We start from the raw sequence: 56,774 nt of genomic DNA, 5'->3' as shown, positions 1-56,774 counted from the left end.
CTCGCCGTGATGAACATGCTCGGGCTGGCGGCGCTGAAAGCCGGGGTGATCGGCGTGCGGCACCTCGAGCAAGTGTGGCGGGTGCGCAACGCCTACGCGGCACAGCTGACAGAGCCCGACGAGGCGGGGCAGGCGATCATGGACATAGAACAGTTCAACCGCTACCTGGAGAAGCACGCGGTGGACTGCATCAGTGCACGCGAGGAGGGGCCGACGGCGAAGGAACTGGGCGAATACCTGTGCGAAGTGATCGCGCGGGACTTCCCCACCCCATTTGCCGAAGGCGAAAAGGCGGCGGCGGAGGAACGCTCCGCGACTAAAGGATCCGTGACGACGCTGGGCGGAACCGCCGAGCTTTCCCGGTGGACGCTGAACATGCCGAAAGACCAATCGCAGCGCATGTGGGAAGCAGTAACGAAGAAGGCGAAAGTGCTGGCCGGGGAGCTAGACTGCGACCTCGCGCAAGCACGGATGGACGTGATCGCGGGGCTGATCAGCGGCGAAGAAACCAACACGGTAGTGCACGTCCACGTCTTCCGGTGGGAAGGCGGCCCAGGGTTCATCCCGGGAGTCGGGGCAATCAGCACCGAGCAGGCCGACGTGTACGAAAGCTTCGCCAAACGCGTGGACAGCGTGACGGTGCCGCCGGCCGTGGAGCAGTACACGCCAAGCAGGGAAATGAAGGAATTCCTCATCGGCAGGGACGGCACCTGCCGGTTCCCCGGATGCGAACACCCCGCGCCGATGTGCGACAAAGACCACATCGTGCCGTACAACCACACGGACCCCTCGGCGGGAGGCGCGACGGATGTGCGAAATATGCAGTGCTTATGCCGCGCCCACCACAGTTTGAAAACCAACGGGCAGTGGAGAGCCAGCACTAGCGATGGCGGCTGGACGATCAAGTGGGTGAACCACCACGGGGAGCAGTTCACCACCCACGCGAGAGGAGTTATACCGAAGCCACAGTGACGTGCCAAGGCACGCGGGGTGTGCCAGGGTCGTCCTGGACCTGGCGCAGAAGCGGCTCGGCAGGTTCCTTCTCGCGGACCGTGAGGAGCTCGGCGAAGTGCATCGCTAGGCCGGAGACGGAGCCGATTTCATAGCGGACAACGTCGACGGTTAGCTCGGCGCCGGTGGCGGGGTCATTGCCCTCGTCGGGGCTCTCGCCGAAAAGCTCCACCCAGGTAGTGACCAGTTCGGGGTCTGCAGCTTGCCCGGACTGGAGATTTAGCGTGCCCTCGAACGCTTCGCCGAGGGCGGAGATCATGGAGCGGAAATCCTGCTCGATAGCGGCCAGCTGCTCCTGGTTAGCCAGCAGCCTGAAAATAATCTTTGGCATTCCCCTAGTGTGGCAGCACGCAGCAGCGAACAGCAAGCACGGCGGTGGGTCGGCGCAGTGCACGGCGGTGTGATCTTCAGGACATGAAACCTACTAGAATGTTTGCCGTGATTGGTTCCCATGCTTCGCACCCCGCGCCCGTACCGCCCCTGACCACCCTGCCGGACGGAACGATCAAACAGGTCAACCCGTTTTCCGGCACCGAAGTGTGGACCGTACCCGGCCGCGGCAACCGCCCCATCGCCGAGCACCGCCCAGAGGTGCGCACCGTCGGCGACCGCGACTCCGCCACCGCATTCGGCCTGAACCGCAAGCTGGACACCCCGCCGGAGAAGTCCCGCCTCGTGCTCGACGAGGACGGGCAGGCACACATCCTGCGCGGACTGCCGGTTAGCAAGCTGGAGGAAACCGAACCGCTGTTCCGTCGCGTGGCGAACCTTTTCGAGATCCTTACCTACGACTACTGGCTCCTGAACTACGGCTACCGGATGAACCCCGCCGCCGCCAAGCACATGACCGACTACCTGTCCGAGGAAGCCGGCCAGGACCACGTCGAGCAGATCCTGCGCGCCAAGTGGTCCGCCGGCGGCACCACACAAGAAGAACTCGACGAGCTCTTCTCCCCCGAAAGTCGCATGCAAACCCTCTACGAGAAAAGCGCCGGGCTCTTCGCCGGCGGCCACGACGTGATCATCGCCCGCGACCACTACGTCCCCGGCGCAGACACTACCGACCAGTTGGCCTCCAGTGGCACTCTCAGCTGGGAGAACCACCGCCACTTCATCGCCTTCACCGTCGACGGCATGGATCGCCTCTACCGCGCCAACCGTTACGTCCGCTACGTCGCCGCGTTCCAGAACTGGCTTGCCCCGGCGGGCGCCAGCTTCGAGCACCTCCACAAGCAGCTCGTCGCCATCGACGAGCACGGCCTGCAGAACGAGCTCGAGATCGCCCAGGTCCGCGCGAACCCGAACATGTACAACGAGTGGGCCGTCGACTACGCTGCCCGCCACAACCTCGTCATCGCCGAAAACGACCACGCCATCGCGTTTGCTGGTTTTGGGCACCGTTGGCCGACCCTCGAGGTTTTCTCCAAGTCCGCCACGACCGAGCCTTGGCTGATGTCTGACGCCGAACGCGATGCCGTCTCGGACTTGGTTCACGCCTGCCACGTCGCCGCCGGGCCGCACATCTCCTGCAATGAGGAGTGGCTGCACCGTCCCCTCGACGTTGACGTCCCGATGCCCTGGCGCATTGTCATTAAGTGGCGTGTGTCCACCATGGCCGGTTTCGAAGGCGGCACGAAGATTTTCATCAACACCATTTCCCCGGCGGACCTCCGGGAGCGCGTGCTCAATGCCCTGGTTAAGGCTCAGGAGGAAGGTCAGCTGGCCCCGGGTATCCGCCTTGGCGACGACTGCGCCACCCGCCCCAACATGCTGAAGTACAACCCGGCCATCCGCTAATCCGCTAATCCGCTAGAAAGGACAAGTTTCGCTTTGCGCAACGCAGATATTGCAGAGTTCATCGCAAACCACGGCGTGGATCTGAGCTGGCAGGATAGCTTCTACCAGTGGATGCACGAGAACCCCGAGTTGTCGCTGCAGGAGGAGCAAACCGCCAAGCACATTACCGCGCGGTTAGCGCAGATGGATTGTGAGGTGACCACGGGTATCGGGGGTTATGGCGTCACCGCCGTGTTCCGTAACCCGAGCAGCGAGGCAACCAGCGCAGACGAGCCGACCGTGCTTATGCGCGCCGATTTCGATGCCCTACCTGTGCAGGAAACGACGGGGCTGCCCTATGCCTCCAAGAACGACGGGGTGATGCATGCGTGCGGCCACGATATGCACGCCGCGGCACTCATGGGTCTGTGTGCGGTTCTCGACGAGCGCCGCGATGCCTGGCACGGCACCTTCATTGCGCTGTTCCAACCCGCGGAGGAGGTCACCGCCGGCGCCAGCAACATGATCAACGACGGCCTGGCGGAGAAGATCCCCACCCCCGATGTGTGCCTGGGCCAGCACGTCCTACCCGGCCGCCTCGGCACCGTCATGTCCGCGCCCGGTCCGGTGCTGGCAGCCTGCGACACGATCACCATCAAGCTCTACGGTAAGTCCTCCCACGGCTCGCGCCCGCAGGAATCAATCGACCCGACGTTCCTGGCAGCGATGATCGTTGTCCGCCTGCAGGGCATCGTCGGCCGCGAGGTTGCCCCGTCGGACTTCGCCGTCATCACCGTCGGCACTCTGTCCTCCGGGCACACGAACAACACCATCCCGGAAGATGCCACGCTGGTGCTTAACTGCCGCTTCTACGACACGGACGTACGCGACAAGACCTACGCCGCCATCGAGCGGGTCGTCCGCGCCGAGTGCGATGCTTCCGGCTGCGAGCTTCCGCCCGAGTTCGAGTACTCCGCCCACGGCGAGCTCACCGACAATACCCCCAGCACGTTCGAGCACGTACGCCCGGTGTTCGATGCGGTCTTCGGGGAGGATTCTATTGACGCCGAACCCTGGACAGCCTCCGAGGACTTCTCGGAGATCCCCCGTCACTTCGACGTGCCCTACCTTTTCTGGACTATCGGCACCACGGATCCGGAGCTGTGGGCTTCCGGGGATCCGGTGCCGGGCAACCACCACGGTGCTTTCGCCCCGCGCATTGAGGCGCTGGGCACCTCCACCGACGCGGCGTTGGCCGCGACGCTGAGTTACCTCTTCCGCTCCTGACCCAGCAGGTGCACCTGGATCATGTTGGTGTTGCCGGAAATCCCGGGTGGGGAGCCGGCGACGACGACCATCATGTCGTCGTACTTGTACTCCGGCATGGCCAGCAGGTGGTGGTCGACGGTGTCCATCATCTCGTCGGTGGACTTCACGTCTTCGATGAGGAACGTCTCTACGCCCCACGTCAGCGCCAGCTGCGAGCGCACGGCCTGCGACGGCGTGAACACCAGCAGCGGCAGGTGGGAGCGTAGGCGCGCCACGCGCTTGGCGGTATCGCCGGAGGAGGTGAAGGCCACCAGTGCCTTCGCGTTCAGGCGCTCGCCGATGTCCTTGGCTGCGTAGGAAATCACGCCGCGGCGGGTGCGCGGGCGGTGGGTCAGTGGCGGTACTTCCCCGTCGATCTCCGCGGCGCGGACGATGCGGGCCATCGTCTCCACGGTGGTGATCGGGTGCTTGCCGATGGAGGTCTCGCCGGAGAGCATCACGGCATCCGCACCGTCGAGCACGGCGTTGGCCACGTCGGAGGCTTCGGCGCGCGTCGGGCGGGAGTTCTCGATCATGGAGTCCAGCATCTGCGTTGCCACGATCACCGGCTTGGCGTTCTCGCGGGCGATCTGGATGGCGCGCTTCTGCACCAGCGGCACGTCCTCCAGCGGCACCTCCACGCCCAGGTCACCGCGGGCGACCATGATTGCGTCGAAGGCCAGAATAACCGGCTCCAGCGCGTCGACTGCCTCCGGCTTCTCCAGCTTGGCGATCACCGGCACGCGGCGGCCAACCTCGTCCATGATGTCGCGCACCAGCTCCACGTCGGAGGGGCTGCGCACGAAGGACAGGGCGATGAAGTCCACGCCCAGCTGCAGGGCGAAGCGCAGGTCTTCGGTGTCCTTCTCACTCAGCGCCGGCACGGAGATGTTCATGCCCGGCAGGGAGACACCCTTGTTGTTGGAAACCGGGCCTCCCTCGATGACCTCGCACACGACGTCGTTGCCGTCGACTTCCTTGCACACCAGCGCGATCTTGCCGTCGTCGACCAACAGGCGGTCGCCGGGGCGGGCGTCGCGGGCCAGGCCCTTGTAGGTGGTGGATACACGGTCGTGGGTGCCCTGAACGTCGTCGACGGTGATGCGTACGGTCTCGCCGGTCGCCCAGACGGTTGCGCCCTCTGCGAAGCGTCCGAGGCGGATCTTCGGGCCTTGCAGGTCGGCGAGGATACCGACGGCTTTGCCGGATTCATCGGTGGCCTGTCGAACCCAGTTGTAATTCTGCTCGTGGTCTGCGTGCTCGCCGTGGGAAAAGTTGAGGCGCGCAACGTTCATTCCTGCGTCTACGAGCCCGCGAATCTGCTCCTTCGAAGCGACCGCGGGGCCCAGGGTGCAAACAATCTTGGTTCTTCTATTCACGGACTCGAGGATAGTCCCGCACCGTTGTCCCCGCTACTTCGTTTCTTCTTTTGTGACGCCCTCAGCCTTGCGTTGCTGCACTGTCCACCAGACGAACAGTGCTGTCGCGGCGAGGAACACCACTGCGGAAACGACAACGTTGATGCGCACGTCGCCGAATACGGTGGTGGCGGCGTCTGTTCGCATGTTTTCGATGAAGAAGCGGCCGAAGGTGTAGCCCATGACGTAGAGGGTGAACAGCCTGCCCCCGCCAACGCGCCAGTAGCGTTCCGCGACGAGCAGCAGTACGACCACGAGCAGGTTCCAGATCAACTCGTAGAGGAACGTCGGCTGGACGGTGGCCAGCACTTCCCCGGTGGAGCGGCCGGTGATCGGCGCGGTGTAGCCGCTTTCATCCACACGGCGATAGATCTCCAGCGCCCAGGGTGCGTCGCTGGGCCCGCCGTAGAGCTCCTGATTGAACCAGTTGCCCAGCCGGCCGATGGCCTGCGCAAGCGGCACTGTCGGCGCCACGGCGGCGGCGAGAGTGCCCAGCGGCAGCCCCTTGGCCTTGAATAGCAGCCACACGGCCAGGGACCCTAGAACCACTCCGCCCCAGATCCCCAAACCGCCGTTGGTGATGTTGAACACCTGGGTGGGGTCTTTGCCCTCGCCGAAGTATTTGTCGTGATCGGTGATCACGTGGTAAATCCGGGCGCCGATGATGCCCGCGGGCACGGCGACGAGCAGCGCGTCGACGGTGACCTCCGGGTCCCCGCCCAGCTTCGCGTAGCGGCGGCGAGTCCAGAAGTAGGCCACGATCACACCTGTGAGGATGCACAGCGCGTAGGCGCGGATGGGAATGGGCCCTAGCTCCCAGACACCCTGCGGTGGCGAAGGAATGGCCGCCGCGATCATGCGCGAACGCCTCGCGCCAGCTCTGCGGCCAGCTCGCCCAGGTTGCCTTCGGCTGCGGCTTGGATCAGCGCGGAGCCGACGATCACGCCGTCGGCGTAGGAAGCGATGTTCGCCGCGTGCTCGCCGGTCTTCACGCCCAGCCCCACTGCCACCGGCAGGTCCGTGGCCTCGCGAACGCGGGCGACCAGCTCCTCGGCGGAACTGGAGACCTCGTCCTGCGCGCCCGTCACACCCATGTGGGATGCGGCGTAGATGAAGCCGTCGCCGGCGTCAACAGTAAGGGCCATGCGCTCCGGCGTGGTGGAGGGCGCGACGAGATAGACCGGCGATAGGTCGTTGGCCTTGCAGGCCTCCGCCCAACGGCCGGCTTCCTCCGGCAGCAGGTCCGGGATGATGGAGCCCAGTCCCCCGGCGGCGGCCAGGTCGGCGGCGAACTTCTCCGGGCCGTACTGCAGCACGGGGTTCCAGTAGGACATGATGACGGCCTGGCCGCCGGCCTCGGTAACGGCGCGGACGACGTCGAGAGTGTCCTTCACCCGAAAACCATTGGCCAGCGCTTCGTTGGCGGCGGCCTGGATGGTCGGGCCGTCCATCATCGGGTCAGTGAACGGAATACCCACCTCGATCAGGTCGGCGTGCTGGGCCAGTTCGGCGACAAGCTCCTTGGACTTAGCCACCGTGGGATAGCCGGCCGGGAAGTAGGCCACGAGTGCGGCTCGCCCCTCGGCGCGCGCGTCGGTGAAAACCTTAGAAAGCCGGGAGGTCATGGGTTAGCTGTCCTTCTCGCTCTTCTGATCCAGCATGTCGAACCACTTCGCGGCAGTGTTGACGTCCTTGTCGCCGCGGCCGGAAATGTTCACAATCAGCGTGGCGCCCGGCTTCTCCGCGGCCACCTTGATGGCGGCGGCCACGGCGTGAGAGGACTCGATGGCGGGGATGATGCCCTCCAGGCGGGTCAGCTGCTTGAAGGCGTCCATGGCCTCGGAGTCGGTGATCGGCAGGTAGCGGGCGCGCCCCTCCGCGTGCAGCTTAGAGTGCTCCGGCCCCACTCCCGGATAGTCCAACCCGGCGGAGATGGAGTGCGATTCGATGATCTGCCCGTCCTCGTCCTGCATCAGGTCGGCGAAGGAACCCTGGAACACGCCCTGCAGCCCCAGGTTGATCGGCGCGGCGTGGCGCCCAGTCTCCACACCGTCGCCCGCGGCCTCAGCGCCGACGATGTCCACGCCTTCGTCCTCGATGAACGGGTGGAACAGGCCGATCGCGTTGGAGCCGCCGCCCACACAGGCCACCACGGCGTCGGGCAGCTTGCCGGTTTCGGCCAGCAGCTGCTGGCGCGCCTCCACACCGATCACGCGCTGCAGGTCGCGCACCATCTGCGGGAACGGGTGCGGGCCGGCGGCGGTGCCGAAGCAGTAGTAGGTGTCGTCGGCGTTGGAAACCCAGAAGCGCATGGCCTCGTTGATGGCGTCCTTCAGGGTGCGGGAGCCGATCTCCACTACCTCCACGTGGGCGCCGAGCAGGCGCATGCGGGCAATGTTGAGGGCCTGACGTTCGGCGTCCACAGCCCCCATGTAGATCCGGCATTCCAGGCCGAGCAGCGCACAGGCCGTCGCCGTGGCCACACCGTGCTGGCCCGCGCCGGTCTCCGCGATCACGCGGGTCTTGCCCATGCGCTTGGCCAGCAGCACCTGCCCCAGCACGTTGTTGATCTTGTGGGAGCCGGTGTGGTTGAGGTCTTCGCGCTTCAGCCACACTTCGGCACCCACGGCCTCGGAGAAGCGGGCCGCGTAGTACAGCGGCGACGGGCGGCCGGTGTAGGTGCGGTGCAGCTCGTCGAGCTGGTCCAGGTAGCCCTGGTCCGAGCGGGCCTTCGCCCAGGCATCGGTGATCTCCTCGATCACTGCCATGAGGGCCTCGGGGACGTAGCGGCCGCCGAAGTCACCCCAGTGTCCGCGCTCGTCGGGCTCGTGGTGGGTGGCGGTCGCCAGGATCTCGCCTACCGTCGGCAGACGCTTGCCCTGCGCGTCGGCGTTCTTGAAGGTCTTCTCGGTAGTCACAGTTTTATATGCTATCGCTTAGGAATTTTTTTGGGGGCAGGCGGGGTGCTTCCCCGCTGCGGCAAGGTCCCGGCACGCCTGTGCTGGGTTACCTGCGGTGACCAGGCCTTCGCCGACGAGCACTGCGTCCGCGCCCGCTGCGGCATAGGCGTTGAGGTCGTTTTTATTCTTGACGCCCGATTCTGCGATCTTCACTACGTCGTCCGGAAGTGTTGGGGCGATTTTGCTGAACACCTGCGGGTCGACGTCCAGCGTCTTGAGGTTTCGGGCGTTGACGCCGATGACCTTGGCGCCGGCAGCGACAGCGCGCTCGGCCTCCTCGGCGGTGTGGACCTCCACCAGGGCGGTCATGCCCAGGGACTCGGTGCGGTCCAGCAGGGATTCCAGGCGCTGCTGCTCGAGGGCGGCGACGATGAGCAGCACAATGTCCGCGCCGTGCGCCCGGGCCTCGTGGATCTGGTACGGGTTCACCGTGAAGTCCTTGCGCAGCAGCGGGATGTTCACCGCGCGGCGCACCGCGTCGAAGTCCTCGAGGGAGCCCTTGAAGCGGCGCTGCTCGGTGAGGCAACTGATGGCGGTGGCCCCGTTGTCCTCGTAGGCCTTAGCCAGCACTTCCGGCTCGGCGATCTCGGCGAGATCTCCCTTAGAGGGGCTGGCGCGCTTCACCTCGGCGATGAGGCTGACCCCGGGGGCGGCCAGCGCGGCGTGGGCGTCGAGCGCCGGAGGTGCGTCCAGGGACATGGCCTTGATCTCTTTGTATGGGATCTTGGCTTCCCGCTCGGCCTGGTCTTCAAGCACCCCGGCGATGATCTGGTCGAGAACAGTCATGTGTGTCACACCCCTGAGCTTATCGCCCCTGCTTGGTGCGGGAGAAATCGGATTCTTCGGTCGGATCCACCCCCGCATCCAGGGCATCCCACAGAACGCGGGTTGAATCTGGATTCTCCGCGAGGTCCTCCTCCGCGTCCGCGCGGCGCACCTCCGGGGTCTCGTAGCGGCTATGTCCCTTGGATTCCTGGCCGGGTCGCAGAATCAGGATCGCACCACCGATCACACCGATTGCCGCCGCGACAAGCACCAGCACGATGCCCAGCGAGTGCACATCACCGCTGATCACTCGCGCCCATTCGGAGATCTGCACCGGGTCGGATTCCTTTTGCGTGGCCGCGCCGCTTCGCAGCAGGCTCTGCGCGCGAGCCAGGTCCACGTCGCTGCTTAGAAGCTGCACTGCGCGGAAGCTGGCGGTGGCCGCCAGCGCGACGATCACCACACCCAGCACCCGCCGGACCATGGGCTGCACCGCCATCGAGAGGATCAGCGCGGCCACCATCGCCAGCGCCAGCGGCACCAGCGCGGGGTCCCACACGGATCCCACGAGCTCCTTGGTGGAGGCCCCGGCCTTGTCGTCGTCGACGGCCACGGTCACGAATTTCAGGCGGCTCGCGCCCCACAGGCCCGCCGCGCTCAGCACCACGCACAGCAGCGCGATCTGCCGGATGCGCTTGGCCTTCTGCGTTACGTCCCCTTTTATGTCCTCTGCCGTGCTCTTGCTCACTGCTTCTCCCCTGCGTTCTTCATGGTCTCCGCCGCAGCAACCGCCCGCAGCACCGCCGCGGCCTTGTTGCGGGTCTCCAGGTCCTCCGCCTCCGGGTCGGAGTCCGCGACGATTCCTCCGCCGGCCTGGACGTACACGGTGCCGTCCTTGTACAGCCCGGTGCGGATGGCTATGGATTGGTCGGTGTTGCCGGAAAAGTCGAAGTAGCCGACTGTGCCGCCGTACACTCCGCGGCGCGTGTCCTCCAGCGTGTCGATGATCTTCAGCGCCGAGGGCTTCGGCGCGCCCGACAGGGTCCCGGCCGGGAACGTCGCATTGAATGCATCCACCGCCGTCTTCCCCGCGGCCAGCTTGCCGCTGACACCGGATACCAGGTGCATCACCGCCGAGTAGCGCTCCACGTGGCGGAAGTCGTGCACTTCCACCGTGCCGGGCTCGCTGACCCTTCCGAGGTCGTTGCGACCCAGGTCCACCAGCATCAGGTGTTCGGAGTTTTCCTTCTCGTCGTTGACCAGCTCGCGCTCGAAGGCGAAGTCCTGCTCCACCGTCTCGCCGCGCGGCCTGGATCCGGCGATGGGGAACGTCGTGACATTGCCGTCACGGACCTGCACCAGCGATTCCGGGGAGGAGCCGATGATGTGGAACGCGGTGGCGTCAAAACCCTCGGTAGGCACGTTAACCAGGAACATGTAGGGCGAAGGGTTCGATACCCGCAGCATGCGATAGATGTCGATCGGGTCGACGTCGGTCTCCATTTCGAAGCGCTGCGAGAGCACCACCTGGAAAGCATCGCCGGCCTTGATGTGCTCCTTGACTTTGCCGATGCGCTCGCGGTGGTCGTCGTAGGTGCGCTGCCTGCGGTACTTAGGTGTGGGGGTTTCGAAGGTAGTGACGCCCCCTGCCACGCCTGTGGCCAGCCGTTCCACCATGGTGTCTAGACGTGTGACTGCCTCGGCGTATGCCTCGTCCACGCGCTCGTCGGAGTTATCCCAGTTGATCACGCTGGCGATCAGCCAGATGGTGCCCTCGTAGTGGTCGACGACGGCCATGTCCTCCACCAGCAGCTGCACCATGTCGGGAATGTTCAGGTCGTCGGTGCAGGTGTCCGGCACATTTTCGATGTAGCGGATCATGTCGTAGCCCATGTAGCCCACCAGGCCGCTGGTCAGCGGTGGCAGTCCGGGCATCGGGGCGGTCTGCAGGTGTGCCAGCGTGTTGCGGATCGCATCTAGCGGGTCGGTGCCCTCTGGGATGTCCACCGGAGGCTGGCCGATCCAACGTGCCGCGCCACCATCCACGCCACCCTTGGCGGTCAGCGCGCAGCGGGCTCCGGTGCCGATGAAGGAGTAGCGATCCCACGACTGGCCGTGCGCTGCCGATTCCAGCAGGAACGTGCCGGGTCGGCCGTCGGCGAGCTTCCGGTAGGCGGACAGGGCGGTCTCCCCATCGGCGAGGACCTTGCGAACCACGGGCACCACGCGGTGGTTGGCCGCGAGCTCGCGGAAGGTCTCAAGGCTTGTCAGGTCGCCGATGGACTTGCTGGAAGTGTTGTCACCCATGTCTGACATGTTAGGCCAAGCGGTCGGCGTCAAAACAAGTGCGGTCGCCGGTGTGGCAGGCCGCGCCGGTCTGCTCGATCTTCAGCAGCACCGTATCGCCGTCGCAGTCCAGGCGCACCTCTTCGACGCGCTGGGTGTGGCCGCTGGTCTCGCCCTTGATCCAGTAGGACTGGCGCGACCGGGACCAGTAGGTGCCCTTCTTGGTGGCCAGGGTGTGAGCTAGGGCGTGGTCGTTCATCCACGCCATCATCAGCACGTCACCATTCGTGATGTCCTGGACGATGGCGGGCACCAGGCCGTCTGCGTTAAAGCGGACGCGCTCGGCGATGGCGCGGTCTAGCTCGTAGCTTGCCGGGTCTGTGTTGGAGTCTGCACTGCTCACAGCCGTACCTCGTAGCCCGCATCGGCCAGGGCCTGCTTGACCTCGCGGATCTCGACCTCGCCGAAGTGGAAGATGGAGGCCGCCAGCACGGCATCCGCGCCGGCCTCCACGGCGGGCGGGAAGTGCTCCGGGGCGCCCGCGCCGCCGGAGGCGATGACGGGGATAGAGACGGCCTTGCGCACGGCCTGCAGCATCTCGATGTCGAAGCCGGCCTTGGTGCCGTCGCCGTCCATGGAGTTCAGCAGGATCTCCCCCACGCCCAGCTCCTCGCCCTTGCGGGCCCACTCGATGGCATCCAGCCCGGCGGATTTGGTGCCGCCGTGGGTGGTGACCTCAAAGCCGGAGGGGTACTTGTCCGCCTCCGCGGGGTCTTTCACGCGGCGGGCGTCCACGGACAGGACGATGCACTGCGCGCCGAAGCGTTGGGAAAGTTCGCGCAGCAGCTCGGGGCGGGCGACAGCCGAGGAATTGACGCTGACTTTGTCCGCGCCGGCGCGCAGCAAGGCGTCTACGTCCTCCTCGCTGCGCACTCCCCCGCCGACGGTCAGCGGGATGAACACCTGGTCGGCGGTGTGGCGTACGACGTCCAGCATGGTGCCGCGCCCGTCCTTGGAGGCGGATACGTCCAGGAAAGTCAGCTCGTCGGCGCCCAGCGCGTCGTAGCGCTTGGCCAGCTCGACGGGGTCTCCAGCATCGCGCAGGCCCTCGAAGTTCACGCCCTTGACGACGCGGCCGTTGTCCACGTCCAGGCACGGGATAACGCGCACGGTAACACTCATCGGATGCCCCCTCGGTCGCGGATCTCCTGGGCGTTGCGGGCGGCCGTGCCGATCGGCACGGCCTGAATGTGCTGGAGGATGGTGGCGTGCACCTCCGGCTCGCCTGCGACCAGGCCGGAAACGCCCGGGCGCCACGGGTTGCCCGCGAAGTCGGTGGCAACGCCACCGTTTTCCTCCACTGCGAGGATGCCCGCCGCGTTGTCCCACAGGTTCGGGCTGAAGGTGACCGTACCGCCGAACACGCCGGCGGCGGTGAAGGCCAGGTCGATGCCCACCGAGCCGGTGACGCGCATGCGCGGGTAGGACTTTCCGATCTCGTTCAGCATGTCCTGACGATAGGAAATCGGCAGGTTGCCGCGGCGCTGCGACAGGATGGAGCCGAAGCTGATCTGCGTCACTCCCGGATCCGACGGCGGCATGGCGCGGGCCGGGTGGCCGTCCACCAGCAGCCCCTCACCGCGACGGGCGGTGATGCGCTTGCCCAGTAGCGGCATCTCGGTGACGGAGACCATGGTCTGCCCCTGGTGCACCAAAGAAACGAGAATGCAGGCAAAAGGATTGCCCACCGCGTAGTTGGCTGTGCCGTCGATGGGGTCCACGACCCAGAAGGTCTCCGGCAGTTCCTGGTCCCCGGCTTCGAGCGACTTGCGGCGCGGGCCGTCCAGGCCGTCCGCCATCGCGTCATTAGGGTTCGGCTCGGTGATGTTCTCCCCCGGGATCTCGCCGGGGCGCACCGTGCCGAACTCCTCGCCGTGCACGGGCAGGCCGGTGTATTGCGTCAGCAGCGTGCGCAGCTGGCGTTCGACACTCAGGTCCGCCTCGGTGGCGAAGTCGCCGGGGGACTTGATTACCTCCGGCTCCGCGCCGACGGCGGCGGTAAACGTCGTCTCGGCCTCGTCCACCGCCGCCTCGGCGATGGCCAGCAGCGAGCGGGTATCCAGTTCCTCCGGGGACAGTCCGTGGAAGGCTGTCATTAGTTGTCGCTCCCCCTTGCCGTTTCCCGGGCCGCTTCCAGGGCCTCCTCCAGGGTGAACTTGCCCGCGTACAGTGCCTTGCCCACGATCGCGGAGTCCACGCCCTCGTGCACCACAGCCGCCAGCGCGCGGATGTCGTCCAGGCTGGAGATGCCACCGGAGGCCACTACCGGCGCGTCGGTGGCAGCAGCCACCTCACGCAGCAGGTCGATGTTCGGGCCGTTTAGCATGCCGTCGCGGCTGACGTCGGTGACCACCAGGCGGGAAACCCCTTGGGAATCCAGGCGCTCCAGTACCTCCCACAGCTCGCCGCCGTCGGAGGTCCAGCCGCGGCCGCGCAGGCGCCACTCGCCGTCGACCTCGCGGGTGTCCAGGCCGATGGCCACCTTGTCGCCGTAGCGGGAGATGACGGACTCGCACCAGTCCGGATCCTCCAGCGCAGCGGTGCCGATGTTCACGCGGCGGCAGCCGGTGGACAGAGCGCGCTCCAGCGACTCGTCGTCGCGGATGCCGCCGGACAGCTCCACGTTCACGTCCAGCTGGCCGGTGACCTCCTTCAGCAGCTCGAAGTTGCTGCCCCGGCCGAAGGCTGCGTCGAGGTCCACCAGGTGGATCCACTCCGCGCCCGCGTTCTGCCAGGCCAGGGCGGCCTCGATCGGTGCTCCGTAGCTGGTTTCCGTGCCCGCCGCGCCCTGTACTAGGCGGACGGCCTGGCCGTCGGCTACGTCGACGGCGGGAAGCAGGGTCAGAGCACGGGAATTATCAGTAGAAGCCATAGGGAGAATCCTAACGTGTATCGAGGTCGGCGACGATTAAATCAATGAAAACTAGTGCTATTTCTAGAGCTAGAGCGTGTCCACCCAGTTCTGCAGTAGCTTTAGCCCCGCATCGCCGGACTTCTCGGGGTGGAACTGCGTGGCCCACAGCGGGCCATTTTCCACGGCTGCGACGAAGCGGCTGCGGCCGTGGGTCGCCCAGTGCACCAGTGGCGGCTCGGTACGCCCGTCGGTCAACAGCTCCCACTCCTGCACACCATAGGAGTGGACGAAGTAGAAACGCTCGGACTCCTTGATCCCGGCGAACATCTTCGTCGGTTCGGCAGCTGGCTTGCCCAGCGCGCTGGCCGACGAACCATCGCCGACCCCCACGGTGTTCCATCCCATGTGCGGCAGCACATCGGCATCCAGCTTCTCCACGGTGCCGGGCCACTCGCCCATGCCCTCCGTAAAGGCTGCCTCCCCCGCGCCAGCTTCTCCCGTGCCTTCCGCGAACTCCACTCCCCGGTCGAAGAGGATCTGCATTCCCACGCAGATGCCCAGCACCGGGCGCCCGCCCGCCAGTCGCTGACCGATCAGACGGTCCCCATACACGCTGTGCAGCTGCTTCATGCACGCACTGTAGGCTCCCACACCCGGCACTAGCAGCCCGTCGGCCCGCTGTACCGCCTCCGGGTCGCGGGTCACCTCGACCTCGGCGCCTGCCCTTTCAACCGCTCGCTGGGCGGAGCGTACGTTTCCGCTGCCGTAGTCCAGGAGGGCGACATGTGGGCGTCGAGAAGAAAGAGAAGAATTCATAACTGGTTATCCTAGCCGGACTTACCGGAGCGCAGTTCACGCCGTCGGACTCGACGCAATGTTTCGCGCACATTGCCGTACTCGGCGACGCGGTGACGCCCCACAATCCGGTCGAGGATAGCCACAACGAAACCAAACGCGGCGACCACCCCGGCGGTGATGAAGGCCCCCTGGTAGGTCAGCGCACCGGCCACAAAGCCCAGCAGGATCGCGCCCACACCGGTGCCCCCGTCGAAGGTCATATTCCACAGCGCCGATGCCTTGGCGGACTCGGCCCTGGGCAGGCGGTCAAAGAGCATCAGCAGCGCCTCGGTCTGGTTGATGCCGAAGCCCGCGCCGAAGAACGCAGCCGACAGCAGCGACCAGAGCAGCAACACCCCGCCCGTGGGGTGCACGGCCAGCATGATCGCCGCGGAGGCCAGTCCCACCACGCACAGCACCAGGCCCAGCGCGTTCAGGCGACCCGGCTCGCCCACGCGGTCGGCGTACCAACCGCTGAACAGGCGGGAGCCGATCTGCATCAAGCCCACCACGCTCAGCGCCAAGCCGGAGATGGTGGCGGCCACTGCCACGTCGATCTCGCCGGCGGCGGGCGCCAGGAACGTGCTGAACCCGGCGAAGCCCACGGCGGCCGCACCGATGGAAAGCCCCGGCACGGTGGCCAGCTTCCACGTGGCCACGCGCGGCGCCTCCGGCGTGTAGTCCGTCTGCGAGGTTGCATTGTCGGGAATATCGGCGGCCACACCGGGCGAGTTCTCGCGCTCGACCTTCGGCAGCTGCAGCGCAGCCAGGGCACCCACGGCCGAGTACAGCGCCGCGGCCGAGCACACTCCGACCAGGCCGAAGCTGCCGTAGAGCCACATACCCAGCGGGAAGCTAATCAGCTGTGTCACACCCACCGTCGCGCCGAACACGCCAGAGGAGCGCCCCACCAGGCGCGGCGGCACCAGCTCCGCAATCAGCGCGGCCTCCGTCACCGTCACCGCACCGAAGCCCACGCCGCGCACGGCGGCGATGGCCAGCACCGTCACCGCGGACATGTCGGCCACATACGCCAATGCCGGGAAGCCCAGCAGCAGCGCGGCACCCAGCATCACGGGCGCATAGCCCACGGCGCGCAGGAGGCGCGGGGTGAAGGCCTGCGTCAGCACGGTGGCGGCCATGAACACGCCCGTGGACAGGCCCGCCACGCTATCGGTTCCGCCCCCATCGATCACGGCCAGGGGGATGACCGGCAGGAGTAGCGCCCAGCCACCGAACGCACAGAAGACCGACACCAGTGTGGCGATAAGGCCGGGGGCCTTCCACACGGAATCGATCTTTTCTAGTTCTTCAATGGTCAGCGCCTTCGGGCGCGCCATTACAGTGTTCCCTTGGTCGACGGAACCCCGCCCACGCGCGGGTCGTCCTCCACGGCGGCGCGCAGCGCGCGGGCCACGGCCTTAAACTCCGCCTCGGTGATGTGGTGCGGGTCGCGGCCGTACAGGCAGCGCACGTGCAGGGCAATGCGCGAGTTCAGCGCCAGGGTCTCAAAGAAGTGCTGGTTGATGACGGTGGCGTAGTGCCCACCGATCACCGCGCTGAGCATCTGCTCAGGCTCCCCCACGCCCACGTAGTACGGGCGGCCAGACACGTCCACAGCAGCGTGCGCCAGCGTCTCGTCCATCGGGATGAAAGCATCGCCGAAGCGGCGGATCCCCGCCTTGTCGCCCAACGCCTGCGCCAGGGCCTGCCCCATGACGATGGCGGTGTCCTCGACGGTGTGGTGCGCGTCGATCTCCACGTCGCCGCGGGCGTGCACCTTCAGGTCGAAGGAACCGTGCGCGCCGAGGGCGGTCAGCATGTGGTCGAAGAACGGCACTCCCGTATCGATGTCGGTCTTGCCGGTTCCGTCCAGGTTCCACTCGACCTGGATGTCTGATTCTTTGGTGGCGCGCTGGGCCTTCCCGATGCGCGGGGTGGGGTTCGTGGCCACGGTGGCTTTGCACCTACCTCTCTGGTCTCGTTCTCTAAAAGCTCTTGAAACGTCTGTCTAATGTGTCTAATCGTCCATCATCTTGGCGGCGGCGGCAAGAAACGCATCGTTTTCCTCCGGCAGTCCAATCGTCGCGCGCAGCCAGCCTGCCACACCGACGTCGCGGATCAGCACCTCTTGGTCCAGGAATCGCTGCCACACCGCGGCCGAATCGCCGACGTGGGCAAAGCCGCCAAAGAACACGAAGTTCGAGTGCGAGTCGATCACGTCGTAGCCCAGCTCGCGCAGGCGGGCAACCACTCGGTCGCGCTCCTGGCGCAGTTTCGCCACCGTCTGCAGCGTGGCCGCGGAGTGTTCCAGCGCCACTTCCGCCGCTGCCTGCGACAGGGTCGCCAGGTGGTACGGCAGGCGCACCAGCATCACGGCCTCGATAAACGCCGGGTGGGCCACGAAGTAGCCCAGCCGCCCGCCGGCGAAGTCGAAGGCCTTGGACATGGTGCGGGAAACCACCAGCTTCGTCGGGTACTGCTCCAGCAGCCCCACCGCGCTCGGCTCGTCGGAGAACTCCGCGTAGGCCTCGTCCACAATCACAATGCCGGGGGCTGCCTGCAGGATCCGCTCGATGTCGGCCAACGGTGTGCTGTTGCCCGTGGGGTTGTTGGGCGTCGTAATAAAGATGACGTTCGGCTGGCGCTCGTCGATGGCGGCGAGTGCCTCGTCCACGTCGATGTCGAAGCGGTTCTCGGCGCGGCGCTCGACCGTAACAAACTCCGTCTGCGTGCCCGCCGCCAGGATCGGGTGCATGGAGTAGCTCGGCACGAAGCCCATCGCGCTGCGCCCGGGCCCACCGAAAGCCTGCAGGAGCTGCTGCAATACCTCGTTGGAACCGTTGGCTGCCCATACCTGTTCTTTAGTGACGCCCACACCCGTCTGCTGGCTAACGTACGCCGCCAGGGCCTCGCGCAGCCCCACTGCGTCGCGGTCGGGATAACGGTTCAGCTGCTTGCCCAGCTCCGCCACGCGGCGGGCGATGCCCTCGACAATCTCCGGCGACGGCGGGTAGGGGTTCTCGTTGGTGTTCAGCTGGTTGGCTACGGAAAGCTGCGGGGCTCCGTAGGCGGACTTGCCGCGCAGCTCCTCGCGCAGTGGCAGGTCGGCCAGGGAGATCTGGTTGTTCTGCTCGGCCATGGTCTAGACCTCCGTTCCGTTGGTGTTTGCGGTGCTGGTGCGTGCACTGATGGCTTCACCGTGGGCGGGCAGCCCCTCGGACTTCGACAGGGTGATTACCGTGTCGGCCACGCCCCGCAGGCCTTCCTCGTTGTAGTCGATGACGTGCACGGACTTCAGGAAAGTCAGCGTGGACAGCCCCGAGGAGTGCCGCGCCGTCCCGGAGGTCGGCAACACGTGGTTGGAGCCAGCGGCATAGTCTCCCAGCGGTACCGGGCTGAAGCGGCCGATGAAGATCGCGCCGGCGTTGGTGATCTGCGCTGCTACCCCGTGGGCGTCCTCGGTGTGGATCTCCAGGTGCTCGGCGCCATAGGCGTTCGCCGCGCGGATGCCCGCGGCGATGTCGTCCACGAGCACCACTCCGGACTGCTGTCCGCTCAAGGCCTCGGCGACGCGCTCGGAGTTTTCGGTGATGTGGTAGCGCTCGTTCATCTCCGCCACAACCTCGTCGGCCAGCTTCTCGCTGTCCGTAATCAGCACGGAGGCCGCCATCGTGTCGTGCTCCGCCTGACTAATCAGGTCGTAGGCGATCTCCACCGCGTTGGCGCTCTCGTCGGCCAGCACGGCGATCTCTGTCGGGCCCGCCTCGGAGTCGATGCCCACCACAGAGCGGCACAGCCGCTTGGCAGCGGTGACGAAGATGTTGCCCGGGCCGGTCACCATATCCACCGGCTCCAGCTCCTCGCCGCCTTCTGCCGCGGAGCCGTGCGCGAGCAGCGCCACGGCCTGCGCACCACCGACGGCCCAGACCTCGTCCACGCCCAGCAGCTTGCAGGCCGCCAGCACGGTCGGGTGCGGCCAGCCGCCCTCCTGCGGCGGGGAGGCCACCACGAGGGACTCCACCCCGGCCTCCTGGGCCGGCACGACGTTCATGATCACGCTCGACGGGTACACCGCGTTGCCGCCCGGCGCGTACAGGCCTACGCGCTGTACGGGGATGAAGCGCTCGGTCACAATGCCGCCCGGCGCGACCTCCACCTGCGTATCTTCGGGCCGGATGGCGGAGTGGAATGCACGCACCCGCTTGATGGCCTCTTCGAGTGCAGCGATGACATCTGCGGCCAAAGTCCCCACGGCGGCGTCAATAACCTCGGCAGGAACCCGCACCGAATCCGGGGTCACGCCATCGAAGCGCTGCCCGATCTCCAGCGCCGCGCGTGCCCCGCCCTCGCGCACCTGGTCGACGATCGGTGCGACGGTGGGGATCACCGAGTCCACGTCCGTGCCACCGCGCGGCAGCCGATGGCGCAGCTCGGCGGTAGTCGGGGCCTGACCCCGCAGATCGATCCGGCTAAAGTCCAGCTGGGCGCTAGTCATCGTGTACGCAGCTTCCTTACTGAATGATTATGTGCGGTTATGTACTCGGCTAAAGTTTACGCCATGGCCCAGACACTCCTTTCACTGCTCCGGGACAGCCGCACCGCCGCGCAATCGGGGGCTTCCGCGGCGACGAGTTGGCGCCTGGCCAGCGACTTCGCCCGGCAGTACTGGCTGGCCACTCCCGACGAGGTGCCGGACGAGCTGATGGGCGAGTTCTACAGCATGCGGGCCAGCGCCGCGGATCACCTGGGTTTTGCCGACGAGGCCATCGCCGCCTTGCGAGATCTGCGGGTTTGGGCGCGCAGTAACGACGATCACGCGCTAGCGCTGGAGGCTTTGGCGCTGCTGACTCACCAGTCGCTGACTCTTCAGGAGCGCCCCGGCACCTTGGCCGAGCTGCATTCACCGCGCGAAATGTTGGCACAGCTGGCCCAGGGCTTCGCCGACTTTCGCCCGGACCCGGATTCCCCCACCCTCGCCGAGGCCCCGCACATCACCCACCGCGACCTGCCCAGGTCGATCGCCGCGCGGTTGACCTCGGCCGCTACGACGGGCTTTGCTGTGGCCACGAATCTTTCTGGTTCTTCTGATGACGCTGATAATGACGCCACAGCCTTCGACTTCGCCGACACCTTTGCCCAACTCGTGCGGAGGTTCGGCTCGAAACCCCCGAGCACGGCCGACCGCCAGCTGTGGTTCGCGCAGGAGGCCTGGTTCCGCGGGCGGCGCGAGGAGGCCTACGACCGGGTGACGGCGCTGATCGACCGGTTGGAGGAGGATTCTCTGCTGGGCGGCAACACAGACGCGCAGATAGTTTCCCTCTACGAGGCGCACGACATGCTGGCGCACTTCGAGATGTTCCGCGCCACCGAAAGCGTCGGCGATGATTCCTCCCTGGCCGCCGTGGCGGATCACTGGAAGGAGTGCGTGCGCTTGGCCGGGAAGCTGGACGCGGAGGTCATCGCCCTGCAGTGCGCAGGCCTGGCGGCGATGGCCCTGCTTGGCGAGGGGCGCGAGGGCGAGGCCTGGGAGCTCGCCAGCGCGGAGCTGGCCGCCACGGAGGGCTGCCCCCTATCTCCCGCCATCCTGAACCTGCGCTACACCCTGGCAGAGGCGGCCCTGAACTGCGGACTTTTTGAGGAAGCCCTGGCGAACGCGCGCCTGGTGGCGGAGTGGTCGGAGTTCAGCGCCGACGACGAGCGCACCATCGGCGGCTATTCCATGGCGCTGGTCGCCGCCGCGGAGCTGGGCTACGCGGAAATAGCCGCAGAACTCGACGAGCGCCGACGGGCGGCGCTGGAACGCTGGGAAGCCTAAAAAGCCAGGACCCTAGTCCAGGCCGATGTCCAGCGCCCGCACGCTGTGGGTCAACCCGCCCACGGCCACGGACTCCACGCCCGCGGCGGCGTAGTCCCCGGCGACGTCCAGAGTGAGCCCGCCGGAGGATTCCAACAGCACCTGCGGAGCCAGCTGGTCGCGCAGCTCCACGGCCTTGCGCGTGTCCTCCACCGTGAAGTTATCCAGCAGCACCTGCGGCGGGCGAGCCTTGCCCTCCGCCAGCAGGTCGGAGAGCTGATCCAGGGTATCCACCTCGACCTCTACCCACGTGGTGGCGTCCTCCCCCAAGAACTCCCGCACCCGGGCATACGCCTCGGCTGCATTCGAGAGCTCCACGTGGTTGTCCTTGACCATCACCTGGTCGCCCAGGTTGTAGCGGTGCGGGTAGCCACCACCGTGGACGATCGCGCGTTTTTCCAGCATGCGCATGCCGGGCAGGGTCTTGCGGGAATCGCGGACCTTGCAGCCGCGCGGGCTGGTGGCCGTGGCCTCGACCGCATCGACCCACGCGCGGGTCTGCGTGGCGATGCCGGAGGCGTGGCTCAGGATGTTCAGCAGAGTGCGCTCGAGCATGAGGATGTGCTGGATCTTGCCCTCCACCCGGGCAACCTCGTCCCCGGCCTCCACGCGGTCACCGTCAGCGACCAGCGGGACGAGCTCCACGTGCCGCTCGTCCGCGACCTCCGCGACGATGGCCAGCGCATCCAGCCCGCTGATCACACCGGCCTGGCGGGCGCGCATGACCTTCGTGCCGGTAGCGTCGGCGGGTACGGTCGCCAGGGTGCTGACGTCCGCGCCGTCGCCGAAGTCCTCCTCCAACGCGACCTTCGCCATGCGCAGATACGCTGCGCGGATGCGGGTGGGATCGGTCAGCTGTGCCGGGTAGGGAAGTTCCACTGCTTGCTCTTCCACGCCTACTCCCCGCTTCCCGGGTTGCCGATGGCGATCATGCGCTCCACGGAACGACGAGCCGCTGCGGCGGTCTCCTCGTCCACCGTCACCTCGTCCTCGCCCAGCGCCAGGCAGCGCAGCAGGGCCGCCGGGGTGATCATCTTCATGTACGTGCAGGCCGCCCGGTCGTTCACGGCGCGGAAGTCCACCTCCGGGTTGGCCTGGCGCAGCTGGTGCAGCATGCCGACCTCGGTGGCCACCAGCACGGTGGACTGGTTAGTGGACTTGGCCTGGGAGATCATGTCGCCGGTGGAAAGCATCTTCACCCGCTCCGGCTCCACAATGCCCTCGCCCGCCAGGTAGATGGCGGAGTTGGCACAGCCGCACTCCGGGTGGATAAACAGGTCCGCCGTCGGGTTGTTGTGCGCCTGCTGGCTCAGCTCCTGGCCGGAGATGCCGGCGTGCACGTGGCACTCGCCCGCCCAGACGTGGATGTTGTCCCGCCCGGTCTCGCGGCGCACGTGAGCGCCGAGGAACTGGTCGGGGCCAAACAGCACCTCCTGGTCCTCCGGCAGGCTTGCCACCACGTCCACCGCGTTGGAACTGGTGCAGCAGATGTCCGTCAGTGCCTTCACGTCGGCGGTGGTGTTCACGTAGCTGACCACCACGGCCCCCGGGTGCTCGGCCTTCCACTCGCGCAGCTCGTCGGCGCTAAGGGAATCGGCCAGGGAGCACCCCGCGTTGGCGTCAGGAATAAGAACAGTCTTTTCCGGCGACAGGATCTTCGCCGTCTCGGCCATAAAGTGCACGCCGCAGAAGACGATCACGTCAGCGTCCGTCTCCGCCGCGATGCGCGACAGGGCGAGGGAATCGCCGGTGTGGTCGGCAATGTCCTGGATCTCCGGCAGCTGGTAATTGTGCGCCAGAATCAGCGCATTCTTCTCTTCCTTCAGCCGGCGGACTTCCGCGGCCCACTCGTCGGTGGAGATGCTATCCGGCATGGTCCAAAGGCCATCCACGCGAGTAATACTCTCTATGGTTTTGTTAAGCATTCCCCCACTTTAGTCCCTAGCAGCGCGTTTCTACCTAATCCTCAAAGTCCTCCGGGTCGGCGAAAGTCGCCGCCATCCAGTAGACAATCAGCGCCAGCGCCGGGGCCACGACCATCCCCACAGAGGGGCCCGCGGCGTCCAAAATGTGGAAGACATCGCCCACCTGCGGGTGCTCGGGGAGCGGGTCGGCGTGCAGCCTCTCGGCCACGCTGACGCCCACCGTCCAGGCCGCCACAGCGCCCCACAGCACAGCCAGGGTGGTCCACAGCATCATCAGCAGCCCCCGCATGCGCGTGCGAAACGCCCACAGCGCCACTGCGATGCCACCCAGCGCCGTCAGCGCCACGTAGTAGGTAAACCCGCGGAACGAGGCATCCTCGGTTCCCGGCGCGATCTCCGCACCGCCGTCGGCGGTCACCACTAGCTCGGAGGTCGGGTGGATCACACCCCACAGCACTCCCAGCAGCAGGAAGCTCACCAGGGTAATAAAGAGGACCTGCGCCGCCTCCCCGATCGGGCGGGGGATCTTGAAACTTCTGCTCAATGCGCTATACCTACTCGCCGTCCTGGGTTTCCGCGGTTTCTGGCATGCCCACGGCGTGACAGAACTTCCACTTCTCGTCCTCGCGCTTGAAGTACATGCGGTTGGAGTCCTCGCGCTCGGCCTCGGAGATGGTGACCGTGGCGTGTGCGTTGTCGCCCTCGGCCATCACTTCCTCGATGTCGGTGATGTTCGGGGTGCGGCCCGGCTGTTCGTCGAAGTTGCCCTGCCCAGCGGAGGCATCGGCCTGTTCGCGCGCAGCTTCCTCGCCGCCCTGCTGCTCGATGTCGGCTCGGCAGGTGTTGTCGATGGTCCAGTGCAGGTACTCGTCCATGGGGCGGGCACCGTTGCTCAGCTCGTGCAGCAGGTTGACGATCTGCTGCTTGTCTTCGTCGCTGGCCGGGGTTGCGTAGACCGGCCCTTCGGGCATCGCTTCTTCGGCCTGGCTAGCTTCGTTCGCTGGACTCGACTCGCCGCTGTTATCCCCGTCGCCCGACCCACACGCCGTGAGTGCGAGGGGCAGGGTGCACAGGGCAGCTAGGCATGTCTTCCGAATCTTCATGTCGCTCACCCTACGGCAATGTAGTCCACTACCCTTGGACACCGTGCAGTTAAACCGCAAGAAAATCGTGAGCACCGCAGTCGACATCCTGCAGCAGTACGGCCTGGCCGACCTCACGATGCGGCGGCTCGCCCGCGCTCTCGACGTCGCCCCTGGCGCCCTGTACTGGCATTTCCCCAACAAGCAGGCGCTTTTGGGAGGTATCGCCGAGTCGATCCTCACCGCCGTGCCCGCCCACCCCGGCAGTGCAGCGGATTATTGTTCTTTTCTTTTTGACGCCCTCACCTCCCTGCGCGACGGTGCCGACATCACGCTGGCGGCGGTGGCCAGCGGGACGCTTGACCGGGACTTGGCCGAGGAAGTAAGTGCAGAGCTCAGCGCGGAGCTGGGCGCAGAGCACAGTGAGGAACACAGCGCGTTGGACGGCGCGAAGCTCCTCCTGCGCTTTGTTTTCGGTTCTGTGCTGGAACTCCAGGCACGCCAAAGCGTCGCCGTGAATTTGGGGGCGTCAGTGGGCGAACAGAAACAGGATAAAGACCAGGAACAAGGTGTACCTTCCGAAGCTCGCGCACGCCAGGAAGTAGTGCTGGGAGTAGAAACAATACTGCGCGGTCTTAGCCGTTAGAATGGTGGCCATGACTTTCGGACTGTCAGATAAAAGTGGATTGCGTGCGCCCGGCGAGCCTTTGGTCGGGTGGCCCGGAAAGCCCTACCCTCTCGGCGCCACTTTCGACGGCAATGGCACCAACTTTGCCCTATTCACAGAGGTTGCGGAATCCGTCGAGCTCTGCCTTTTCGACAGCCAGGGCGCGGAGACCCGGGTGAAGATGGAGGAGGTAGACGCAGACATCTGGCATTGCTACCTCCCCGGAATCGTCCCCGGCCAGCGTTATGGCTACCGCGTCGACGGTCCGTGGGACCCGGCGCGTGGCCTGCGCTGCGATCCCTCCAAGCTCCTGATGGATCCGTACGGCAAGTCCTTCGACGGCGCCTTCGACGGCGATGCCTCCCTGTTTAGCTACGACATCAACGATCCGGATAACCCGGAGAAGCGCAACCAGGAGGATTCCGCCCCGCACGCGATGCGCTCGGTGGTGATCAACCCCTACTTCGACTGGCACCACGACCGCCGTCCGAACCTTGAGATGCACAAGACCGTCATCTACGAGACCCACGTCAAGGGTCTGACGATGACCCACCCGGACGTCCCGGAGCACCTGCGCGGCACCTACGCCGGACTGGGCCACCACTCCATCGTGGAGTACTTCAAGGACCTGGGCGTCACGGCCGTGGAGCTGATGCCGGTGCACCAGTTCGTCCACGACGACCGCCTGCGCGAGCTGGGTCTGCGCAACTACTGGGGATACAACACCCTGGGCTTCTTCGCCCCGCACCGGGACTACGCCGCATCCCCCAGCGCCGAGGGCGCGATCGCGGAGTTCAAGCAGATGGTCCGCAGCTACCACGAGGCGGGCATCGAGGTGATCCTGGACGTGGTCTACAACCACACCAGCGAGGGCAACCACATGGGCCCCACCCAGAACTTCCGCGGCATCGACAACGCCGCCTACTACCGCCTGGTCGACGGCGACGAAGCGCACTACATGGACTACACGGGCACGGGTAACTCCCTGAACGTCCGCCACCCGCACACCCTGCAGCTGATCATGGATTCCCTGCGCTACTGGGTGACGGAAATGCACATCGACGGCTTCCGCTTCGACCTGGCCTCCACCCTGGCCCGCGAGTTCCACGACGTGGATCGCCTCTCCGCATTCTTCGACCTGGTGCAGCAGGATCCGGTGGTCAGCCAGGTCAAGCTTATCGCCGAGCCGTGGGACGTCGGCGAGGGCGGCTACCAGGTGGGTAACTTCCCGGCCCTGTGGAACGAGTGGAACGGTAAGTACCGCGACACTGTGCGCGACTTCTGGCGCGGCGAGCCCTCCACTCTGGGCGAGTTCGCCTCCCGCCTCACCGGCTCCTCGGACCTGTACACCGGCCGGCGCCCGACGGCTTCCATCAACTTCATCACCGCCCACGACGGCTTCACCCTCAACGACCTGGTCAGCTACAACGAGAAGCAAAACGAGGCCAACGGCGAGGACAACCGCGATGGCGAGAGCCACAACCGCTCCTGGAACTGTGGCGTGGAAGGCCCGACGGATGACGAAGAGGTTTTGCAGCTGCGCGATAAGCAGCGCCGCAACTTCCTGACCACCCTCATGCTCTCCCAGGGCACTCCGATGCTCTCCCACGGCGACGAGATCGGCCGCACCCAGGGCGGAAACAACAACGTCTACTGCCAGGACAACGAAATCGCCTGGATGGACTGGGAAAACATGGATAAGGATCTGCACGCCTTCACGCGCTACCTTATCCACCTGCGCCAGGCGCACCCGGTGTTCCGCCGCCGTCGCTTCCTGGCGGGCGGCCCGCTAGGCCAGGACGTGGCCAAGCGCGACATCGCGTGGCTTACCCCGGACGGCGACCTGATGTCCGATTCCGATTGGAACGCGGACTTTGGAAAGTCCCTGATGGTTCACCTCAACGGCATGGCCATCGAGGAGCCGGATCCGCAGGGCCGCCCGGTGGAGGACGATTCCTTCATCTTCTGCTTCAACGCCCACCACGAGCCGATCACGTTCACGCTGCCGCGCCGCCACAAGGTGATGCACGTGGAGCCGAGCGAGGAGGAAAGCTGGACCGTCGTCGTGGATACCGCAGAGCCGATGGGCGTGCCGGAGGAGACCCGCCGGTTCGCCGGTGGCGACACCCTGGAGGTCGACGCGCGCAGCACTGTGGTCCTCCAGCGCCCGATCACCACGGAGGTCAAGCTCTAGGCATGGCTGCCGCTTCGTCCCCCTCCCCCGCAACCTTCCCCGCCCGCGGCGCGGAAGTCACCCTTACCACCGAGGAGATCCGGGTGACCCGCTCGCCGCTGGCTTCCTCGCTGTACCCGGATGTCGCTCGCCCAGCCGACGAGCTCATCGGCTGGTACAAGCAGGCGCCCGAAGGCTGTTCGCCGGGGTACATCCAATTGCTTTTTGACGCCGAACGTCCCCGCGTGAACTTCTCTCCCTCACAAGCCGAGGAGTTCGCCGCGCTGGATCTTCAGCTCACCAACCTGCAGGCGGGCTACCCCCTGGAAGCCGGGTCTGGATCTGCCGGGGCAGACACTGCAGACGCTGCTGGCTCTGCAGACTCTGCGAACACTGAGAACACGGAGATCTCCGCCGCGGAATGGGTCAGCTTCGCTGAATCCGCCGGCGGCGGGAACGAGGGGGCGTCACCGAAAAAGACACCAAAGAAGCAACAACAGCGCGCGCCGGCGCCGTGGGCGAAGGTAGCCACTCCTGACGAAGTCCCCGAGACGAACGAGGAGGCGGACATCGACGGGCCCATCTACGGGCAGACGGTGTGCGTGACCGGCGACGTGGAGCCCTACGACAAGGGCGAGGTGTGGGACATGATCGCCTCCCGCGGCGGCGTGGTGGCCAAGAACGTGACGAAGAAGACGACGATGCTGATTGTCGGCGAATGGCACTCCATGACCTCGAAGGAAAAGCGCGCCCGCGAGCTGCAGGATAAGGGCCAGGAGCTGCAGATCATTGGGTTCCAGGAGTTCCTGCAGCTAATCAAGTAGGCAAGTAGCCTAGAGGGCATGTCAGCGACCTATCGCCTTCAGCTCCGCGGACCCGGATCCGACCCCACCCAAGCCTTCACTTTCGCAGATGCGGAAGAGCACCTGCCCTACTTTTCCCGCCTCGGCGTTTCGCACCTCTACCTCTCCCCGGTGATGCAAGCGCCGAAGGAATCCACCCACGGCTACGACGTCACCGACCCGTCGGTCATCAACCCCGAGCTCGGGGGCATCGACGGTCTGCGGTCCCTGGCCGAGAAAGCCCACGAGGCAGGCATCAAGCTGCTGCTGGACATCGTGCCGAACCACGTTGGCGTGGACGATCCGCAGCTGAACCCCTGGTGGTGGGATCTGCTGAAAAACGGCAAGGAGTCCGAGTACGCGGAGTATTTCGACGTCGACTGGTCCGAGGACAACGGCGCAGGCGGACGGCTGGGCCTGCCGGTGTTGGGCAGCGAGGACGATGTCGCAGAACTGCGGATCGAAGATGGCACAGAAGGCACAGAGGGCACAGAGACAGAGCCGATGCTGTGCTACTACGACAACCGCTTCCCCATCGCCGAGGGCACGCTCGGCGGCACCCCGCAGGAGGTGCACGATCGCCAGCACTACCGCCTGATGTACTGGCGCGACGGGGTGATCAACTACCGCCGCTTCTTCAGCATCAACGGGCTGGCGGGCCTGCGGCAGGAAGACCCGGTGGTGTTCGAGCACTCCCACCGCATCCTGAACCAACTGATCGCGGCGGACATCATCGACGGTGTGCGCGTGGACCACCCGGATGGCTTGGCGGACCCCTTTAACTACCTAAAGCAGCTGCGCAAGCTGATCGGCGACGAGCGCTGGCTGCTGGTGGAGAAGATCCTGGGGGTCCCCGAGCCGCTGGATCCCCGCCTGACGGTCGACGGCACCACCGGCTACGACGCGCTGCGCGAGCTGGACGGCGTGTTCGTTCACCGCCCGGCCGTGGGCACGATGGCTAACCTGGCGCTGGACATGACCGGCTCGGAGTGGGACGCAGAGGCCTTTGAGAAGGCCGAATACGAGCTGAAGTCCGAAGTCGCCGGGCAGGAGCTCGCGGCCGAGGTGCGCCGCCTGGCCCGCGCCGTGCGCAGCGACAACTGGTCCACCTCCGGCGAGGCCGTGTCCGACGAGGAGCTGCGCGAAACCCTGATCGAGCTGATCGCCTCTATGCCGGTCTACCGCGCGGACTACGAATCCCTATCCCGCGTAACCAGCACCGCGATCGCCCAAATGATCATCCGCTACCCGGAGCGCGCCGACGCGCTGGACCTGATCGCCACCGCCCTGATCTCCCGCGGCGAGGCGAACGTGCGCTTCGCGCAGGTCTGCGGCGCGGTGATGGCCAAAGGCGTGGAGGATACCGCCTTCTACCGCGGCTCCCGCCTGGTGAGCCTGCAGGAGGTCGGCGGCGCGCCGGGCCGCTTCGGCGTGTCCCCCGCCGAGTTCCACCTGCTGCAGGCCGAGCGCGCCCGCCTGTGGCCGAAGGCGATGACCGCGCTCACGACCCACGACACGAAGCGCGGGGAGGACGTGCGCAGCCGCATCAGCTGCATCACCGAATCCGCGGAGCGCTTCGCGGAGCTCTGCGACGGCATCGATTACGTCGACGGCGGCACCTGCCACTTCCTGCTGCAGAACATGATCGGCGTGTGGCCGGTGGACGGCAACGTCACCGACGAACTGCGGGAGCGCCTGCACGCCTACGCGGAAAAGGCCATGCGCGAGGCCGGCGTGCACACCACCTGGTTCGACGTGAACGAGGAGTTCGAAGCCTCCATCCACCAGTGGATCGATTCCACCATCGACACCCAGGGTGAAGAGATCACCGCGTTCGTCGCGGAGATCGCCCCGGCGGCGGAGGTGGTCTCCATCTCCAAGAAGCTGCTGCAGATCATGGGGCCGGGCATTCCGGACATCTACCAGGGCACGGAGTTCTTCACCGACTCGCTGGTGGACCCGGACAACCGCCGCAAGGTGGACTTCGCCGAGCGCATGGAGGCCCTGGATCGCGTCTCCCGCGGCGACGTGCGCAGCATCGACGACGAGCGCCTGTACGTCATCGCCACCGCCCTGCAGATCCGCAACCAGTTCGAGCTGGACGAGGCCAGCTACCTGCCCGTCATGGCCACCGGCACCATGGAGCGTCACGTGCTGGGCACCCTGCGCGGCGAGGACGTCATCACGCTCGTCACCCGCCGCCCGCTGGACATCCTCCGCGACGGCTGGGCGGACACGACGGTAGCCCTGCCCGAGGGCGTGTGGGAGGATCGCCTCTCCGGCAGCATGTGGGAGGGCGAGGTTCCGCTGGACAGCCTGTTTAGCGAGCGCGGCCAGGCGATCCTCACGCGCATGGGGGCTTAAGCCTTGGCCAAGAAAGCCCGCCGGGCGCTGCAGGACTACGACACCTGGATTCAGGCGCACCCCACCGTCGCCGCCGACCTGGAGGCGCACATTATTGATGTTCTTGATGACGCCGGCCTCACGTTTGACCGCGTGAGCGTCCGCATCAAGGACCGGACGAGCTTCGCCCGCAAACTCGCCAACGAGGCATACCCGGACTACGACTCGTTTACGGACGCCCACGACGTGATCGGCGTGCGCGTGATCACCTTCCACTCCTCGGAGATCCCGCAGCTCAAGGACGCGCTATCCGGCCTATTCACAGTGGTGCGAGTGATCGACAAGGCCGCCGAAACCGCCCGCGAGGGGCGCTTCGGGTACGCCAGCCAACACCTGATTGTCTCCGCTAAGGATGAGCCGTGGGCGGCTGAAGACGGGGCGTCACCAAAGTACATAGAGATACAACTGCGCACCGTGCTGCAGCACGCATGGGCCGAGTTCGAACACGACGTGCGCTACAAGAACCAGCAGCATCCAGAGACCAGCTCCCCCGAGGTGCAGCGCGCATTCACCCTGGCCGCGGGGCTGATCGAGCTGGCGGATGAGCAGTTCGACAAGATCGCGGGCATCATCGGCACCTCCGGCGAGGAGGTCGAGGGGACGCTCGACGAGGAGTCGCTGCCGCGCGTGCTGAGCCGCATTGTGGGGTCGAAGTACCCGACCTCGCGCGTGGACTACTACCACTACGCCATCGAGATGCTGGCCGCCCACGACATCACGACGGTCGCGCAACTCCGCGAGCTGCTGGCGCCGAAGCGGCTGAAGGCGCTGCGCAAGGCGATGAACTACCCGTACAACCCCGGCCAGGTGCGACTGGTGGACGACATGCTGCTATTCGCCTACGGGCGCGAGCACATCCGCAAGACGGTACACATCGGCGACAATGCGCAATCCCGCCCTGGCAGGCTGGGCAACAGGTGGCAGCAGCTGGGGCAGAAAACTGGCTAGCCCCGAGAAAGAGCCAGCTAGAGCTCGCCGCGCTTGAAGCGCTCCAGCTGGCGGCGCTCCCGCTTCGTCGGGCGGCCCGCTCCCCGATCCCGGCGCGGCATGGCGGGGATCACCGGCGGGGGCGGCGAATGGTCGATATAGGCCTTGCGGGCCAGCTCCGCGCCCACGCGCTTGGAGAGCAGCTGCGTGACCTCCACGATGTGTTCGCGGTGGTGGATCCACACGCGCACCGTGTCGCCCACCACGACCGGCTGGGCGGGCTTCACCGAAACGTCGTTGATCTTCACGTGCCCGGCGCGGCAGGCAGCGGCGGCCTGGGCACGGGTCTTGCACAGGCGAACGGCCCACACCCAGGCATCGATGCGGACCTTACTGGGAGCGCTGGAGGTGCCGGAAGCGCTAGAAGTTGCGGGGCTGGCCAACGGGATGCGTCACCACTGATCTTTGTGCTCGACGATGCCCTTGATCTGAAAGCCGCTGTAGGCGATAAACGCCACCGCCAGGATCGGCACGATGATGGCGAAGAAGGTGGTGGGCAGGATCGTCAGGCCACCGATCAGACTGACCGCGCCGATGCCACCGGCGATCTGGATGTTCCGGGAGTGCTTACGAACCTCCGCCTTGCGCTGGGCGATGGGATCGTTGCCCGGGCGATTGGCGGGCAGGTTGCCATAGTTGCTCATGCTTAGACAGTGTAGTTAATCGGCGTGTAGTTAATCAGCTACAGCGCGTCCTCGATCCAGCGCTGCCCCTCCAGGTGGGCCTCCACCGCCCCGCTGGTGATACTGGCCAAGAAGTCCGGCAGCGGCGCGCCGGGTTCGCAGGCGATCGCCAGCTCCGCCGTGGCCTTGTATTCCACTCCCACCACGGTGTATCCGGCGGCGCGGACCTCGGCTTCCACGCGCCCGGCGTCTGCGTGCGGCACCTCGCAGGTGTACAAGTCCAGCTGGCGGCGCAGCACCAGCGGCACCTGCTGCAGAACCTCGCGGGTGGCCTCCTGGTAGGCACGCACCAGCCCGCCGGTACCCAGCTTCACTCCGCCGAAGTAGCGCACCACCACGACCGCCACGTCCTGCAGCGGCTCCGGGTCGTGCCAGCCCTTCAGTACTTCCAGCATGGGCTGGCCCGCGGTGCCGGCAGGCTCGCCGTCGTCACTGGAGCGTTCGATCGGTTGCGCGGAATCCACCTGCACCACGAACGCACTGCAGTGGTGGCGTGCGTCCGGGTACTCGCGCCGGATGGCGCCTATGAAGTCGCGCGCCTCGTCCTCGGTGGCGCAGCGCGCGGCCAGGCCGATAAAGCGGGAGCGTTTGATCTCCACCTCCGCGGAATACCTGCCCGACTGCGGGCGGACGTACGAGGGTTCCGGGTGGGAGGCGCTCTGCGGCGCTGTATCGTCAGGCATTCTCCCATTATCGCAGCTAGGGTTGAACCCATGTATTCCGTGTGGGCTCCCCTGGCCGAAAACGTAGAACTAGTCCTGCAACCTGCGCAAACAAGCACCGGTGCCGAACAACGCATCCCCATGACCCGCGAGGCGGATAACTGGTTCCTCGCCGACGTTCCCGCCAACCCCGGCGACCGATATGGCTTCTCCGTCGACGGCTCCCCCGTCTTCCCCGACCCGCGCTCCAAGCGCCAGCCCGACGGCATCCACGGTCTGTCGGAGGTGTGGCAAATCGACGAGCCACGCAAGCAGCTGGGTCGCCCGCTGCGCGGCGAGGTTCTCTACGAGCTGCACATCGGCACATTCACCCCGGAGGGCACCTTCGACGCCGCGATTGAGAAGCTCGACGAGCTTAAAGCTGTGGGCGTCACCGCCATCGAGCTCATGCCCGTGCAACCCTTCGGCGGCGAGCGTAACTGGGGCTACGACGGCGTGATGTGGCACGCGGTCACGGACGTTTACGGTGGCCCGGACGGACTGTTGAGGCTTATTGACGCCGCCCACGACCGCGACCTGGCCGTGGTGTTGGACGTGGTGTACAACCACTTCGGCCCCGACGGTAATTACACCGGGGTGTTCGGCCCCTACACCGCCGGCGGCTCGACCGGCTGGGGTGACGTAGTGAACCTGCAGGGCCGGGACTCCGACGAGGTGCGCACCTACATCCTGGAAGCCGTGCACCAGTGGACTCAGGAGTTCGGGGTGGACGGCCTACGCCTGGACGCGGTGCACGCGCTGGACGACACGGGCGCGGTGAGCCTGATCGAACAGATCCGCGATGCAGCCGAGCCCGCCTGGATCATGGCCGAATCCGACCAGAACGATCCCGTGTACACCGAGAGCTACAAGGTCGCGCAGTGGAACGACGACATCCACCACGCGATACACACCGTGGTCTCCGGCGAGGATCACGCCTACTACTCCGACTTCGGCACGGTGGAGGTGCTGGCCACGGCGTTCCAGCGAGTGTTCTGGCACGACGGGCGCTATAGCTCCTTCCGCGGGCGCACACACGGCAGGCCGGTGACGGACCCGGAGCTGTGGCGCTTCGTGACGTACACGACCACCCACGACCAGACCGGCAACCGCGCGGCGGGCGACCGGCCGAGCATGAACCTGTCGGTCGACCAGCAGCTGGCGAAGGCCACGCTGGTGCTGACCAGCCCCTTTACCCCGATGCTGTTCATGGGTGAGGAATGGGGTGCCTCCACCCCGTTTGCGTTCTTCGTCGACCACGAGGACGAAGAGCTCAACCAGGCCACCCGCGAGGGCCGCATGCGCGAGTTCGCACGCGCCGGGTGGGACCCGAAGGACGTGCCGAACCCGGCGGCGGAGGAAACCTTCCGGAACAGCGTGCTGCAGTGGGCGGAGCGCACGGAGCGCCCGCACGCGGAGGTGCTGCGCGGGTACACGGATCTGCTGGAGTTCCGCCGCACCCACCGCCTGGCCGAGGCGGAGCTACTGGACATCCGCTGGTGGGCCGATGGCGAGGAGCCGGTCAGCGAGGCCCTGGCTGGAGTAAATCCGACGGTGCCGCCGGTCGACGCGGGCGACGAGCTGGCGCACGGCCGCTGGATCGAGCTGACCTATCAGGCCCCGGAATCGCTGGTAAAGGTAACCGTGAACCTGGCCGACGCGCCCCACGATCGCCTGGGGCTCGGCCCGTGGGAGGCACGCTACAGCGCCCAGTAGCCGGTCGCAGTTGGCCGGTTATTGCCAGCTGCGCACGTGGTGCAGCAGCATGCGGTTCTTGCGCTGCGAGCGGTCCATCTTCACGCCAATCTCCCGCAGGATCGCGATGGCCTCCGGAATGTGCGGCCCCTTGTTCAGCATGATGCACTCGGCTCGCAGCGCCCACGCCACGTCGGTGATCTCCGCGCGGGTCGGCAGCCCGGACTTCGCCATCGATTCCAACACCTGGGTGGCGATGATCAGCGGCACGTGCGCGGCCTCCACCATCGCCATCACCTGGCCGGGCACCTCCGCCATGCGGGCAAAGCCCATCTCCACTGCCAGGTCGCCGCGGGCCAGCATCACGCCGAACTTCGCGTGCCGCATGCCCTCCAGCAGGATGGTGGTCAGGTTCTCGAAGGCCGGGATCGTCTCGATCTTCAGCACCAGGCCCAGGTCGTCGGCGCCCAGCTCGTGGAACTTCTCCAGCACATAGGCCACGTCCTCGCGGGAGCGGATGAAGCTCACCGCGGCCATATCCGCGTGCTTGGCCACGAACGCCAGCGCGGCCTCGTCCTCCTCGGTCAGGCTCGGCAGCGGCAGCTCCGTGTCGGGCAGGTTGATGCCCTTGTACTCCGCCAGTTTCGCCCCGCCGCGGGTGACCAGCAGCTCCGCCTCGACCGTCTCCTCTGTGCTCTCTGTATCCAGGGTTCCCCGCTTCCCCACCACCTTCGCCGCGATCGCGCCATCGTCGAACAGCACCTGCTGGCCCACCTCCAGTGCCCGCACTGCCTCCGGCAGCGTACAACTGATCTTCGGGATGTCACCGTCCTGCGGGTCGCACACCACATCGGCGCTGGTAAGCACAATCCTATCCCCGGTTTGCGGCCGCAGTTTCTGCAGCACCTGCGGCACCGACCCCACCGCCGTCTTTGCGTTCTCCGTTTTCAGCTCCGCGCCGAGCTGCAGGTAGATGTTCTGCTGTCCCTCCGCCAGGGCGCCCTCGCTGTCTTTCTTAATGACGCCCAGCTTCCGCTTCTTGCCGCGTGCGTCCTCCACACGGATCGTCTCTCCAACCTCCAGGGCATCAAAGAACTCCCGGGAGACGTGCACGCTCACGATTGGGCGCCCCAGCGTGTTCTCCGCCATGGGGGCCTCAGCCAGCTCGCGATCCTCCGGGATCATCCACAGGCGGCAAGGCTGGATGACCGTGCCCGCGTCGTCCCGCTGCACACGCACGCGCACCACCGCCGGACCCGGCGCGATGCGGCCAGTGCGGATCTTCGGCCCGGCCAGGTCCATGCTGACGGGGATGTAACGCCCCGCGGCCTTACCGGCCGCGCGGACGTTGTCGATCATCCGCTTCCATACCTCCGGCCCGTCATGGGCGCAGTTGATGCGCGCCAGCTCCATGCCGGAATCCACCAGCCGGGCTACCAGCTCCTGGTCGTAGGCGGCCTCGATCGGCAAGGTGACCATGATGTACGAGGAGTCCCCTGGCAAAGCCTCTACCCCGAAGAGAGCCTCCGTGTGCTGTTCAAGCAGCTCATCGGCCCCCACGATGGCGTCAGAAACGTCCTCCTCAGCGAACTGCGGCGAGCGACCATCCAGAGCAGAGACCACGTTGTGCGCGGCTTGCAAGCGCGCCTTGACTGCTGGCTCCGCAGTGGACAGGCGCGTGGCTCCCAGGCTCTCCAGATTCCCCTGCAGGCCGCGGCGGTCGCTGGTGCGCAGCGTAGTGTAGTGCACCAGGTTGCGGGCGCCGACGAAGTGGGTCGGCGCGGTGGCGCTAATCTCCGGGTACCAGTGCAGGGTTTGGCTATCGAGTTCGTCGAGGAGTTCCTCGATCGCTTCTAGAACGGCTTGCTTGTTGACCTGCATGGTGAAGGGACATCTCCTTGAGAAGTGCGCGGCTGTGTCGACGGCCTCGCGAGCGTTGTGTCCCTTCTATCGTGTCAGGTTGGCCGGGGTTGCGCTCGGCAACTGCTCTAGGAGAAGATGCCCTCCCACGTGGACGCCTTCAGCGCCCCCATGAGCGACGGAGACTTGTTCACGCGCATCTCCGGGGCCAGCAGGAACTGGACCTCCTCCTCGCCGTCGATGAGGGTGAGGTAGACATCCGAATCGCCCTTGTTCTGGCTGAGCACGCGGCGCAGATTGGCCATGTTGTCGGGAGTTGCCTGGTCTACGCGGATGTTCAGGCGCAGCGGCACGCCGGAGCCCGCGCCGACGGTGAGCTCTGCCGACTTGATGTCCTGGCAGAACAGGCGCATATCGTCTTCGCGGTAGTTGATCTTCGCCTTAGCCAGAACGATGGCGTCCTCGACGATCTGCGGGGCCACAATCTGGTAAGTCTTCGGGAACACCAGTAGCTCCACCTGCGCGCCGTGCTGGTCCTCCAGCGTGGCGATCGCCCAGGGGTTGCCGTTGCGGTCGATACGGCGCTCGACGGCCGAGATGATGCCACCGATCTTCAGGTCCTTGTTGTTCGGCAGTTCGCCGGACAGCACGGTGGTCAGGGGCGTGTCGACCTGCGCATCCAGCGCGTCCTCGAAGCCGTCCAACGGGTGGCCGGAGACGTACAGGCCCAGCATGTCGCGCTCGAGGGCCAGCTGGTGCTTGCGCTCCCACTCTTGGTCGGGAACCTCCACGCGGAAGACATCGCCCGCGCCATCGTCGCCGCCCAGGCCTGCAAAGAGGTCGAACTGGCCCTTCGCAGCGGCCTTCTTGGTGGCGGTGACGGCATCCACCGCGTCCTCGTGGACCAGCACCATGCCCTTGCGCGGGTGGCCCAGCGAGTCGAATGCTCCGGCCTTAATCAGAGACTCGGTGACGCGCTTATTCGCCGCTACCAGGTCGATCTTGTCCAGGTAGTCGGAGAAGTCGGTGAACGCACCCTTTTCCTCGCGGGAGGCGATGATGGAATTCACCACATCCTCGCCCACGTTGCGCACCGCGCCCAGGCCGAAGCGGATGTCCTCGCCGACGGACTGGAAAGTGTAGCGCGAATCGTTGACATCCGGCGACAGCACCCGAATGCCCAGGTGGCGGCAGTCTGCCAGGTAGATCGCGGACTTGTCCTTCTTATCCGCCACGGAGGTCAGCAGCGCGGCCATGTACTCCGGCGCATAGTTGGCCTTCAGGTACGCGGTCCAGAAGGAAACCAGACCGTAGCCTGCGGCGTGGGACTTGTTGAAGGCGTAGCCGGCGAACGGCAGGATCGTATCCCACAGCGTCTTGATGGCATCGGCGGAGTAGCCGTTGGCCTTCATGCCGGATTCGAAGGTGACGAACTCCTTTTCCAGCACCTCCGGCTTCTTCTTACCCATTGCCTTACGGAAGCCATCGGCCTGGCCGGCGGTGTAGTTCGCGACCTTCTGGGAGATCTTCATGATCTGCTCCTGGTACACGATCAGGCCGTAGGTTTCCTCGAGGATCTCGTGCAGCGCCTCTTCCAACTCCGGGTGGATCGGCACAATCGGCTTGCGGCCGTTCTTGCGGTCGGCGTACTCCCAGTGTGCGTCCACACCCATGGGGCCCGGACGGTACAGCGCCAGCGCGGCCACGATGTCGTTGAAGCCCGTGGGCTTCATGCGCTTCAGCAGCTTCTGCATGCCCGCGGAGTCCAGCTGGAACACGCCCAGCGTCTCGCCGCGCGCCAGCAGCTCGTAGGTGGGGTCATCCACCGTGTCGAGGTTTTCCAGGTCCAGCTCGAAGTCGCGGTTGGTCTTGATGTTTTCGAGGGCGTCACCAATAACCGTAAGGTTTCGCAGGCCCAGGAAGTCCATCTTCAGCAACCCGATGGCCTCACAAGCGGGGTACGGCCAGCCGGTGATCAGCGCGCCGTCCTGCTTGCGCTTCCACATGGGGATGCAGTCCAGCAGCGGCACGCTGGACATAATCACGGCACAGGCGTGCACACCGGCTTGGCGGATCACGCCTTCCAAGCCGAGTGCGTCCTTGTAGATCTTCGCCACGTCAGGGTCGGTTTCGATCAGCTGGCGAACCTCGGCGGCCTCGGGGTAACGCTCGTGCTCGGGGTCGGTGATGCCGTGGAGCGGAATGTCCTTGGCCATGATCGCCGGCGGTAGGGCCTTGGTGATCCGGTCGGCCATCTGGAAGCCCGCCTGGCCGTAGTGGGCGCGCGCGGAGTCCTTAATGGCCTGCTTCGTCTTCACCGTGCCGAAGGTGATCACCTGGGCGATCTTGTCCTCGCCCCAGCGGTCGGAGGCGTAACGGATCATCTCGCCGCGGCGGCGATCGTCGAAGTCGATATCGATATCGGGGGCGGACGGGCGCTCGGGGTTCAGGAAGCGCTCGAACAGCAGACCGTGTTCCATCGGGTCGATGTTCGTGATCGTCAGGGCGTAGGCGACCAGCGCGCCGGCGGCCGAACCACGGCCGGGCCCGACGCGGATGCCAACGGAGCGAGCGTACTTAATCAGCTCGGCGACGATCAGGAAGTAGGACGGGTAGCCCTTCATGTCGATCACGCTGATCTCGTACTTCGCGCGGTCGATGTACTCGGCGGGCACCTCCTTGCCCGGGAAGCGCTCCTCCAGGCCCTTCATCACCTCGTGGGTCAGCCAGGTCGTCGGCGTGTGACCTTCCGGCACGTCGGCGATCGGCATGCGGTCGTGCGGGTGCTCCTCCCAGATCTCGGAGTAGTCCTGCACGCGCTCGGCCACCCACAGGGTGTTGTCGCAGCCCTTCGGCACTTCCTTATCCCACTGCGCGCGGATGTCTTCGGCGCTACGCACGTAGTAGCCGGTGCCGGAGAACGCGAAGCGCTTACCGCCCTGGTCCAGGGTCGGCTCGTCCAGCGTGGAGCCAGTCTGCACGCACAGCATCACCTCGTGCGCCGGAGCCTGCTGCTCCAGCACGTAGTGGCAGTCGTTGGTTACCAGCGGCGGCAGCTCGAGCCTACGGCCGATCTCCAGCAGGTCGTCGCGCACCCGCTTTTCGATCTCCAGGCCGTGGTCCATCAGCTCCAGGAAGAAGTTGTCCTTGCCGTAGATGTCCTGCCACATTCCGGCGGCCTCCAGGGCCTTGTCGAACTGTCCCAAGCGCAGGCGGGTCTGCACGTCGCCGGAGGGGCAGCCGGTGGTGGCGATGATGCCCTCGGAGTGCTGGGCGATCAGCTCTGCATCCATGCGGGGCCACTTGCCCAGCTGGCCTTCGTAGCTGGCCATGGAGGACAGGTAAAACAGGTTGCGCAGGCCCGTCGCGTTCTCCGCGATCATCGTCTGGTGCAGGTAGGCACCGGAGGCCGACACGTCGTCCGACTTCTGCTCCGGCTTGCCCCAGCGCACGCGCTGCTGGTTAAAGCGGGATTCCGGGGCGATGTAGGCCTCGATACCGATGATGGGCTTCACGCCAGCGTCGGTCATCGCCCGGTAGAAGGCATCCGCACCGTACATGTTTCCGTGATCAGTCATTCCGACGGCGGGCATCCCCTGCCGCACCACCTCTTTAGCCAAGAGATCGACCTTGGCCATGCCATCGAGCATGGAGTACTCGGTGTGGTTATGCAGGTGGACAAAGGAGGAACCGCTCATGATTGGCCATCATAGCGCGTCGCAAAAATCGCATTTTTCGGCACATGCGATTCCTTATCGCTATACAGTTATTTTTCATGAAGAAAGATATTCGCCTCGCAGTGGCGCACCTGGACGCACCCTTCGCGGTGTTGGATCTGGATGCCGCCAGAGCCAACGCCCAGGACATGGCACACCGTTCACGCGGTACCCCGATTCGGGTGGCCAGCAAGTCGCTCCGCATCCGCTCGCTGATCTCGGAGGTCCTCACCCTCCCCGGCTACCGCGGCATCTTGGCTTATAACCTCAACGAAGCCCTGTGGCTGTGTGAAGAGCAGGTCAGCGATGACATCCTCGTCGCCTACCCCTCCGCCCACCGCGAAGCCCTGCACCGCCTGATCCACGATGCGCGCGCCATGGAGTGCGTGACCCTGATGGTGGATTCGGTGGCTCACCTGGATCTTATTGACGCCGTGGTGCCGCCCCACGAACGCGGTGAGATACGGGTCTGTATTGATATTGACGCCGCACTGCGCGCCGGCCCCGTTCACATCGGAGCCCTGCGTTCCCCCCTGCACACGGCTGACGAGGTGCGTGAGATCGCCCGGCAGGTCCGTCAGCGCGAAGGCTTCCGCCTGGTCGGTTTGATGGCTTACGAGGGCCAGGTGGCGGGCACCACCGACACTTCCCCGGCGATCGCGGCGATGAAGGCGCTGTCCGTCCGCGAGCTGGCCGGCCGCCGCGCGAAGATCGTCGCCGCCGTCGAAGAGGAACTGCGGGTGGCGGGTCTGCCTCCGCTGGAGTTCGTCAACGGCGGTGGCACCGGCTCCATCGAAACCACCAGCGCGGAGGCCGCGGTCACCGAGATCGGCGCGGGCTCCGGCATCATCGGCCCGGCCTTGTTTGACCACTATCGGCAGTTCCAGCCCACTCCGGCGGAGTGGTTCGTCGTGCCGGTCGTGCGCCGTCCCGCGGAGGACACGGTGACGGTGGCCGGTGGCGGCCGCATCGCCTCCGGCCCGGCTGGCAAGGACCGACTGCCGGTCGTCGACTGGCCCCGCGATCTGAAGATGGCACCCCTGGAAGGCCCGGGTGAGGTGCAGACTCCCCTGACCGGCCCTGCCGCGCGCAATCTCCGCCTCGGCGACCACGTCTGGATGCGCCACGCGAAGGCCGGCGAAGCAACTGAATACATCGATACCGTGCTGGTCGTCTCGGCTGGCGAAATCATCGCGGAGTGGCCCACCTACCGCGGCGAAGGAAAGAGTTTTGTCTAATGAGCACCACCACTAAGAACCGCAAGCCCGCATACAACTCTCGCTGGGTGAACTGGTCCGGTGTCTCCACCGCCCAGCCGCGCAAGCAGGTCGCCCCGCGCGACGAGGCCGAGCTGATCCAGATTATTCAGCGGGCAGCTGCCTCCGGCGAGAGGGTCAAGCCCATCGGCGCTGGCCATTCCTTCACCTCCGTGGCGGCCACGGAGGGCATCCAGGTGAGCTTGGACAACCTGGCCGGGCTGATCCGCTTCGACCCGGAGAGGATGACCGCCCGCCTGCGCGCGGGCACCCGGCTGCGGGACGTGCCGGGCATCCTGGCTCCCCTGGGCGTGGCGCTGGCCAACCAGGGCGACGTGGATCCGCAGTCGCTGGCAGGCGCGATCGGCACTAGCACCCACGGCACGGGGCTGGGCTTCACCGGCTTCGCCGGTATGCTGCGCGCCTTCCGCATCATCACCCCGGACGGCCAGGCGCACGAGTGCTATCCAGGCGCAGACGGCATCGCCGGCGAGCTGTACGACATCGCGCGCGTTTCCCTGGGCGCCTACGGCATCATCACCGAGGTGGAGTTGGACGTGGTGGATACCTTCGTCCTCCACGCAGTGGAGCGCGCAGAGCCGAACGACGATGTGGTGGAAAACTTCGCCGAACGGGTGCGCGGCAAGGATCACCTGGAGTTCTACTGGTTCCCCGGCACCGACGTAGCCCACGTGAAGACGAACACCCGCCTGCCGGGCAACACTCCCACCAACCCCATCCCCCGCTGGAAGGAGGTGCTGGACGACGAGCTGCTGAACAACGGTGCATACCGAGTGATGAACGATCTGGCTCACCACTTCCCCTCCCTTAGCCGGCCTTTCGCCAAGCTGAGCGCGAAGACGCTGGCGCAGCGGGAGTACTCCAACGTCGCCCACGACGTGTTCGTCAGCGCCCGCCGGGTGCGTTTCAACGAGATGGAGTACTCGGTGCCTTTGGCCGATGCCCGCGAGATCCTGCGGGACGTCCAGCACACCATGAACACCTGCGGCGAGCAGGTGCTCTTCCCCATCGAGGTTCGCGCCACGGCGGCGGACGATGTGCCGCTATCCACGGCTAAGGGCCGCGAGTCCTGCTACATCGCCATCCACCGCTACAACAAGGACAGCCATCAGTCGCTGTTCCGTCACATCGAGCCGATCTTCAAGGCTGCCTCCGGGGGCCGCCCGCACTGGGGCAAGCTGCACACCCTCACCCACGAGGATCTGCTGGAGCGGCACGAGGATCTGGCGCGGGCCTGCGAGATCCGCGCGAAGGTGGATCCGCAGGGCGTGATGCGCAATGCGATGATCGATCGCGTTTTCGGGCTGGCCTAGCTCAGCTTCTTCACCCGCCGCACGCGCGGCGGGCGGTTGCGCACCATGTCCACGATGAAGACGATCACCGCGATCCAGATCAGCACGAACCCGACCCAGCGGGCGGGCTCGATGTGTTCGTTGTTCACGAACACCGCCCACAGCATCTGGATCACGGGCGTGATGTACTGCACCATTCCCAGGCTGGTCAGCGACATTTCCTGCGCGGCGCGGGCGAAGCACAGCAGCGGCAACGCGGTCACCACGCCCGCCAGCATCAGCAGTGCTGCGTGGCCTGCGCCCAGCTGCACAAAAGTGTTGGTGCCCTGGGATTGCAGGAATCCCAGGTAGATCAGCCCTACCGGCGCCAGTACAAGAGTCTCGGCGGTCAGGGACTGAATGGGCGTCAAACGAACCTGCTTTTTCACCAGCCCGTAGAACCCGAAGCTAAAGGCCAGCCCCAAAGAAATGATCGGCGGCGAACCGAGCGCGACAGTCAGAACAATGACGGCGATGGTGGCGATGCCGACGGAAACCAGCTGCAGGCGGCGCAGCTTCTCCCCCAGTACGATCACTCCCAGCAGAACGCTAACCAGCGGGTTTACAAAGTATCCGAGGGCGGCGTCCGCGACGTGGTTGTTGTTCACCGCGTAGATGTACAGGCCCCAGTTCACGCTGATCAGCACCGCGGCGGCCGAGACGATCCACCACTGACGCGCCGTGATCTCCCGCAGCTGCTTGTAACCGCGCAGCGCCGCAAGCAGCAACAGCATAAACACCAGAGTCCACACAAAGCGGTGCGCCAGGATCTCCATCGGCGTTGCCGGCTGTAGAAGGGGGAAGAATGCGGGGAAAAGCCCCCACATCAGGTAGGACAGCAGGCCCCAGATCACTTATCTAGCTCCCATCGGTCGAATTCCAATACGCCCGTAGACCGCCTCGGGGTCGGCGGGTTCCACGGCGTAGGCGCGCTGTGCGAGCTCGCGGAGCTGCTCGGGCGTGGCATGGACCAGCACACCGTCGATCCGGAGTTTGTCCGGCTCGGTCTGCGCACCGCGGGCCATCCGCCCCACCGTCTGATTAATTACATCCGCGCGGGTACGGCCCACCGCCGGCTCGGGCAGAACGGCCTGCGCAGTCGCTCCGAAGTAAAGGGTACTCACACGCATATCGAGCCCCTGCACCAGGTCGATCACCCCCTTAGAGTCCCAAGGGTGCTCCGGGTCGGGGGAAACCAGCGCCCAGCGGGGTTCGTCCCCGGTCATCTGATCTAGCTGCTCGCGTGCATGCTCCCGGTACTGCGCCGGGGTGCCGTCGAAGGGGCCGAGCTGGTCGCCGTTGATGTTCGGCGGTTTCGAGGTCAGGTCCGAGGTGCTCATGGCGATGACGCCCAGCCCCATCGCAATCAGGCACAGCCCGGAAAGCCAGGCCACCCAGGCGGGCCGGCGCGTATCTTCCCAGTCCAGCTGGCGCTGCCGCTTCTTATTCGCCTTCAACTGCTGGGGGCTGCGCCCCCGATACTGCTGCTCCTGGCTCACGGGCGTGCCTCTTCACCGGAACCCGGCGCGGCAATGCCGTTCGCATCCCGCAGCCTGTCGAGGGCCAGCTGCAGGTCCTCCGGGTACGGCGAGCGGATGGTCTTCCACGAGCCATCCGGGTGCGGAAAGCCCAGCTCCACGGCGTGCAGCCACTGGCGGGTGAGCTCCAGCTTCTCCGCCAGCTTCGGATCGCTGCCGTACATCGGGTCTCCACACAGCGGGTGGTGCAGTGCAGAGAAATGCACGCGGATCTGGTGGGTGCGGCCTGTCTCCAGCTTCACCTCCAGCAGGCTGGCCTGGCGGTGCGCCTCCAAGGTGTCGTAGTGGGTGATGGCATGTTTGCCGTCTTCACGCACGCTGAAGCGCCAACCCGCGGACGGGTGGCGGCCGATCGGCGCGTCGATAGTGCCGGAGGTCGGGTCCGGATGCCCCTGAACCAGCGCGTGATAGGTCTTGGAAACCTCCCGGTCGCGGAAGGCATTCTTCAGCACGGTGTAGGCGCGCTCGCTGGCGGCGACGATCATCACCCCGGAGGTGCCGACGTCCAGGCGCTGCACGATCCCCTTGCGCTCCGGTGGGCCGGAAGTGGAGATGCGGAAGCCCGCGGCGGCCAGGCCGGAGGTCACGGTGGGGCCCTCCCAGCCGACGGTGGGGTGCGCGGCCACGCCGACGGGCTTATCCACCACGATCACGTCCTCGTCGGAGTAGAGGATGTCCATGCCCTCCACGTGACGGGCGGGTTCTGCGGCCAGGTCCCGCGGCGGGGCGGGCAGGGTTACGTCCAGCCACGCGCCGGCAACCAAGCGGTCGGACTTCCCCACCGGCGCCTGATCCTGCAGGATGTCGCCGTCGGCCGCCAGCTCCGCCACGGCGGTGCGGCTGAGCCCCAGCAACTTGGACAAGCCGGAATCCACCCGCATGCCGGCCAGGCCGTCCGGCACGGGCATCACTCGGTTCTCGCGGGTCATCGGATCACCTCCTCGCTGGCGTCCTCCTGTTCTTCCTGTTCCTCCCGCTCTTCCCGCACGTGATTCGCCGGCTCAATGAAGAACGCATAGATCAGGTAGCAGACAACACCGACGGTGATGGCGGCGTCCGCAACATTAAAGATCGCGAAGCTACCGAAAGAAAGAAAGTCCACAACGTGCCCGTGCATGCCCCCGGGCTCGCGAAAGATGCGATCCAGCAGGTTGCCCGCCGCACCGCCGCCGATCAGGCCGATCGGTAGCGCCCCGGCCATGTAGCGCGTGCGCAGGGCCAGAACAATGCAGGCCAGGAACGCGACTAGCTGGAATATGGAGAAGATGATGGTGACGTTCGTCCCCATCGAGAAAGCCGCACCGGGGTTGCGCACCAGATAAAGCCGGAAGAACTCGCCGATGACGGGGTAGGCCCGTTGCTCCTCTAGTTTTTCGACGACCGCCCATTTAGTGATCTGGTCGACGACGATGATCCCGAACATCAGGGTCAAGGCGGCGAAAGATGCACGTTTTGAAGTCACGCTTATTCAGTCTAATGTCCGCCTGTTACGCTGTGAACTTGTGGGTATTTCTAGCAAGTCCGCGCTGGCTATTTGCAGCGCCATAGGTCTGGCCTTCACGACCGTCGCATGCTCTGAATCCGAGCAGCCGCAAGCTAAGCCGGCAGATGTGGCCGTGCCGGGCGTCAAGGTGGAGCTTCAAAGCCGCGGGGCTTCTCCCCAGGAGCCGATCGCCTGGTTCTCGCAGGAGGGCAGCCAGGAGGTCACGTACCACGCTACCCAGGGGTTCGCTCAGCACACTGTTGGTGCTGCTAAGGATGATGACGCCACCGCGTCGGCCACCGACGCCTCAGAGACGGCGAAGGAAGACGAGCAGCCGGATGTTGACGAGCTGGACTACGACGAGGTCACCATGAACCTGCCCTTGTCCGCCGAGGTCACTACCGACGGGAAGGGGCGTCAGACCAATGTGACCGTGGGCGAGCCAACCGGCACCAACGACGAGCGGAACGAGGACATCGCCACGGCCGAGGGCTTCAAGATGACCACCGAGCAGGAGGTGGACGGGCGCGCGACCTCCCGCAGCTACACGGCCCCTGACGAAGCCAGCGCCACCGCCCGCGCCAGCGTGGAATCCGCGCTGAACCAGATGAACGACTTTCCCCTGATCCTCCCCACCGAGCCCGTGGGTATCGGTGCGAAGTGGACGGTTTCCAACCGTGTGGACGGCGACATTTCGATGACCCAGAAGGTCACCTATACACTGCTGGAGCGCGAAGGCCAGGCGGTCTCGCTGAAGGTGGAGGTCTCCCGCAAACCAGCGGTAGCGACGTTGGCGCAGACCGATCTGAAGGTGCTGGACGTCGAAACTGAGTCCAGCGGGCAGATCGCTCTGGATCTAAACAAGGTGCTGCCCACTCGGGGCCACATCAACGTGGAGACAAAGGTTACCTACGGGCAGGATGATTCCCCGGTCCGCGTGGTGCAAACCTCCACGTCGAAGTCGAAGTGGACCCCTGAACAGTAATCCCCCCCAAAGAACAGTGACCTAAGCGACCTAGAGGTCCTTGCACATCGGCGGTACCTGATCCGGCAGGACGTTTTCCACCAGAGTGCAGGCCCAGCCCTGATCCAGCTTCCACTTGCCGTCCTCGCTGACGAATTCCACGTCGCTGACCACGTGTGGCTCTTGGTCGGGCACGGTCAGGTTCACGGTTGCGTTGACGTTGCCGGGGGTCAGGCTTGGCAGCACGGGGTCGACGACCTCGAGGGTCGCGCCGGACTCGGTGCGGGACTTCGTCAGGGCGTCAAAGAGCTCCGGGGCCTGGTCGCCGTTTACGACCGTGTCCACCTTTTCCTCGGTCGGAATCTCCGGGTCGACGGCGCGGTTCAGCACTCCCGACAGCTCCTCCGCCGTCGGGGTCTGGTCCTCCGCCGCCTCAGAAGACTCGGCGGTGGTGGCGGAGGAAGAGGAGGTGTTGTCGGAGGAATCGTCGTCGTTGCCGCAGGCGGAAAGGGTCAGCCCGGCAGCCAGGACGGCGGAGACAGCCGTTGCGCGAGTAAAGATCTTGGTGCTGCGAGAGTGGCGCTGGGTAGAACGCACGAGAATGCTCCTTCGATGGTTGGACAATGTGATGCTAATGATCGTGTGCAATTAACCGAGTAGGAAAATGGTGCTCGGTGGCACACTGCCGTAGACAGCTGTGCACATGGAGTACACATCCCAAAATTTGGGGAACCAGTTTCCGACTATACAAGCCATGCTGTTGCAGATGTTATTCGTGTGATTTGCGCCCGTGCGCACATGGTCCTGTCCGGGCCGTCACGTACATTGGTCACATGACTTCCAGCCCCTCGCAGAGCTACTTGCAGATCCCCGTCCTCGGCACCGGCGGCACCATCAGTTGCACCCACTCCCCCGAAGGCGACCTTGTACCAACCCTGACCTGCGCGGACATCGTCGATCAGGCTCGCGTGCCGGAGGGTTTCCAAGCCCTGCCGCACGACATCATGAGCATCGACTCCAGCTCCATCACCCTGCCCCAGATCGACGAGCTCGTCGCCCACATCGCACGCTTCTGCTCCCCCGCCCCGGCGGGCATCGTGGTACTACACGGCACCGACACGATGGAGGAATCCTCACTCGCCGCCGCGTGCGCCCTGGAGCTGCCCTGCCCTGTTGTGTTTACGGGCGCCCAGCGCCCGGGTGATGACGCCGCACCGGACGGCCCGGCCAACCTTTCCCGCGCGTTCGCCGCGCTTGCATCGGGGGAGCTTTCTGCGGGGGTTCACCTAGTTTTCGGGGATACCATCCTGCCCGCCCGCGGGGCTTACAAGGCCCACACCACCGCCGAAACAGCCTTCCGCAATGCACTGATTGACTCCGGGAAACACGATGGCGAGTCCCCCGAAACGGATGGCACCCCCCTCCCTCCGCTCCAGGTAGCGGGGCTAAACGTGCCCATCATCGGCACCTTTGCGGGCGATGACGGGCAACTCATTCGGGCGCTGCGAGAGCAGGACAAGCGGGAGCAGGGCACAAAGGTTGGCGCCAAGGTAGGTGCCGTGGACGGCCTGGTGCTGGCCGCCATGGGCTCCGGCAACATTCCCACGGCTGTCGCCGAGGAATTGGAGGCCTGGCGCGCGGAGCGCTACACGGAGCTGCCGGTCGTAGTGTGCAGCCGGGTGCCAACCGGCGGGGTTTCCTTCGTCTACGGAGGTACGGGCGGCGGTGCTCAACTGGCCCGCGCCGGTTTCCGTAGCGGCGGGGCAATGCGTCCCAGCCAGGCACGCATCGAGTTGCTCTACGAACTCGCCCGCGCTCGCTAGTCCCCTCTCAGTTTCTAGTCCTCCGCCAACCCGTCGAGATCCCAGGCCAGACTGTCCAGCGGGTTGGCAGGGCTTAGGTCTTCGTCGTCAATGCGGAAGGTGCGGGTCTTCCCCGGGCCGGTCGCGGCGGTCTCGAAACGCACGCTGACCACCCCGTTGCCGGCTCCCTGCACCCACCCGTGCCCGAACTCCACGTGCGATACATCCTGGGTGGCGTGCCACACGGGGCGGGCCGTGGTGGCGTCATCGCCCAACGAACTAAACCCCACATCGCTATCGGTGGGCGCGGCGATGGGCACCGGCGGGCCGTCGAGTTCGGGGAACAGCAGCTCCTGGCGGTCGGCCACCAGCCCAGACACGCTCACCCCGACCAGGCGAAAGGCACCGGCCTGCTCGGGACGTGGCATCAGGCGCTGAGCGAGGGCGAAGATCTTGTCGAAGTCCTCCGTCGGCGCGGGCAGCCCGGCGGACTTCGTGTGCAGCTGAAAGTCGGTGGTGCGCGTCTTGACCGTCACGGTACGCGCGGCGCGGCCATCCTTCAGCAGGCGGCGGTGCATGGCCAGGGCAGTCTCGTGCAGCACGCGCATGGCCTCGGCGGTGGTGCGCGCGTCCACCTGCAAAGTCCTTTCCGCACTGACCTGCTTGGCGGGCGCGCGGGGAGCAACAGGCCGCGGGTCGTCGCCGGCAGCCATGCGCTGCACCTCCACCCCAACCGAGCCCAGGGCACCACGCACGTCCGTGGTGTCGGCGGCAACGAACTGGCCGATCGTGTCGATCCCCATGGTGTGCAGCTTGCCCTGTGCGACCTTGCCGATCCCCCACACGTCGCCGACGGGACGGTCGGCAAAGACCTCCATGCGTGCCTCGGGCGGCACGACGAACACTCCGTGGGGCTTGGCCAGGTCGCTGGCCATCTTCGCGTCCAGCTTGGTGGCGGCCATGCCGACGGAAGCGGGCAGGCCGGTCTCCTCCTCTACCCTGGCCTGCAGGTTCTCGGCCCAGGCGCGGGCCTCCTCGGTGCTTTCCAGCCCCTGCGGCTCGGCGAAGCCCTCGTCCACGGATAGCTGTTCCACCACGCCCGCGTGGGCGCGGATGACTTGGAAGATGCGGCGGGAGGCGGCCGCGTAAACCTCCTTGCGCGGCCGGACCACCACGGCGCGGTTGTTGCACAGGCGCACGGCCTGCCCCATCGGCATCGCCGAGCGGGCGCCGAAGGCCCGGGCCTCATAGGAGGCACCGGCGACCACCCCACGGCCACCCAGGCCGCCAACCAGCACCGGCCTATCGCGCAGGGTCGGCCGGGTGAGCTGCTCGACGGAAGCGAAGAACGCATCCATGTCGATGTGAGCCACCCAGCGCATGCGCTTACCCTGCGGGTCTTTCTTTAGGACGCCACCGCGATGTCAGCCGAGCAGCCGTCGGCGACGTCGTGGCTGAGCTGCTCGCCGACGACAACCTTCACGTCCGTGGCCAGCACTTCCTTGGCGATCGCATCCGCGTGGGCGCTCGCCCACTCTTCCTTGTCTGCAGGCACGGAAAGGGTCAGGTGGATCCGGTCGCTGATCTGCAGGTCGGCGGCCTTGCGGGCCTCCTGCAGGCCGCGCACGCGGTCGGCGGCCCAGCCCTCGGCCTCCAGCTCCGGGGTGGTCTGGGTGTCCAGCACCACCAGGCCGTCCTGGCCGGAGACCTCTGCCGTGTGCTCCGGCTCGGCAGCCACGAGCTTCCGAGTGAACTCGCCATCCTGCAGCTCGATGCCGTCGGCGGTAACCACGCCCGCGTCGTCGACGGTGTAGTTGCCGGACTTCACGGCCTTGATGACGCGCTGGACGTCCTTGCCCAGACGCGGCCCTGCCACGCGGGCATTCACCACGACCTCGAAGCCGCCGACCTGGGCGACGTCCTCGGTCAACTCGACCTGCTTGACGTTCACCTCGTCGGCGATGATCTTCGTGAAGTCCTCTAGCGCGCTGGCGTTCGGCAGTGCGACGGTTAGCTTCGGCAGCGGCAGGCGGTTGCGCAGCTTGTGTGCCTTACGCAGGGAGCTCGTCGCGGAGCTGACGGCGCGCACGGCATCCATAGCGGCGACCAGCTCCGCATCGGCGGGCAGGTTCTCGGCCTTCGGGAAGTCCGCCAGGTGCACGGAGCGCTCTCCGGTCAGGCCACGCCAGATCACCTCGGTGGTCATCGGCAGCAGCGGAGCTGCCGCACGGCACAGGGTCTCCAGCACGGTGTACAGGGTGTTGAAAGCCTCGGGGTGGACGGCGTCGCCCGCCCAGAAGCGGTCGCGGGAGCGGCGGACGTACCAGTTGGTCAGTGCGTCGCAGAACCAGCGGACCTCGTCGCAAGCGGTGGCGATGTCCGTGTTGTCCAGCGCATCGGTTACGCCCTGCACCGTGTCGCGCAGCTTCGCCAGGATGTAGCGGTCCAGCACGTTAGTGGAAGACGTATCGTACTGCGCGGGCTGGGAGGCGTAGAGGCGCAAGAAGGAGTACGCATTCCACATGGGCAGCATCGCCTGGCGCACGCCCTCGCGGATGCCCTGCTCGGTGACGATCAAGTTACCGCCGCGCAGGATCGGCGAGCTCATCAGGAACCAACGCATGGCGTCGGAGCCGTCGCGGTCGAAGACCTCGTTGACGTTCGGGTAGTTGCCCTTGGACTTACTCATCTTCAGCCCGTCATCGCCCAGCACGATGCCGTGAGCCACGACCTTCTTGAAGGCCGGGCGGTCGAACAGCGCGGTGGACAGAACGTGCATGGTGTAGAACCAGCCACGGGTCTGGCCGGAGTACTCCACGATGAAGTCCGCCGGAGAGTGAGTATCGAACCACTCCTTGTTCTCGAACGGGTAGTGCTTCTGCGCAAACGGCATGGAGCCCGACTCGAACCAGCAGTCCAGCACCTCCGGCACGCGGCGCATGGTGGACTTGCCCGTCGGGTCGTCCGGGTTCGGGCGGGTCAGCTCGTCGATGTCCGGGCGGTGCAGAGAGGCCGGCTTGCGGCCGAAGTCGCGCTCCAGCTCCTCCAGGGAGCCGTAGACATCCATGCGCGGGTACTCCTCGGAGTCGGAGACCCACACCGGGATCGGCGCGCCCCAGTAGCGGTTGCGCGAGATGTTCCAGTCGCGCGCGCCCTCCAGCCACTTGCCGAACTGCCCGTCGCGGATGTGGGAGGGCATCCACTCGATCTGCTCGTGGTTCAGCTCCACCATGCGGTCGCGGAACTTCGTCACGGCCACGAACCAGGACGGCAGAGCCATGTAAATCAGCGGCTCGCCGGAGCGCCAGGAGTGCGGGTAGGAGTGTTCAATCGTCTGGTGGCGCAGCACGCGGCCAGCGGCCTTCAGATCCTTGATGATCGCCTTGTTCGCGTCGAAGACCAGCTGACCCTGGTATTCGGGAGCCAGGGAGGTGAACTTGCCGTCCATGTCCACCGGGATCTCCAGGTCGATGCCCGCTGCCTCGCAGGTGAACATATCGTCCTCACCGAAAGCCGGAGCCTGGTGAACCACGCCGGTACCGTCGGCGGTGGTGACGTAGTCGGCGCACAGCACGCGGAAGGCACCCGCCTTGAACTGGCTGCCTACGCCGCCCTCGCTACCCTCGCCGGCGCCGGCCTTCTCGCCCGCACGCTCCGCGAAATACCCGAACAGCGGCTCGTAGGTCATTCCCTCCAGCTCCGCGCCGGTGAACGTTCCCAGAACCTCGGCCTTCTCTCCGAGCTCCTTGGCGTATGCCCCGCGCAGGTCGTCGGCCAGCACCACGGTCTTGCCGTGCATGCCCTCCGCGCCGTCGGCACCGGCGGCGTCATCCCCAATCCGCACCGTGGCGTAGGTCACCTCGGGGTTAACGGCCAAAGCGAGGTTCGCCGGCGTGGTCCACGGGGTGGTCGTCCAGCCGATAAATGCGGCATCGGCGAGCTCCGGGTGCTCGGCCAGGGTCTTCACAGAGGCCGTGCCCTCGGTCGCACCGGTGATCGGGAAGGTCACCGTGATGGTCGGGTCCTGGCGCATCTTGTAGGAATCATCCAGGCGGGTTTCCTGGTTGGACAGCGGCGTGTGCTCCGCCCAGGAGTACGGGAGAACGCGGAAGCCCTGGTAGATCAGGCCCTTGTCGTAGAGGGTCTTGAAGGCCCACATGACGGACTCCATGAAGCCTGGGTCCATCGTCTTGTAGCCGTTGTCGAAGTCCACCCAGCGCGCCTGGCGGGTGACGTATTCCTTCCACTCGTCCGTGTAGCGCAGCACGGAGGTGGCGCAGTACTCGTTGAAGGAGCGCATGCCCATCTCTTCGATGCCAGCGCGGTCCTTGATGCCCAGCTGCTTCTCCGCCTCCAGCTCGGCGGGCAGGCCGTGGCAGTCCCAACCGAAGACGCGGGCGACCTTCTTGCCCTGCATGGTCTGATAGCGCGGAACAATGTCCTTAACGTAGCCCGTCAGCAGGTGGCCATAGTGCGGCAGGCCGTTGGCGAAGGGCGGGCCGTCGTAGAAGACGTATTCCTCGTTGCCCTCGCGGGAGCTAACGGATTCGTTGAAGGTGCCGTCCTTCTCCCAGTACTTCAGCACGTTCTCTTCGAGTGCGGGGAAGGCGGTCGAACCGCCGTTGGACATATCGACGCGCGGGTAGGCGCCGCCTGCTGGGGTTGCTTCGCTCATGGTGTGCTACCTGTTTCTTCGCTCTTTTTAGTGACGCCCACAGTTTCACTGTCGGCGACGTTCTCGCTAAAAAAACAGGGACGCATCGGCTAAAAAGCCTTGCGCGGTACCACCCTGATTGGCGTAATTCATGATACGCCCTCTTCGTCTCTTACGGCGATGACGTGCCGCGACTCCGCCTGGGTCTAATAAGTGCCCGCCCCAGCCTTCGCGTGTGGAGTGCGGACACCGTTCTTCCAGGAACGCTCCCCGGTGATAGCCGGATCAATGCGTACTTTTGAAGGATATTCAGTTACGGCTCCCACCTTACACTGCCGTGTGCGGGAACAGAGCCTTAGCCCTTAGCGAACCTTTAGCGCTTGCGATGGCGGATCAGGTCGTAGACAAACAATGCCACGCCGATCAGGGCTACGGTCACGCAGATCCAGGCCCAGGTGGTGGATCCGACCGCGAGGCTAACGACAAGGGCCGCAAAGCCGAGAACCGCCAGGAGGATCGCTGCAGCGAGCATCGTTACTGTTTCCTCCTGGCGGTCGGTACTGGGCCGTTACTAAGGCGCTGGCGCTATTAGTTGTCTTCGCCCTCGACCTCGATGGAGCCCGCCGGAGCGGCGGTGCCGCGGCTGTTCAGCTCTTCCAGCTGAGACTCCAGGAAGGTCTTCAGGCGGGTACGGTACTCGCGCTCGTAGGTGCGCAGCTCCTCGATGCGTGCCTCGAGGGTGGTCTGCTGCTTCTTGACCGTGTTCATGATCTCGGTGTGCTTGCGCTCTGCGTCCTCCTGCAGGGCGTTTGCCTTCTCCTGTGCGGAGCGGATCTGTGCCTGGGACTGAGCAGTAGCGTCGGAGATCATGACCTCGGACTTCTGCTTTGCGTCTGCCAGCTGTGCGTTGGACTTCTCCTCCGCGTCTGCCAGCATCTTCTCGGAGCGGGTCTTCGCATCCGCCAGCTGAGCCTCGGAGCGCTTCTGTGCGTCCGCCAGGGTGTTCTTGGAGCTGCTGTCGGCGTCGTCGATGGTCTTCTTCGCGGTGGCGCGAGCCTCTTCCAGCATGGTGTTGGACTCTGCCTTCGCATCGCCGGTCAGGCGGTCGGCCATCTCCTGCGCCAGGGACAGCACGCGGGCTGCCTGCATGTGGGTCTCGGCGGTTGCGACGCCGGACTTGCCGTCGCCGGAGGCGGCCGGAGCGGCAGCAGCTGCGGAAGCCTGGGCCGGAGCCTGCTTCTTGGCATCCTCAGCGGCCTTCTCAGCCTTAGCAGCGCGATCCTCGGCTGCCTTCAGCTTGGCCTCGTAGTCAGCCTTGACCTTCTTCTCGATCTCGGCGACGTTCGCCTGGGGAGCGGCCTGCGGCTGCGCCTTGCCCTGCTGTGCCTGAACCTCAGCGCGGGCGTCCTTGCGAGCCTGCTCCAGCTTCGCGGAGTACTCGGACTCGAACTGGCCACGCAGGTCGGACTCGATCTGGCGACGCAGTGCGGCCTCGTCAACCTGGGAAGCGCCAGCAGCGCCTGCCGCACCGGCGCCAGCAGCACCAGCGCCCTTCGCAGAGCCGGACTCCAGCTGCTCGACCTTCAGCTTGAGGTCGGAGTTCTCGTCCTGCAGTTCCGCAAGAGTGTCCTCCACGAGATCCAGGAACTGGTCGACCTCGTCCTCGTTGTAACCACGCTTGCCGATCGGCGGCTTGCTAAAAGCTACGTTGTGCACATCAGCCGGAGTGAGTGGCATAGGTTGTCCCTTTCCCTTTCGGATTGCCTCAAAGTGCTCGAAGGCGTTCGCAACAGTAATGAACTATTGATGGTTTATGAAACAGCTACAAAGCATACCAGCATAAGCTGGTTCAGTCTCAACTTTAGATCGAGATTAGCCGCTTAGCGCGGCATAACACCGTATAGCTCAGCCTCAACAATAATTTACTGCAGCCACATCAACACCACAGACTGAGCCTCACCCCCTGGTTTCACCCCCCATACGAAAGTTTTCCAACTTTCTAGCTTGAACACGTAACGCCAGAAACGCGCTGACGATGTAACAGGTGAAGGGAATGAGAAAACCGCCACCGGCCAAGACCCACATTCTCGACCGGCAGCGGCTTTCGTCACTACACACGACATCTCCGCAGCCTCACTCACTTACCGCGAAGATGTCTCTAATCTTAGCCCCGTGAACGGATATTCACAACAGCTTGCTGAATATCCGTTTCATTCGTCTCCCCCCGGCATCCACCCCCTTAGTTTTATAACTTTAAGGATGCGCTGATATCGGCCTCGCTAGTGAACTTCTAGCGAACTTTGTAGCCGAAAATCCCCCCACAATCTTTTAGCTGTAACGTCGCTGCACCCCGCACTGCACCGGCTTTGTATCGGCACCATACCGTCGCTGTACGGTCGCTGCACTCTCCCCCGTATTAGCGAATGAATGCCCCCAAGAGCATGCTCAGCAACTGCAGTCCGAAGAACAAAACCAGTACGGAAACATCCAGCCCCACGCCACCGAGCTGCACCGGCGGAATCAACTTCCTTAGCGCCTTCACCGGGGGATCTGTAACCACAAACAGCGGCTCGGCCACAATGCTGAACCAGCGCTGCGGGCGCCAGTTGCGGGAAAAGGACTGAATCATTTCGATAATGATGCGCAAGATCAGAATCAGAATGTAGAAGCGAATCAGCCACATCAACAGAAGCAGGATTTCGTTCACTTAAGAGCTCTCTATTGGTTAACGACCTTTTAGGGGTTAAAGACTTCTAAAACGGCTGGCGCGCAGACTAGATAGTCTCCGCGATGGCATCCAGCTGATCCTGCGCCAGGGTTACGCCCTTCGGCAGCAGAATGAAGTTACGCACACCCTTAAGCTTCTTCAGCTGTGCATCCAGGCCGCGGCTCAGGCCAGCGGCGAAGTCCAGTACTCGCTTTGCCTCGCCCTTTTCCATTCCGCTGAGGGAGAACACGACAACCTCGCGAGCCTTGAGGTTTTCCACCAGCTCGCCAGCCTGGGTGTAGGAGCTCAAGGTAAAGGACACGAAGGCCGAAGGATCCTTCTCCTCCACCGGAGCCTCCGCGTAGGAGGAGGAATAGTGGCTTCCGCCGCGGGAAGAGTAGCGATCCTCGCGGTCGCCCCGCTCTGCGCGGTCAGCGTACTCGGAACGGCCATAACGGCCGCCGCGCTCGGCGCGGTCGCCAAAGTCACGCTCAGAACGGGAACGGTAGGAAGGTTCGTGGGCATCACGCTCAACACGGTCTGCGCGATCAGCACGGTCGCGCTCGCGAGAGCCGTAGCCGTCGCTGTAGTAATCCGTGTTGTAGGTTTCCACGGAATCAAAACCGAAGAAACGCTTGGTCTTGTCCATGAAGTTTTCTGACATTGCTCTGTAGGAACCTTCCGTTGGTTGAATCTCTTAGCTTGTTAAGGACTGCATGCAGCTATGTGGTTTAAAGTACTGGTCGCGCGCCCATTATATCCGTACCGACACGCACCAGCGTGGAGCCTTCCGCGATGGCAATCTCCAGGTCGCCGCTCATTCCAGCGGAGTACACGGGAGCGCCCGTCACGCGGTCTGTGATGCGCTCGACGAGCTGCCGACCCCGGGCAAAAACGGCTGCCGGATCGGCGTCCAGCGGCGGTACCGTCATCAGCCCGCGCAGCTCGAGGTTCTCGGCCGCGGCCACGGCATCGGCCAGTTCGTCGATGTCCGCCTCCACTGCCCCGCCGCGCTGCGGATCACCGTCGGCGCTGAATTGCAGGAGCACCGGCAGGCGCTCGCTTCGATCGCCGCGCTCCAAAGCCAGGCCCGCGCCGCGATCCAGCGCATTCAGCAGCTTCAGCGAATCCACGGTGTGCACGGCGGCTGCC

52 protein-coding genes (2 of these 52 only partly in view) are annotated in these 56,774 nt (G+C 65.5%); 14 read left to right on the top strand and 38 right to left on the bottom strand.

Annotated features, from left to right (window positions below):
- Nucleotides 1-972, top strand: partial view of an HNH endonuclease signature motif containing protein gene (locus tag HMPREF3166_RS09600; RefSeq protein ID WP_246816988.1) — the 3' portion only. Its footprint begins 126 nt before the window's first position; only the last 972 of its 1,098 coding nucleotides appear in the window; the start codon falls outside the window, past its left edge; it ends in the stop codon at nucleotides 970-972.
- On the opposite strand, the gene HMPREF3166_RS09595 is transcribed toward HMPREF3166_RS09600, so the two are convergent.
- Nucleotides 953-1,342 (bottom strand): hypothetical protein, encoded by a 390-nt coding sequence (locus HMPREF3166_RS09595; RefSeq protein WP_070489080.1) that lies wholly within the window; start codon nucleotides 1,340-1,342, stop codon nucleotides 953-955. The two genes, HMPREF3166_RS09600 and HMPREF3166_RS09595, sit on opposite strands and share 20 nt — an antisense overlap.
- A gap of 98 nt (nucleotides 1,343-1,440) precedes the next feature.
- Here HMPREF3166_RS09595 and HMPREF3166_RS09590 point away from each other — a divergent pair, with 98 nt between their 5' ends.
- The gene (locus HMPREF3166_RS09590; RefSeq protein WP_070489077.1) at nucleotides 1,441-2,808 is read left to right on the top strand and encodes a DUF4921 family protein; all 1,368 of its coding nucleotides are present in this window, start codon (nucleotides 1,441-1,443) and stop codon (nucleotides 2,806-2,808) included.
- A 33-nt stretch (nucleotides 2,809-2,841) separates the two neighbouring features.
- Nucleotides 2,842-4,074 carry an amidohydrolase gene (locus HMPREF3166_RS09585; RefSeq protein ID WP_070489074.1) on the top strand — a complete coding sequence of 411 codons (1,233 nt, stop codon included), beginning with the start codon at nucleotides 2,842-2,844 and terminating at the stop codon, nucleotides 4,072-4,074.
- On the opposite strand, the gene pyk is transcribed toward HMPREF3166_RS09585, so the two are convergent.
- The 16 genes from pyk to hisD form a co-directional block, all read right to left on the bottom strand.
- Complete coding sequence (gene pyk / locus HMPREF3166_RS09580) at nucleotides 4,056-5,474, bottom strand: pyruvate kinase (RefSeq protein ID WP_049049430.1); 1,419 nt, start codon at nucleotides 5,472-5,474, stop codon at nucleotides 4,056-4,058. The genes HMPREF3166_RS09585 and pyk overlap by 19 nt on opposite strands.
- A gap of 33 nt (nucleotides 5,475-5,507) precedes the next feature.
- Nucleotides 5,508-6,371: a prolipoprotein diacylglyceryl transferase gene (gene lgt, locus HMPREF3166_RS09575; RefSeq protein WP_070489072.1), complete on the bottom strand. Its 864-nt coding sequence runs from the start codon at nucleotides 6,369-6,371 to the stop codon at nucleotides 5,508-5,510.
- Nucleotides 6,368-7,138 carry a tryptophan synthase subunit alpha gene (gene trpA / locus HMPREF3166_RS09570; protein WP_035005416.1) on the bottom strand — a complete coding sequence of 257 codons (771 nt, stop codon included), beginning with the start codon at nucleotides 7,136-7,138 and terminating at the stop codon, nucleotides 6,368-6,370. The genes lgt and trpA overlap by 4 nt, the downstream gene beginning before the upstream one ends.
- A 3-nt stretch (nucleotides 7,139-7,141) precedes the next feature.
- Nucleotides 7,142-8,431 carry a tryptophan synthase subunit beta gene (trpB, locus tag HMPREF3166_RS09565; RefSeq protein ID WP_070489069.1) on the bottom strand — a complete coding sequence of 430 codons (1,290 nt, stop codon included), beginning with the start codon at nucleotides 8,429-8,431 and terminating at the stop codon, nucleotides 7,142-7,144.
- Nucleotides 8,432-8,449: 18 nt separating this feature from the next.
- A complete protein-coding gene (trpC, locus tag HMPREF3166_RS09560; RefSeq protein ID WP_035005418.1) occupies nucleotides 8,450-9,259 on the bottom strand; it encodes an indole-3-glycerol phosphate synthase TrpC in 810 nt (269 codons plus the stop codon).
- Nucleotides 9,260-9,278: 19 nt separating this feature from the next.
- A complete protein-coding gene (locus tag HMPREF3166_RS09555) occupies nucleotides 9,279-9,986 on the bottom strand; it encodes a TIGR02234 family membrane protein (RefSeq protein WP_083293867.1) in 708 nt (235 codons plus the stop codon).
- Nucleotides 9,983-11,554 (bottom strand): anthranilate synthase component I, encoded by a 1,572-nt coding sequence (locus HMPREF3166_RS09550; RefSeq protein ID WP_070489066.1) that lies wholly within the window; start codon nucleotides 11,552-11,554, stop codon nucleotides 9,983-9,985. The genes HMPREF3166_RS09555 and HMPREF3166_RS09550 overlap by 4 nt, the downstream gene beginning before the upstream one ends.
- A 1-nt stretch (nucleotide 11,555) precedes the next feature.
- Entirely contained in the window at nucleotides 11,556-11,927 is a 372-nt protein-coding gene (gene hisI, locus HMPREF3166_RS09545) for a phosphoribosyl-AMP cyclohydrolase (protein WP_035005420.1), read from the bottom strand.
- Complete coding sequence (gene hisF / locus HMPREF3166_RS09540; protein WP_070489063.1) at nucleotides 11,924-12,706, bottom strand: imidazole glycerol phosphate synthase subunit HisF; 783 nt, start codon at nucleotides 12,704-12,706, stop codon at nucleotides 11,924-11,926. Before hisF ends, hisI begins: the two co-directional genes overlap by 4 nt.
- On the bottom strand, nucleotides 12,703-13,680 hold the full coding sequence (locus tag HMPREF3166_RS09535) for an inositol monophosphatase family protein (protein ID WP_070489060.1): 978 nt from the start codon (nucleotides 13,678-13,680) through the stop codon (nucleotides 12,703-12,705). The genes hisF and HMPREF3166_RS09535 overlap by 4 nt, the downstream gene beginning before the upstream one ends.
- Nucleotides 13,680-14,456: a bifunctional 1-(5-phosphoribosyl)-5-((5-phosphoribosylamino)methylideneamino)imidazole-4-carboxamide isomerase/phosphoribosylanthranilate isomerase PriA gene (priA, locus tag HMPREF3166_RS09530; protein WP_035005422.1), complete on the bottom strand. Its 777-nt coding sequence runs from the start codon at nucleotides 14,454-14,456 to the stop codon at nucleotides 13,680-13,682. Before priA ends, HMPREF3166_RS09535 begins: the two co-directional genes overlap by 1 nt.
- A 69-nt stretch (nucleotides 14,457-14,525) precedes the next feature.
- A complete protein-coding gene (gene hisH, locus HMPREF3166_RS09525) occupies nucleotides 14,526-15,254 on the bottom strand; it encodes an imidazole glycerol phosphate synthase subunit HisH (RefSeq protein WP_070489057.1) in 729 nt (242 codons plus the stop codon).
- A gap of 11 nt (nucleotides 15,255-15,265) precedes the next feature.
- The gene (locus HMPREF3166_RS09520) at nucleotides 15,266-16,615 is read right to left on the bottom strand and encodes an MFS transporter (protein WP_049049451.1); all 1,350 of its coding nucleotides are present in this window, start codon (nucleotides 16,613-16,615) and stop codon (nucleotides 15,266-15,268) included.
- Complete coding sequence (gene hisB, locus HMPREF3166_RS09515) at nucleotides 16,615-17,229, bottom strand: imidazoleglycerol-phosphate dehydratase HisB (protein ID WP_005295849.1); 615 nt, start codon at nucleotides 17,227-17,229, stop codon at nucleotides 16,615-16,617. Before hisB ends, HMPREF3166_RS09520 begins: the two co-directional genes overlap by 1 nt.
- Before the next feature lie 66 nt (nucleotides 17,230-17,295).
- Nucleotides 17,296-18,417, bottom strand: a complete 1,122-nt coding sequence (locus tag HMPREF3166_RS09510) for a histidinol-phosphate transaminase (protein WP_011273392.1) — start codon at nucleotides 18,415-18,417, stop codon at nucleotides 17,296-17,298.
- Nucleotides 18,418-18,420: 3 nt separating this feature from the next.
- Nucleotides 18,421-19,773 (bottom strand): histidinol dehydrogenase, encoded by a 1,353-nt coding sequence (gene hisD / locus HMPREF3166_RS09505; protein WP_070489054.1) that lies wholly within the window; start codon nucleotides 19,771-19,773, stop codon nucleotides 18,421-18,423.
- Nucleotides 19,774-19,836: 63 nt separating this feature from the next.
- Between hisD and HMPREF3166_RS09500 the strand changes: the two genes are divergently transcribed.
- On the top strand, nucleotides 19,837-21,093 hold the full coding sequence (locus HMPREF3166_RS09500) for a hypothetical protein (RefSeq protein WP_246816987.1): 1,257 nt from the start codon (nucleotides 19,837-19,839) through the stop codon (nucleotides 21,091-21,093).
- A gap of 12 nt (nucleotides 21,094-21,105) precedes the next feature.
- Here HMPREF3166_RS09500 and nadC read toward each other — a convergent pair whose 3' ends face one another.
- From nadC to HMPREF3166_RS09480, 4 genes are read right to left on the bottom strand one after another with little or no spacing between them, the layout of a single operon-like run.
- Complete coding sequence (gene nadC / locus HMPREF3166_RS09495; RefSeq protein WP_070489047.1) at nucleotides 21,106-22,026, bottom strand: carboxylating nicotinate-nucleotide diphosphorylase; 921 nt, start codon at nucleotides 22,024-22,026, stop codon at nucleotides 21,106-21,108.
- Nucleotides 22,027-22,028: 2 nt separating this feature from the next.
- The gene (gene nadA / locus HMPREF3166_RS09490; protein WP_034986587.1) at nucleotides 22,029-23,057 is read right to left on the bottom strand and encodes a quinolinate synthase NadA; all 1,029 of its coding nucleotides are present in this window, start codon (nucleotides 23,055-23,057) and stop codon (nucleotides 22,029-22,031) included.
- Nucleotides 23,058-23,091: 34 nt separating this feature from the next.
- Nucleotides 23,092-23,601 (bottom strand): hypothetical protein, encoded by a 510-nt coding sequence (locus HMPREF3166_RS09485; RefSeq protein WP_035005429.1) that lies wholly within the window; start codon nucleotides 23,599-23,601, stop codon nucleotides 23,092-23,094.
- Between the two features lie 10 nt (nucleotides 23,602-23,611).
- Nucleotides 23,612-24,160 carry a hypothetical protein gene (locus HMPREF3166_RS09480; RefSeq protein WP_083293866.1) on the bottom strand — a complete coding sequence of 183 codons (549 nt, stop codon included), beginning with the start codon at nucleotides 24,158-24,160 and terminating at the stop codon, nucleotides 23,612-23,614.
- A 67-nt stretch (nucleotides 24,161-24,227) separates the two neighbouring features.
- Between HMPREF3166_RS09480 and HMPREF3166_RS10035 the strand changes: the two genes are divergently transcribed.
- From HMPREF3166_RS10035 to HMPREF3166_RS09455, 5 genes are read left to right on the top strand one after another with little or no spacing between them, the layout of a single operon-like run.
- Entirely contained in the window at nucleotides 24,228-24,785 is a 558-nt protein-coding gene (locus tag HMPREF3166_RS10035; protein ID WP_239316640.1) for a TetR family transcriptional regulator, read from the top strand.
- A gap of 10 nt (nucleotides 24,786-24,795) precedes the next feature.
- Nucleotides 24,796-27,000: a glycogen debranching protein GlgX gene (gene glgX / locus HMPREF3166_RS09470; protein WP_070489191.1), complete on the top strand. Its 2,205-nt coding sequence runs from the start codon at nucleotides 24,796-24,798 to the stop codon at nucleotides 26,998-27,000.
- 2 nt (nucleotides 27,001-27,002) lie between these two features.
- Nucleotides 27,003-27,803: a BRCT domain-containing protein gene (locus tag HMPREF3166_RS09465; RefSeq protein WP_070489042.1), complete on the top strand. Its 801-nt coding sequence runs from the start codon at nucleotides 27,003-27,005 to the stop codon at nucleotides 27,801-27,803.
- An 18-nt stretch (nucleotides 27,804-27,821) separates the two neighbouring features.
- A complete protein-coding gene (treY, locus tag HMPREF3166_RS09460) occupies nucleotides 27,822-30,185 on the top strand; it encodes a malto-oligosyltrehalose synthase (RefSeq protein ID WP_070489039.1) in 2,364 nt (787 codons plus the stop codon).
- Nucleotides 30,186-30,188: 3 nt separating this feature from the next.
- Nucleotides 30,189-31,172: a GTP pyrophosphokinase gene (locus tag HMPREF3166_RS09455; RefSeq protein WP_070489036.1), complete on the top strand. Its 984-nt coding sequence runs from the start codon at nucleotides 30,189-30,191 to the stop codon at nucleotides 31,170-31,172.
- 17 nt (nucleotides 31,173-31,189) lie between these two features.
- On the opposite strand, the gene HMPREF3166_RS09450 is transcribed toward HMPREF3166_RS09455, so the two are convergent.
- The 3 genes from HMPREF3166_RS09450 to HMPREF3166_RS09440 are packed head-to-tail and all read right to left on the bottom strand — an operon-like array spanning nucleotide 31,190 to nucleotide 32,577.
- On the bottom strand, nucleotides 31,190-31,594 hold the full coding sequence (locus HMPREF3166_RS09450; protein WP_049049475.1) for an RNA-binding S4 domain-containing protein: 405 nt from the start codon (nucleotides 31,592-31,594) through the stop codon (nucleotides 31,190-31,192).
- A 9-nt stretch (nucleotides 31,595-31,603) separates the two neighbouring features.
- Entirely contained in the window at nucleotides 31,604-31,855 is a 252-nt protein-coding gene (locus HMPREF3166_RS09445; RefSeq protein WP_070489034.1) for a hypothetical protein, read from the bottom strand.
- A 38-nt stretch (nucleotides 31,856-31,893) separates the two neighbouring features.
- Nucleotides 31,894-32,577 carry an IMPACT family protein gene (locus HMPREF3166_RS09440; RefSeq protein ID WP_070489030.1) on the bottom strand — a complete coding sequence of 228 codons (684 nt, stop codon included), beginning with the start codon at nucleotides 32,575-32,577 and terminating at the stop codon, nucleotides 31,894-31,896.
- A gap of 30 nt (nucleotides 32,578-32,607) precedes the next feature.
- Between HMPREF3166_RS09440 and treZ the strand changes: the two genes are divergently transcribed.
- Nucleotides 32,608-34,311: a malto-oligosyltrehalose trehalohydrolase gene (gene treZ, locus HMPREF3166_RS09435; RefSeq protein WP_070489027.1), complete on the top strand. Its 1,704-nt coding sequence runs from the start codon at nucleotides 32,608-32,610 to the stop codon at nucleotides 34,309-34,311.
- Nucleotides 34,312-34,329: 18 nt separating this feature from the next.
- On the opposite strand, the gene HMPREF3166_RS09430 is transcribed toward treZ, so the two are convergent.
- Together HMPREF3166_RS09430 and dnaE are read right to left on the bottom strand one after the other, a co-directional pair.
- Nucleotides 34,330-36,171 (bottom strand): pyruvate kinase, encoded by a 1,842-nt coding sequence (locus HMPREF3166_RS09430; RefSeq protein WP_070489024.1) that lies wholly within the window; start codon nucleotides 36,169-36,171, stop codon nucleotides 34,330-34,332.
- Between the two features lie 107 nt (nucleotides 36,172-36,278).
- Entirely contained in the window at nucleotides 36,279-39,851 is a 3,573-nt protein-coding gene (gene dnaE, locus HMPREF3166_RS09425; protein WP_192816668.1) for a DNA polymerase III subunit alpha, read from the bottom strand.
- A gap of 74 nt (nucleotides 39,852-39,925) precedes the next feature.
- On the opposite strand from dnaE, the gene HMPREF3166_RS09420 reads away from it, so the two are divergent.
- Both HMPREF3166_RS09420 and HMPREF3166_RS09415 read left to right on the top strand, forming a co-directional pair.
- Nucleotides 39,926-41,104 carry an amino acid deaminase/aldolase gene (locus tag HMPREF3166_RS09420; RefSeq protein WP_070489021.1) on the top strand — a complete coding sequence of 393 codons (1,179 nt, stop codon included), beginning with the start codon at nucleotides 39,926-39,928 and terminating at the stop codon, nucleotides 41,102-41,104.
- A complete protein-coding gene (locus tag HMPREF3166_RS09415) occupies nucleotides 41,104-42,456 on the top strand; it encodes a D-arabinono-1,4-lactone oxidase (protein WP_070489019.1) in 1,353 nt (450 codons plus the stop codon). Before HMPREF3166_RS09420 ends, HMPREF3166_RS09415 begins: the two co-directional genes overlap by 1 nt.
- Here the strand turns inward: HMPREF3166_RS09415 and rarD are convergent.
- Genes rarD through lspA form a run of 4 tightly spaced genes read right to left on the bottom strand, consistent with a single transcriptional unit; the run spans nucleotide 42,453 to nucleotide 45,474 of the window.
- Complete coding sequence (gene rarD, locus HMPREF3166_RS09410; RefSeq protein WP_070489016.1) at nucleotides 42,453-43,328, bottom strand: EamA family transporter RarD; 876 nt, start codon at nucleotides 43,326-43,328, stop codon at nucleotides 42,453-42,455. The two genes, HMPREF3166_RS09415 and rarD, sit on opposite strands and share 4 nt — an antisense overlap.
- Nucleotides 43,329-43,973: a hypothetical protein gene (locus HMPREF3166_RS09405; RefSeq protein WP_035005442.1), complete on the bottom strand. Its 645-nt coding sequence runs from the start codon at nucleotides 43,971-43,973 to the stop codon at nucleotides 43,329-43,331.
- Nucleotides 43,970-44,941, bottom strand: coding sequence for an RluA family pseudouridine synthase (locus HMPREF3166_RS09400; protein WP_193393339.1), 972 nt, complete (start codon nucleotides 44,939-44,941; stop codon nucleotides 43,970-43,972). Before HMPREF3166_RS09400 ends, HMPREF3166_RS09405 begins: the two co-directional genes overlap by 4 nt.
- On the bottom strand, nucleotides 44,938-45,474 hold the full coding sequence (lspA, locus tag HMPREF3166_RS09395; RefSeq protein WP_070489186.1) for a signal peptidase II: 537 nt from the start codon (nucleotides 45,472-45,474) through the stop codon (nucleotides 44,938-44,940). Before lspA ends, HMPREF3166_RS09400 begins: the two co-directional genes overlap by 4 nt.
- A 40-nt stretch (nucleotides 45,475-45,514) precedes the next feature.
- Here lspA and HMPREF3166_RS09390 point away from each other — a divergent pair, with 40 nt between their 5' ends.
- The gene (locus tag HMPREF3166_RS09390; RefSeq protein ID WP_246816986.1) at nucleotides 45,515-46,480 is read left to right on the top strand and encodes a DUF6263 family protein; all 966 of its coding nucleotides are present in this window, start codon (nucleotides 45,515-45,517) and stop codon (nucleotides 46,478-46,480) included.
- Between the two features lie 30 nt (nucleotides 46,481-46,510).
- On the opposite strand, the gene HMPREF3166_RS09385 is transcribed toward HMPREF3166_RS09390, so the two are convergent.
- The gene (locus tag HMPREF3166_RS09385) at nucleotides 46,511-47,056 is read right to left on the bottom strand and encodes a WKL family lipoprotein (RefSeq protein ID WP_035005445.1); all 546 of its coding nucleotides are present in this window, start codon (nucleotides 47,054-47,056) and stop codon (nucleotides 46,511-46,513) included.
- Between the two features lie 236 nt (nucleotides 47,057-47,292).
- On the opposite strand from HMPREF3166_RS09385, the gene HMPREF3166_RS09380 reads away from it, so the two are divergent.
- Entirely contained in the window at nucleotides 47,293-48,282 is a 990-nt protein-coding gene (locus HMPREF3166_RS09380) for an asparaginase (RefSeq protein ID WP_070489013.1), read from the top strand.
- Between the two features lie 14 nt (nucleotides 48,283-48,296).
- Here HMPREF3166_RS09380 and HMPREF3166_RS09375 read toward each other — a convergent pair whose 3' ends face one another.
- The 7 genes from HMPREF3166_RS09375 to HMPREF3166_RS09350 form a co-directional block, all read right to left on the bottom strand.
- On the bottom strand, nucleotides 48,297-49,643 hold the full coding sequence (locus tag HMPREF3166_RS09375) for a DNA polymerase IV (protein ID WP_070489010.1): 1,347 nt from the start codon (nucleotides 49,641-49,643) through the stop codon (nucleotides 48,297-48,299).
- A 23-nt stretch (nucleotides 49,644-49,666) separates the two neighbouring features.
- Complete coding sequence (ileS, locus tag HMPREF3166_RS09370) at nucleotides 49,667-52,936, bottom strand: isoleucine--tRNA ligase (protein ID WP_070489007.1); 3,270 nt, start codon at nucleotides 52,934-52,936, stop codon at nucleotides 49,667-49,669.
- Between the two features lie 352 nt (nucleotides 52,937-53,288).
- Nucleotides 53,289-53,447, bottom strand: coding sequence for a hypothetical protein (locus tag HMPREF3166_RS10220; protein ID WP_049049513.1), 159 nt, complete (start codon nucleotides 53,445-53,447; stop codon nucleotides 53,289-53,291).
- A gap of 56 nt (nucleotides 53,448-53,503) precedes the next feature.
- Complete coding sequence (locus HMPREF3166_RS09365) at nucleotides 53,504-54,652, bottom strand: DivIVA domain-containing protein (protein ID WP_070489004.1); 1,149 nt, start codon at nucleotides 54,650-54,652, stop codon at nucleotides 53,504-53,506.
- A gap of 679 nt (nucleotides 54,653-55,331) precedes the next feature.
- Nucleotides 55,332-55,622 carry a YggT family protein gene (locus tag HMPREF3166_RS09360; RefSeq protein ID WP_035005451.1) on the bottom strand — a complete coding sequence of 97 codons (291 nt, stop codon included), beginning with the start codon at nucleotides 55,620-55,622 and terminating at the stop codon, nucleotides 55,332-55,334.
- A 67-nt stretch (nucleotides 55,623-55,689) separates the two neighbouring features.
- Nucleotides 55,690-56,286: a cell division protein SepF gene (gene sepF / locus HMPREF3166_RS09355; protein WP_070489002.1), complete on the bottom strand. Its 597-nt coding sequence runs from the start codon at nucleotides 56,284-56,286 to the stop codon at nucleotides 55,690-55,692.
- Between the two features lie 67 nt (nucleotides 56,287-56,353).
- A protein-coding gene (locus HMPREF3166_RS09350; protein ID WP_070489183.1) for a YggS family pyridoxal phosphate-dependent enzyme crosses the window boundary here: on the bottom strand, nucleotides 56,354-56,774 show its 3' portion. It continues 335 nt past the right edge of the window; the window shows 421 of its 756 coding nt (coding positions 336-756); its start codon lies off the right edge, out of view; the stop codon is at nucleotides 56,354-56,356.

It is taken from the genome of Corynebacterium sp. HMSC08A12 (genome assembly GCF_001807485.1).
GTDB classification, from domain to species: domain Bacteria; phylum Actinomycetota; class Actinomycetes; order Mycobacteriales; family Mycobacteriaceae; genus Corynebacterium; species Corynebacterium evansiae.
This window is presented reverse-complemented; position numbering and strand designations above follow the sequence as displayed.

Bases quoted from the DNA above. Each gene is read 5' to 3' on its own strand.
- HMPREF3166_RS09595 (WP_070489080.1), bottom strand. From the start codon at position 1,342: ATGCCAAAGATTATTTTCAGGCTGCTGGCTAACCAGGAGCAGCTGGCC.
- HMPREF3166_RS09590 (WP_070489077.1), top strand. From the start codon at position 1,441: ATGTTTGCCGTGATTGGTTCCCATGCTTCGCACCCCGCGCCCGTACCG.
- lgt (WP_070489072.1), bottom strand. From the start codon at position 6,371: ATGATCGCGGCGGCCATTCCTTCGCCACCGCAGGGTGTCTGGGAGCTA.
- trpA (WP_035005416.1), bottom strand. From the start codon at position 7,138: ATGACCTCCCGGCTTTCTAAGGTTTTCACCGACGCGCGCGCCGAGGGG.
- trpC (WP_035005418.1), bottom strand. From the start codon at position 9,259: ATGACTGTTCTCGACCAGATCATCGCCGGGGTGCTTGAAGACCAGGCC.
- HMPREF3166_RS09550 (WP_070489066.1), bottom strand. From the start codon at position 11,554: ATGTCAGACATGGGTGACAACACTTCCAGCAAGTCCATCGGCGACCTG.
- hisF (WP_070489063.1), bottom strand. From the start codon at position 12,706: ATGAGTGTTACCGTGCGCGTTATCCCGTGCCTGGACGTGGACAACGGC.
- HMPREF3166_RS09535 (WP_070489060.1), bottom strand. From the start codon at position 13,680: ATGACAGCCTTCCACGGACTGTCCCCGGAGGAACTGGATACCCGCTCG.
- priA (WP_035005422.1), bottom strand. From the start codon at position 14,456: ATGGCTTCTACTGATAATTCCCGTGCTCTGACCCTGCTTCCCGCCGTC.
- hisH (WP_070489057.1), bottom strand. From the start codon at position 15,254: ATGAATTCTTCTCTTTCTTCTCGACGCCCACATGTCGCCCTCCTGGAC.
- HMPREF3166_RS09520 (WP_049049451.1), bottom strand. From the start codon at position 16,615: ATGGCGCGCCCGAAGGCGCTGACCATTGAAGAACTAGAAAAGATCGAT.
- HMPREF3166_RS09510 (WP_011273392.1), bottom strand. From the start codon at position 18,417: ATGGCCGAGCAGAACAACCAGATCTCCCTGGCCGACCTGCCACTGCGC.
- hisD (WP_070489054.1), bottom strand. From the start codon at position 19,773: ATGACTAGCGCCCAGCTGGACTTTAGCCGGATCGATCTGCGGGGTCAG.
- HMPREF3166_RS09500 (WP_246816987.1), top strand. From the start codon at position 19,837: ATGGCCCAGACACTCCTTTCACTGCTCCGGGACAGCCGCACCGCCGCG.
- nadA (WP_034986587.1), bottom strand. From the start codon at position 23,057: ATGCTTAACAAAACCATAGAGAGTATTACTCGCGTGGATGGCCTTTGG.
- HMPREF3166_RS09480 (WP_083293866.1), bottom strand. From the start codon at position 24,160: ATGAAGATTCGGAAGACATGCCTAGCTGCCCTGTGCACCCTGCCCCTC.
- glgX (WP_070489191.1), top strand. From the start codon at position 24,796: ATGACTTTCGGACTGTCAGATAAAAGTGGATTGCGTGCGCCCGGCGAG.
- HMPREF3166_RS09465 (WP_070489042.1), top strand. From the start codon at position 27,003: ATGGCTGCCGCTTCGTCCCCCTCCCCCGCAACCTTCCCCGCCCGCGGC.
- treY (WP_070489039.1), top strand. From the start codon at position 27,822: ATGTCAGCGACCTATCGCCTTCAGCTCCGCGGACCCGGATCCGACCCC.
- HMPREF3166_RS09445 (WP_070489034.1), bottom strand. From the start codon at position 31,855: ATGAGCAACTATGGCAACCTGCCCGCCAATCGCCCGGGCAACGATCCC.
- HMPREF3166_RS09440 (WP_070489030.1), bottom strand. From the start codon at position 32,577: ATGCCTGACGATACAGCGCCGCAGAGCGCCTCCCACCCGGAACCCTCG.
- treZ (WP_070489027.1), top strand. From the start codon at position 32,608: ATGTATTCCGTGTGGGCTCCCCTGGCCGAAAACGTAGAACTAGTCCTG.
- HMPREF3166_RS09430 (WP_070489024.1), bottom strand. From the start codon at position 36,171: ATGCAGGTCAACAAGCAAGCCGTTCTAGAAGCGATCGAGGAACTCCTC.
- HMPREF3166_RS09420 (WP_070489021.1), top strand. From the start codon at position 39,926: ATGAAGAAAGATATTCGCCTCGCAGTGGCGCACCTGGACGCACCCTTC.
- HMPREF3166_RS09415 (WP_070489019.1), top strand. From the start codon at position 41,104: ATGAGCACCACCACTAAGAACCGCAAGCCCGCATACAACTCTCGCTGG.
- HMPREF3166_RS09400 (WP_193393339.1), bottom strand. From the start codon at position 44,941: ATGACCCGCGAGAACCGAGTGATGCCCGTGCCGGACGGCCTGGCCGGC.
- HMPREF3166_RS09380 (WP_070489013.1), top strand. From the start codon at position 47,293: ATGACTTCCAGCCCCTCGCAGAGCTACTTGCAGATCCCCGTCCTCGGC.
- HMPREF3166_RS09375 (WP_070489010.1), bottom strand. From the start codon at position 49,643: ATGCGCTGGGTGGCTCACATCGACATGGATGCGTTCTTCGCTTCCGTC.
- ileS (WP_070489007.1), bottom strand. From the start codon at position 52,936: ATGAGCGAAGCAACCCCAGCAGGCGGCGCCTACCCGCGCGTCGATATG.
- HMPREF3166_RS10220 (WP_049049513.1), bottom strand. From the start codon at position 53,447: ATGCTCGCTGCAGCGATCCTCCTGGCGGTTCTCGGCTTTGCGGCCCTT.
- HMPREF3166_RS09365 (WP_070489004.1), bottom strand. From the start codon at position 54,652: ATGCCACTCACTCCGGCTGATGTGCACAACGTAGCTTTTAGCAAGCCG.
- sepF (WP_070489002.1), bottom strand. From the start codon at position 56,286: ATGTCAGAAAACTTCATGGACAAGACCAAGCGTTTCTTCGGTTTTGAT.